The organism is Hyphobacterium sp. SN044, from assembly GCF_021864465.1.
In the GTDB taxonomy this organism is placed as follows: Bacteria; Pseudomonadota; Alphaproteobacteria; order Caulobacterales; family Maricaulaceae; genus Hyphobacterium.
On the sequence record NZ_JAKKUV010000001.1, the window covers coordinates 1 to 55,412 of the forward strand.

The window sequence follows — 55,412 nt, forward strand, 5'->3', positions numbered from 1 at the left end:
TCGACACCCACGAGGAGCGAAACCGCTACATCCTCGACTTCGTCCGAAACTACAACCAGACCCGCCTGCGATGTCTCGATTACGAAAGCCCCGCTCAGCGCCTCAACAATCTCACGGGACACAACACGAAAGCCGGGGTCCAGAACGGCCGCGCCACTGGATTCCGGCGTTCGCCGGAATGACGGCTTGCCCTGAAGCAGGACCCGGAACACAATTTCTTCGCCGATCGCCGGAACGAAAACGGCAACGAGCGCGACGATCAGAACCGACTGAACCGGGGCAATTCCGAACGCGAATACGCCGGTGATCAGACCGAGCGGCAGGGCGATCGCGGCGAACACCGCGAACAGTCCAGCGGCCTCCGCCAGATCGCGAAGGTGAGGGGCGCGGAACGCCCCGATCAATCCACCAGCCTGCGCATCGCCCATTCCACGGGACCCCGCTGGAAACGGCTCCGCCAGATCGTCGCGAAGATCAGGCAGAAGACGAAGAAGCCGATCACCCAGGCGAACAGCCAGTAGACCGACTCCGACTCCTCGGGCAGGAACCACTCCGCTGCCGTCACGCCGATATAGACGTGCAGCAGGTAGAAGGTCAGTGCCATCTGCCCGGTCCAGATCACCGGCGTGAACAGCTTCCGCCGCCATTCCGCCGCGCAGATCATCAGCGACAGCGACAGCACGATCATGCCCGTGCCGAGGCCGAACAGGATATAGAGCGGGGCGGGCGGATAGGCTGACGTGCCGAAGATGTCGGCGACATAGCTGATCGCGAAGCCCCAGTTTTCCGACGGGATCAGCTTCACCAGCGCGAGATTGAGCGCCGCGAACTTGATCGCCTTGGCGAGGCCGATCAGCACGGCCCCGCCGATCAGCAGACGCCAGTGATTGGCGCTGCGGTGCAGGTCGATCCGTCCCACCGCCATGCCCACGAGGAAATAGGCGAACCAGGGCGTCACCGGGTGATGGCCGGTGAAGAAGACGTCCTGCAACGCTTCGGACGGATTGGCGAAGCTCGGGCTCGCCCAGTAGTCGAGATCCAGAAGCGGCGGCAGCGCGAAATAGAAGGCGACGAAGGCGAGCGTTGTGAAAACGGCGAGCCCGACCAGCCAGCGCGCCGGCCACAGAAAGACCAGCGATGCGATCGTCAGGTAGATGCCGTAGAAATGCAGGATGTCATACGGCCATTGCGCCCGGAAGGAGACGCCGAGCAGGAACAGGAAGACGCCGCGTTTCAGCAGGTTGAGCCGGGCAGACCGGCGGTTCTCCGGCGTTCGGTCGTTTCGCGTGCGGGTCGTCAGCAGGGCGACGCCAACGCCGGCGAGGAAGACGAAGGTCGCCGCCGCCCGGCCGGAAAACAGGCTTTCCAGCTGGATCAGCCATTGCGGGTCGCCTTCGGCCCGGCCGATATAGATCGAGAAATTGACGACCGTCATGCCCATCATGGCGATGGCGCGGGCGAAATCGATGCCTTCAAGCCGGTTCTTCGCCGGCGCGGTGATCTCCGACTCGCTCATTCCTCGCCCCCGGATCCGGTCGTGTCTTCACGCGGCGGACAGTTCACGGGCGGCACCGGGCGCTCGCGGCCTTCGCCGCCGCGCCCGTGACCGACGCGGTCTGCGCCCCAGCCGATATCGGTATCCGTCATGCGGCGGCCGCCGCGGCCTTGCCCGGCGGGGTCGGCCGAGGCGCCGCTGTCGCTGTCGGTGATGCCATGGCCGGATTTCGACCCGCGCCCCTGGCCTACCGGGTCGGCTTCGGAACCGGTGTCCGTGTCCGTGACGCCTCCAGTGCCCCGGCCCTGTCCGGCGGGATCGGCTTCGGCGCCGGTGTCGCTGTCGGTCACGCCTTGCTGACCCCGTCCATTACCGGCCGGGTCGGCATTGCGGCCGCTGTCGCTGTCGGTCAGCCCCGACGCGCACGCCGCTTCGGTCGCGCTCCAGGTGCGCACATGCTGGGCATGCGCGCCCGAAACCAGAGCCGTCGCGCCATAGGCTGTGCCCGCGCCCAGAACGCGCGCAAGAAAGGATCGGCGGCTCGGCCGCCTGCGATTGCCGGGCATGTGACCCCCGTCCCTGATGTCCCCGGCGATACCGTTAGGCCCAAGCCCCTGATTTGAAAAGATGTAATCTGGACACCGCGCACAACCGCATGGCGACCCGCCAATGTTGCATGTGCGAGAAGGCTTGACGCAGTGCGGCGCGAGGCTTTCATCTGCCGCACGAATTTTTCCCGGACCTCCCCGAAAGGAGATTTCACCGATGAGCACTCAGGACGATCCCGTCGTCATCGTCGGCATGGCCCGCACCCCGATGGGGGGCCTGCTCGGCGAACTGGCCACTCTGTCTGCGAACGAGCTTGGTGCGCTGGCCGTAAAGGCCGCGATGGACGAAGCCGGCGTTTCCGGTGACGACGTCAACACGATCTACATGGGCAACGTGCTCATGGCCGGTCAGGGTCAGGCCCCGGCCCGACAGGCGGGCATCAAGGCCGGCCTGCCGAAAGGCGTCGAGGCGACCACGCTGAACAAGATGTGCGGCTCCGGCATGCAGGCGGCGATCATGGGCCGCTCGGCCATTCTCGCCGGCGAGGCCGACATCGTCGTGGCGGGCGGTATGGAATCCATGACCAACGCCCCGCACATGCTGCCGACCCACCGCGCCGGCTTCAAATACGGCCATGACCGGGTGCTCGACCACATGGCGCTCGATGGCCTGGAAGACGCCTACGAACACAAGGCGATGGGCGTCTATGCCGACATGATCGCGCAGGAACACCAGTTCACGCGCGAGCAGCAGGACGCCTACGCGCTCGAAACCCTGGCCCGCGCCCAGCGCGCGACCAAGGAAGGCGATTTCAAGCGCGAAATCGTCCCGGTCACCCTATCCACCCGCAAGGGCGACGTGACGGTCGACACCGACGAACTGCCGCGCAAGGCGATGCCGGACAAGATCCCGGGCCTGCGTCCGGCCTTCTCCAAGGACGGCACCGTCACTGCCGCAAACGCATCGGCCATCTCAGACGGCGCGGCTGCGCTGGTCCTGATGCGCCAGAGCGAAGCCGAACGCCGCGGCCTGAAGCCGTTGGCGAAGATTTCCGCCGTCGCGTCGCACGCGCACGAGCCGGCCTATTTCACCACCGCGCCGGTCCCGGCCATGCGCAAGGTGCTGGAAAAGGCGGGCTGGTCGGCCGACGACGTCGATCTCTGGGAAATCAACGAGGCCTTCGCGGTCGTCCCGATGATCGCGATGAAGGAACTCGGCATCCCGCATGAGAAGGTCAATGTGAACGGTGGTGCCTGCGCCATGGGACACCCGATCGGGGCCTCCGGCGCGCGCATCATGGTCACCCTGCTCGCCGCGCTCGAAAAGCACGGCAAGACCAAGGGCGTCGCCTCGCTCTGCATCGGTGGCGGCGAAGCCACCGCAGTGGCGCTGGAGCGCATCAACTAGGCGCTCTGCCAGGTTGAGAGACAAGCCCCGGACGGTCGCCGTCCGGGGCTTTTCTATCCGAGGATGCCGCGTACCAAGCTGGCCCACGCCTCGGTTGTCCCGACCGTGAACAGAAGCACGGTCCGTCCGATGGCGGCTGCGAGAACGATCAGGGTGACCGGATGGACCGCCTTTCTGCGGAACAGGTCGTATCCGATGAAAACCGCAAAGATGGCCATCTGCAGGATCAGGCCCAGAACGGCATTATCGAAATAGGCATGGCCGATCCGCGCAGTGGCCGGCAGGATCGCGTATATCCCCGCCAGTAACATGAAGCGCTTGTGCCAATCCGGCCGATGGCGGTTGAGGACACCGAGCCCCCAGAATACGGCCAGTCCGACAATGTCGAACAGCGGTAGCATTACGAAGGTTTCCGCCGACCCCATGAAGCTGGCGCCGCGTGCATAGGCATCGACCAGCGCGACGAAACCCAGTGGCACCATCACGGCCATCAGGCCGATACTCGCCAGACCCAGCTTCATATGCAGCAGCACGCGCCCGGCCGGGATCAGACTGGCCTGTATGGCGACCAGCAGGATCCAGACTGTGAAGATGGCACCATGCACCTGCATCAACATCGAAAGCGGGGGCAAGGCTGCGTCGCGCAGGAAATAGGTCGGTGCAAAGCCGGCAAAGACCAGGGCGGCCTGAAGCCAGCCCATCGCAGCGAAAAAGGGCTCGCCCCGTACGGGCGCGTCGGTCTCGGTCGTCATCCTCTCCCCCTTGGCACAAGACTACGCACGGCAAGCCAGTGGGAAGCAATGAAAATCGCGCTCGAACCGGTTCGTGAATCGCCTAAGGCGCGAAACCGGCGTAACCTCCCGTCCGGATTGTGGGGAGTAAGCCGATGCGCCATCTGATCGCCTTCGCCGTGTTCGCGCTGACGACCGCGCCAGCCCTTGCCCAGACCTACACCTACACGGCGCGGACCGCTGCGCCCGTGCAGCAATCGGGCGATGTGCGTGCCGGGTCGATCACCTGGTCGTGCGAGGATCGGGCCTGCACCGTTTCGGGGCCCTGGCCGCAGCCGGGTGTCGGGGCGTGCGCGCAACTGGCGGCAATTGTCGGCCGGGTTTCGGAATACGGCCACCCCGGCGCGCGATTGAACGCGGCGCAACTGGAACAGTGCAATGCTAACGCGGCCCGTCCGGCCTTGCAGACGACGCTCGCCCCGGGCATCGCTGCGCAAATTCCGTCCGCGGTCACACCGCAAGTCCGCGCGCCTGAAATCCAGGTCCAGCAGCAAGCCGGCCAGCGTGTCAGTCCGCAGCAGATCCAGCGCCCGGAAGCAATTCAGCGTCCCGAAGTGCGCCAGCCAGAGCTGCAGGTGCAAATCCCGCCCCGCGTGACGGCGCGAACCGAGATGTATTACGAGGCGCCGCGCATCACCAGCCGCACAGTCACGGTCGAGCCGCCCCCAACGGAGCGGCTCTATGCTGTCCGTTCCGGCGGCGGGGACGGGGATTTCGGCGGCAATGGACCGCGCGTGCAGGTCACGGTGACGGTCGTTGCGGAGGGTCCCTGCCTGTTTGCGGACATCAACATGTTGGCCGAGGAGACCCGCCCGGATCACACGCGCGGACGGGTCAGCGAGCGCGTCCGCCTGTGGTGCAATCCGGAGGGCGGGAACATCCAGCGTATCACGTCTCAGACCCGCGCGACCGGCGAATACACCGACACCGACTGGGAGATTGACACGATCGTCCCGGGGCGCGGCGAGATCGACGTCCGCCGCGGCCTGCCTGCCGTGGATGGGCCGGTCCGCAGCTTCATCATCATGGGCGACACCAATGGTGACGTCTTCAACAACGACAATGACGGCCGCGATGTCGGCGATCTCGACTCGGAGGGGCGCCGGACCGTGTCGCGCACCAGCGTGCAGGTCCAGTGGAACGAGATTTCCGTGGTCGTCCCGATCGTGGAGGCGCCTGAAGTTTCCGGTCCGCCGGGAACGGAGACAATCTGGGTCGAGGCCCAGCACTCGGACTTCCTTGTTCTGCGTCATACCGGCGGTGACCGTGATTTCTTCGGCAACGGCCCGCGCATGACCGTTACTTCGCGGCTCGACCTGTCGGCTGACGGCACGCAGATCCTCGCCCGGCTGTCCGGCGATGCCAGCGAGGTGGGCGGCGACACCCGTGCGTCCGGCACCTCCGACCGCGAAGTCATCTGGACCGCCCCGCCGGGCTGGCGGATCGACGCGGTGCAGGTCGAATATGGCTGGTGGGAAGACGATGCCTGGCAACAGGCCTTCGAAACCGCGCTCGGCCGCACCGCCACGGTCGCCTATACCGACCGCGATCACGAACAGGATTTCCTGGTCGAGGGCGCGGGAGAGGGCGGCCGCAACGGCATCTGGTTCGACGATGCCACCAATGAAGCCCGCCGCCGCGCCATGAGCCATGTCGAGGCCTTCCTCGTCATGGGCGATTCAAACGGCGACGAGGCCGGCAGCCGCACCGGCGTTCAGGCCTTCTACCGGCCCTTGCTGGTCACGCTGACGCCGGTCGATCCGGCACGTGCGCGCGCCGCCGACCTGCAGCCCGATGTTCTGCTCGACGTGCCGACCGGCGACTTCGCCAACCGGCTTTCGGGCGGCAATTCCTGCGGTCCGCAGGCGGCGTCCCGCGTGCTGCGCTTCTACGGCGTGGCCACGACCTACGAGCAGTTCAAACGCCGGGTGCAAAGCTCGGGCAATTTCGTCTCCGACCAGTCGCTCGGCACGCCGCCGGGCACGCTGCGCGACCGGATGAACGATCTCGCGTCCGGCTTCGTCCACGACGTGCTGCCGCTGGGTAATGCCCGCGCGAACGATGCCGCGCTGGCTCGCATCCGCCAGCTTCTTGACGAGGGCCGTCCGGTCCTGACCCTGGTCGCCTGGGGGGCGCAATACGCCGCCGACATCATCTCGCCGCACGATGCGGCGGCGACGGCGCATTGGATCGTGGTGCGCGGCTACAACGCCCGCAACCGCACCTTCCTGATCATCGACAACGGCACACCTGTGGAATGGTCCTACGAGCATTTCGCCTCGATGTTCGACTACGGGCAGGACGCGCAGTTCGAAGCGCTGCTCGCGATGATGAATGTCGAGAAGGGCTCGATCATCTACCGGCGGTGACGCTCCGGATTTGCTGCGCCGCACAAAGACTTGGCCGCGCATGACCGTCATGCGTCACGGCAAGGCCCGATAGTGGACAACGCCCCGCCCGGCGCGCTATTCGCCGTGCCGACGACCCCGTACAGCATTCAAGCGCGAGGCCCCATGGCAACGTCCCAGCCCCGTTACCGCGTACCGGCACCGAAATTCCGCCCCGGCGACGAGCCCGATTTCTCCGACCTGAAACTGCAGCCCGCCGGCGAGGCGAAACGCCCCGGCATCGACTGCAGCTGGAAGGACACCGTCGACCACGCGACCGGCCTGGTCGGCGCGCTCGACCATAATCATCAGGCTGTCGGCGAGTGGAATCCGGAGTTGGACCCGGACACGCTGCGCGAGGGCCTTCGGCACATGGTGCTGACCCGCGTCTATGACGAGCGCATGCAGAAGCTGCAGCGCCAGGGCAAGATGAGCTTCTACATGAAGTCGACGGGCGAGGAGGCGGTCTCCGTCGCCGCCGCCATGGCGCTGCGCGACAGCGACATGGTGTTCCCGTCCTACCGCCAGCAGGGCATCCTGTTCGCGCGCGGCCGCGACATCGTCGACATGATGTGCCACTGCATTTCCAACAGCCGCGACAATCTGAAGGGCCGCCAGCTCCCCGTTCACTACACCTGGGCGGAGGGGAATTTCTTCTCCATCTCCGGCAATCTCGGCACGCAATTCCCCCAGGCCGTCGGCTGGGCGATGGGCGCGCGCTACAAGAATGAAGACCAGGTCACGGCGAGCTGGATCGGCGACGGCACCACGGCGGAAGGCGACTTCCACGGCGCACTGACCCTGGCCTCGACCTATCGCGCGCCGGTCATCTTCAACGTCGTGAACAACCAGTGGGCCATCTCCACCTTCCAGGGCATCGCGCAGGGCGACGCGCCGAGCCTGGCGGTGAAGGGTCTGGGCTACGGCCTGCCGTCCATCCGCGTCGACGGCAATGATTTCCTCGCCGTCTATGCCGCCACGCAGTGGGCCGCCGAGCGCGCCCGCGCGGGTCACGGCGCCACGTTGCTGGAGCTCTACACCTACCGCGCCGCGGCGCACTCGACCTCGGACGATCCGTCCGGCTACCGCCCGAAGGAAGAGGCCACGAAATGGCCGCTGGGCGATCCGATCGAGCGTCTGAAAAACCACCTCATCGGTCTCGAGGAATGGGACGAGCAGCGCCACGAGGCGATGGAGTCTGAACTGAACGACCTCGTCGTGAAGTCCTACAAGGAGGCCGAGAGCTACGGCACGCTGCATGACGGCCCGCTCTCGCCCGTGCCTTCGATCTTCGAGGATGTCACCGCCGAACCCGACTGGCGCCTCATCCGCCAGCGCCAGGACCTGGGGATTTAGATCATGACCAAGATGAACATGATCCAGGCGCTGAACTCGGCGCTCGACGTGGCGATGGAAAACGACCCGAACGTCCTCTGCTTCGGCGAGGATGCAGGCTATTTCGGCGGCGTCTTCCGCGTCACTGCCGGCCTTCAGAAGAAGTACGGGCTCGACCGCTGTTTCGACGCCCCGATCAACGAAGCCGCCATTGCGGCGATGGCCATCGGCATGGCGGCCAAGGGTCTGCGGCCGGTCGCGGAAATCCAGTTCGCCGACTACATCTTCCCGGCGATCGACCAGATCGTCTCGGAGATGAGCCGCATCCGCTACCGCTCGGCCGGCCAGTTCACCCAACCCATCGTGGTGCGCTCCCCTTGGGGCGGCGGCATCCGCGGCGGTCAGACCCACTCCATGAGCCCGGAAGCCTTCTTCACCCATGTCCCGGGCATCAAGGTGGTGATCCCGTCAAACCCGTATGACGCCAAGGGTCTCCTCCTAGCCTCGATCGAGAGCGACGACCCGATCATCTTCTTCGAACCGAAGCGGATCTATAACGGCCCCTTCGACGGCCAGGCCGACGGCGCGCTGCAATCCTGGGCCAACCACGCCAAGGGCGAAGTGCCGGAAGGCCATTACACGGTCGAACTCGGCAAGGCGGAAGTCGTGCGCGAGGGCACGGCGGTCACCGTCGTCACCTATGGCACGCTGGTCCATGTCGCGCTCGCCGCGGCGGAGAAATCCGGCATCGACGCCGAGGTGATCGACCTGAAGACGCTCACCCCCTACGACATCGAGACCATCACCGAGTCCGTGAAGAAGACCGGCCGCTGCATCGTCGCCAACGAGGCGCCGCGCACGTCCAGCTTCGCCGCCGAACTCGCCGCGCAGATCCAGGAAGACTGCTTCTGGTCGCTGGAAGCGCCGATCCACCGCATCGCGGGCTGGGACACCCCCTATCCCCATGCGCATGAATGGTCCTATTTCCCCGGCCAGCAGCGCTTCATCAATGCGATGAAGTCCGTGACGGAGACGGTCTGATGGGCCTTTGTGCCCGTGAAAGACACCCCACCCTGACCCTCCCCTCAAGGGGAGGGAATTAGGCGCTGCCCTGCCACTCCCTCCCCCGACGGGGGAGGGCTGGGGTGGGGGGCGTTTTTCGGAACCGAGGTTCGAGATGACGGAATACCGCTACAAGCTTCCTGACGTGGGCGAAGGCGTCGTCGAGGCGGAAATCGTCGAATGGCGCGTGAAGGTCGGCGACACGGTCGTCGAGGACCAGCCCGTCCTCGACGTGATGACCGACAAGGCCACCGTCGAAGTGCCCTGCGCCGTGAACGGCAAGGTCACCAAGATCGTCGGCGAACCCGGCGACGTGATCCCGGTCGGCACCGAAATCCTTTTCATCGAGACCGATGCGGCCACCGCCGCCGCGGCGGAGGAAGAGGAAGGCGAAGCCCCGAAGGCTGAAGACGATGTTCCTCCCCCGCCTGCGGGGGAGGTGTCGACGAAGTCGACGGAGGGGGGAAAGTCTTCCGAAGAGAAATCCCCCCCTCGGCCGGCAGAGCCGGCCACTCCCCCCGCAAGCGGGGGGAGAAAAGCACTGACGACCGCGTCCTCCGGTCAGCGCCCGCTGGCCAGCCCGGCCGTGCGACAGCGCGCCCTGGAGCTGGACGTCGATCTCGCTGCCGTGCCGGGCACGGGTCCGGCGGGGCGGATCACGCACAACGATCTTGATGACTTCATCGCCGCCGGCGGCCGCCTGATCTCGAAGACGGGCGGGGGCGGGCATGCGGGCCGCGCGCCGCGCACCGGCGTCGAGGAAAAGAAGGTCATCGGCCTCCGCCGCAAGATCGCGGAAAACATGCAGAAGGCGATGCGCGACATTCCGCACATCGCCTATGTCGAGGAAATCGACGTCACCGCGCTCGAGGATCTGCGCCAGCATCTGAACGCCACCAAGCGTGACGATCAGCCCAAGCTGACCTTCATTCCCTTCCTCGTCGCGGCCCTGTGCAAGGCGCTGCCCGGCACGCCGCAGGCCAACGCCCATTACGATGGCGAGGCTGGCGTGCTGAAGCAGTTTGAGGGTGTCCACATGGGCATCGCCGCGGCGACGCCGAACGGCCTCATGGTCCCGGTTATCCGCCACGCCGAGGCGATGGATGTGTGGGAGATCGCCGCCGAACTCGGCCGTCTCGCCAAGGCCGCCCGCGACGGCAAGGCGGCGCGCGACGAGCTGTCCGGTTCGACCATTACCATCACCTCTCTGGGCGCGATCGGCGGCCTCGTGACGACCCCGGTGATCAATGCGCCGGAGACGGCCATCATCGGCGTCAACAAGATGCAGGAACTCCCGCGCTTCGACGCGGCGGGCCGCGTCGTGCCGCGCAAGCTGATGAACCTCTCCTCCAGCTTCGATCACCGCATCGTCGACGGCTATGACGCCGCGGTCCTGATCCAGAAGGTGAAGTCCTACCTCGAAAACCCGGCGACGCTGTTCATGGCGTAGGGTGCTTCTCCCTCTCCCCTCGGGGGAGAGGGAACACGCCGCATCTTTCCCGCCATTCACCGCAAAAATTGACGTTTCCCGGACGGCGCAGCCGGTCCGGGATCCAGTCCGGACCCCGGTCTTCGCTTCGCGAAACCGGGGAGCGTCGGTTCAACTGCCCTGCCGTCATCCCGATGAAAATCGGGATCCAGAGAAGCGGTGAATCTGGATTCCGGCTTTCGCCGGAATGACGATGCTCACACCAACGTGAATCGCCTGCGCCGCTGACCATGGCAATTTCCCTGTCAGAAGAGGGGAGTGCCATGAAAACCATCCTGACCGCCGCCCTGTTGAGCCTCGCCGCCGCGCCCGCCTTCGCGCAGGTGACCGGCGCGGAAACCCGCCGCTGTGGCGATTACGGCCAGCCCGCCGAGGGCATGCCGGAAGAGTTCGGCCAGTTCGCCTTCCTGATCGGCGATTTCGACGTCGGCTCCGAGCCCTGGGATGCCGAGACCGGCAGCTGGGGCGAACCGCAATACTACGCGCGCTGGAACGGCTATTACGGCTTCGGCGGCCGGGCGATCTTCGACGAGTGGTATGACCCGGGCTACGGCTATCGCGACGGGTCCGGCGCCGGGATCAATATCCGCCTCTGGGACGCCGCCTCCGGCCAGTGGCACACCGCCTGGCACTACACCGCGAACAACGAGGTCCGCGAGCTTCGACAGGTAGTCCGCGAGGACAGCCTGATGTGGCTTTGGCAGGTCTATCCGGAAGCGCCCGAACGCCGGGTTTTCTTTGAAATCTACGAGGATGGCGAGTGGGCCCGTATCAGCCAGGTCCAGGACGAAGCGACGGGTGAATGGGTCAACAGCGTGCGTCTTCACGCCCGCCCGGCCAATTGCGGCTGATCGGCATCCGCCTGTTGCGATCGGCGGAAATCGGGCTAGGTGCGCGTATCCTGACTTGAGGAAGCGCTTCGCCATGCCCCACATCTTCCCGGACCCGCAACGTTCTGGTGCCTTCCGTCTGCCGGATGGCCGTCGTCTGGCCTGGCACGAATGGGGCCCGCGGGACGGCGCGCCCGTCCTCTTCATGCCCGGTGCGGGGACGAGCGGCCGGCTCGGCTTCGCACTCGAGCATCTGGACGAACTTGAGGTCCGCCTCATCGGCATCGATCGGCCCGGCCTCGGAGGCTCCGACCCCGACCCTGGCAAGACTCTCGACAGCGTCGCCGGCGATATCGGCGCCTTCATTGCGGCGGAGTTCACCTCGTCGGTCCGCGCCGTCGGCTATTCGCAAGGCGCGCCTTTTGTGCTCGCCCTGGCCGCCCAGGGCCATGTCACGGCCTTGACGCTGGTCGCCGGGCAGGACGATTTCGCAAACAAGAACACCCGCGCCCTTCTGCCGGACTTTGTCGCCGAAATGTGCGAGCGGATCGAAACTGAACCCGAGAGCGTGGCGCGCGAAGTGGCGCAGGCGGATCCGGACTGGCTGCGAAACTTCATCATCGAGACATCGCACAGGGATGACGCGGCCCTCTATTCTGCCGAGCCTTTCGCCTCCGCTTTTGCGGCAGCGCTCCAGACCGGCTTTGCGCAAGGCTCCGCCGGCTATGTCCGCGACCTCCTTATCGCCGCAGGCCGCTGGCCGTTCGCCGCCGAGGACATCACCATCCCGGTCGATCTCTGGTACGGGCTCGACGATGCCAGCCCCGTCCATTCTCCGGACTTCGGCGAGACCCTCTCGCGTCGTTTTCCCCGCGCATCGCTTCACCAGATCGAAGGCGAAGGCGGACGAATTCTGTGGACGCGGGGTGCCGACATCCTTCGCCTGCTGGTGAACCGCTAGAACGCTCGACCGGAACCGCGCCGCGCGCCCGGCGTTCACCTCCCAAGTCATAAAGGGAGTTTGAATCATGGGCGCTTTCGGAATTTTCCTGATCGGCACCGTCCTCGCCGTCGCGGGGGTCAGCTATGGCCTCTACGCGGTCGGCGTCGGCACGACCTGGATCGTGGTCGCGGACCTGATCATTGTCGGGATTGCGGTCGCCTCGGGCGCGGGTCTGACCAGACGGCGCAAGTCCGACACGACACAGGTCAATGTCGAGGCGAGCGACTCGTCCTCCGGCAACTGACGCGGGAGTTTTCTCTGATGAGGGGCGTCCGGCCCCGCCGGGCAGACCTCACCAGCAATCCCTCCCTTGCGTTACGGGCAAATTCAGGCTGACGGGCGTTACAACCGGCGCTGTGATTGCAGGGGACGCAGGAAGTCGGGCCAGTCGGCCTCGAACGACTTCAGCCACTTTCGTGCCGATTCCCGGTCGCGAAAAATTTCCAGATCATAAGCGCCATCGACGAACGGCATCGATTGCCAATCCCTCAGCACGGGTTCAATGCGGGTGTCCTCTGCCACCCAGGCGACCTTGTAGTCTGGCCCGCGCAGCGCGTGAAGGCGCTCCACTTCGTTGCGGAACGCTTGCCGGAGTTTCTTGAGACTCATCCCCGACGGATCGGAACCCTCTTCCACGATCACCAGCAAATTCATGCCGGTGCGCCAACGCGTACCGTAAAACAATTCGGCATGCATGTCTTCGATTGTCCGGGACGAAAGCTCTCCGCTCAGGCGAACTTCGACAATGTTTCCTGAACATGGAAAATCGATTTTGCAGGGCATAACAGCAGTCCATTATAATCTATAACGTCGATAATTCCATATGATGTTTCAAATGCGGCAGAATATTCTTCAATTCGCGCATGGCGGGTATGAATATTCGACGTGACACGAGAATTACTGCCTTGCATCGCGCCCCTTCCTTTGATGGCGCTCCCCGGTTAAACCGGCGCCTGAATTGAAACGAGGGCTTCGGAATGAACCATTTGTCCTGTGACGTCCTGGTCGTCGGTGGCGGTCCGGGCGGATATCCCGCAGCGATCCGCGCGGGCCAGCTGGGCCTCGACACTATCATCGTCGACCGCGACGGTCTGGGCGGCACCTGCCTCAACCGGGGCTGCATCCCGTCGAAAGCTTTCATCCACGCCGCGACGAAATACGCCGAGATGATGGAACATGTCGGTGACGGCGCGCTAGGTATTTCCCTGTCCGAAGCGCCGAAATTCGACATGGCCGGCCTGACCGGCTGGAAGGACATCATCGTCAAGAAGCTGACCGGCGGCGTCGCCCAGCTTCTCAAGGCCGCCAAGGTCCGGGCGATCGACGGCTGGGCGAAGTTCGAGGACGCCAAGACCTGCCTCGTCGAGACCTCGGACGGCGAGACGGTGAAGATCACGGCTCAGAATGTCGTCCTGGCGACGGGCTCGATCGAGGTCGAACTGCCCTTCCTGCCCTTCGGCAAGAACGTCATCGGTTCCACCGGCGCGCTCGAACTCACCGAGTTACCGAAGAAGCTGGTCGTGGTCGGGGCGGGCTATATCGGCCTCGAACTCGGCATCGCCTTCCGCAAGCTCGGTTCCGAAGTCACCTTCATCGAGGCGCTCGACCGTATCCTGCCGCTCTACGACAAGGAACTGGTTCGCCCGGTCACCCGCTGGCTGAAAGAGCACAAGGTCGACGTCCAGCTGTCCTGCAAGGCCAAGGGCGTGGTCGAGGAGGGCGGAAAGACCTTCCTCGAATACGAGGACGCCAAGGGCGAAACCCAGAAGATCGAGGCCGACGCCATCCTCGTCGCGGTCGGCCGCAAACCGCTGACCGAGGGCTGGGGTCTCGACAAGATGGGCATCCCGCTGACGGGCAAATACATCAAGGTCAATGAGCGCTGCGAGACCGGCATGCGCGGCGTCTACGCCATCGGCGACCTCGCCGGCGAACCGCTGCTGGCCCACCGCGCCACGGCCCAGGGCGAGCGCGTCGCCGAGATCATCGCCGGTCACAAGGCGGCCTTCGATCCGGTCTCCATCGCCGCGGTCTGCTTCACCGAACCGGAACTGGTCGGCGTCGGCCTGTCGCCGGACGAGGCGAAGGAGAAGGGCGAGACCGTCATCACCGGCAAATTCCCGCTCGCCGCGAACGGCCGTTACCTCTCGATGGAGGGCGGCACGGACGGCGGCTTCATCCGCGTCACGGCGCGCGAGAGCGACCATGTCATCCTCGGCATCCATGCCGTCGGCAAGCATGTCTCGGAACTGTCGGGCGAGTTTGCCCTGGCGATCGAGATGGGCGCACGCCTCGAAGACGTCGCCGGCACGGTCCATGTCCACCCGACGTTGACCGAAGGCCTTGCCGAAGCCTGCCTCGCCGCGCTCGGCCATCCGATCCACATCTCGGCCTGATCCCATGACGACCGGGTTGGGGGCGAAATCCTATGAAACCGCCTTCCGGACGCGCCGCATCGCGCAGCCGGACGACATCGATTTCATGGGTCACGTCAACAACCTCGTCTATCTGCGCTGGGCGGCAGAAGTCGCCGGCGAGCACTGGATGACGGTGGCGTCGGACGAGATGCAGGCCAAAGGGCTCTGGGTCGTCCTCCGGCACGAGATCGACTATCGCGGCGAGCTGGTCGAAGGCGACGAGGTCGAAGTCTCGACCTGGCTGGGCGAGGCGAAGGGCGCGCGTTATGGCCGCCATATCGACATCCGCAAGCCCGGTGCGGCCAAGCCGTCGGCTTCGGTCCACACCGTCTGGGGCTATATCGACACTGCGACGCGCCGCCCGAAACGCGTGCCGCCGGAAGTGTTTGAAACTTTTGGTCTCACTCCCGAAGGCTAGCGAGCCTCGCTGATTTCCAGCACCGCCCGCGCGTCCCCGTCCTTCGCGCCGACCCAGATCGCATATTCGCCCGCTGCCGGGCCGTTGAACACGATCTGCGGGTCATTGCCGCCCGCGCCATTGTCGTCGCAATGCCAGTTTCCGTCGGGTCCATGCACGACCAGAACCGTGTCGAACACCGAATCCGCGGCGATGGTCAGCGCCGAGCCACCGGCGCGGTAGTCGATCCGGAAGTCCGGCGCGATCGCGATCAGTCCGGTGCAACCGTCACCGAGATCACTCGCGTCCACCGTGCCGCCCGCCGTCAGATTGACGCTCAGCGGATTGGGTTCGAACCCGGCTTCCAGCGTGGTCTGGCCATAGGTCGCATCGAAGCGCGGCTGCTGTGCCTCCGCGCTGGCGGTCATCGCCGCGGCCGTGACGGTCAGCAAAATCGTCAGTCTGGTCATGGGTTTCTCCCCTGCAGATGACAATTAGTTAATGTATAACATTGCGGCCAGAATGAGGTACGCAAACGAAAACGGCCCCGCCAGAGGGCGGGGCCGTCGTCATTCCGGAATGCGGTCGGATTAGAAGCCGAGTTCGGAAATCCGCAGCGTCGCGTTGTGATTGCCGCCGCTGTAGGAGCCGATCCAGATGTCATACTGGCCCGACATCGGACCGTAGAACTGGATCGCCGGGTTCAGATTGCCGCCCGAGTCATCGTCGCAATGCCAGCTGCCGTCCGGCGCGTTGATGATCAGCGTGGTGTCGCCGCCGGAGATCGCCGAGAAGAACAGGTCGAAGCTGCCGGCCTGGTAGTTCAGACGGAAGTCCGGCGCGTCGGTGATCGTGCCGCGGCAATTGCCGCCGATCGTCATGCTGGAATCGATATTGCCGCCAGAGAGGATCTGGACCGTGTACGGATCCGGCGTGAAACCGGCGGTCAGGCTCACCGAACCGAAATTCGGGTTGAGCGAGAAATTCTGCGCGGACGCGTCCGCAGCGAAGAACGCGGCAGAAGCCGCGGCCACCGCAAGGAGGGATTTCATGGAAAAAGCCTTTCAGGACTTGGATTGAAACGCACGGAACCCCGGTCGGACAGTCCCCTCGCGACCGGTGAACGGGTTTCCATCAACGATATTTAGCGAAGCGGTTTGAGAAAGATAGAGAGATTCACAAGCGAAAACGGCCCCGCCTGAGGGCGGGGCCGTCATCAATCCCGAGTGCGGTCCGGCTAGAAACCGAGTTCGGAAATTCGCAGCGTCGCGTCATGATTGCCGCCGCCGAACGAGCCGATCCAGATGTCATACTGGCCGGCCATCGGGTCGGCGAAGACGATTGCGGGATTCAGATTGCCGCCGCTGTCGTCGTCGCAATGCCAGCTGCCGTCCGGTGCGTTCACGACCAGCGTCGTGTCGCCGCTGGAGACGGCCGACAGGAAAAGCTCAAATCCGCCTGGCTGGTATTCCAGACGGAAGTCCGGCGCGTCGGTGATCATGCCGCGGCACGCGCCGCCGATCTGCGATCCGGCATCGATACTGCCGCCGGACACGATCTGTACGGTGTAGGGGTCCGGCGTGAAGCCGGCGACGAGGCCGACCGTCCCGAAATTCGGGTCGAGCGACACATTCTGGGCGGAGGCGTTCGCGCCGAACAGGGCGGCGGCGAACACGGCAATCGCAAGGGCAAGTCTCATCAATTTGGCCTTTCAGGGCAGAACACGGGCAACCCGGTCGGACAGATCCCCTCGCGACCGGTGAACGGGTTTCCTGACTCGCTCTTCTGGCATCCAATTGTGGCAAGCCGAAGGGCAAGCTTGGCTCTACTGTACAAGATCAGCCGGTTACGTAATCCGGTCTCTTGATCACGACGCAATTTCTGTCCTGATAAGCTTCATGGGACACGGACACGATCATCATCACGGGCATTCGCACGACCATCACCATCATGGTGATGGTGAGCGCCGCACGCTGATCGCCGCCTGCCTGACCGGCAGCTTCATGATCGCCGAGGTGATCGGCGGAATCTGGACCGGATCGCTCGCGCTTCTGGCCGATGCGGCGCACATGCTGGCCGATACCGGTGCGCTGGCGCTTGCCTTCTTCGCCTTCCGCCTGTCGAAACGGCCCGCCGACGACAAGCGCACCTTCGGCTATGACCGCTTCCAGATCGTCGCCGCCTTCGCCAATGGCGTGATGCTGTTCATGCTGGCGCTGTGGATTGTCGTCGAGGCAATCGAGCGCGCGGGTGAACCGCGCGACATCGCCGGCGGTCCGATGGCCGTGATCGCCGGACTGGGCCTGCTGGTGAACATCATCGCATTTGCCGTGCTGCATGGCGGCGACCGGGAAAATCTCAACCTCAAGGGCGCGCTCGCCCATGTCGCCGGGGACATTCTCGGCTCGGTCGCGGCACTTGCGGCAGCAGCCGTAATCATCTTCACCGGCTGGACGCCGATCGACCCGATCCTGTCGGCCCTGATCGCCCTGCTGATCGGCCGTGCTGCGCTCGATCTCGTCATCCGCTCAGGCCGCATCCTGCTGGAATCGGTGCCTGACGGGATCGACCCGGCGGCGCTCGGCACCGACCTGACAGACAACACGGACGGCGTCGTGAAGATCCACCACATGCATCTCTGGTGCATCACGCCGGGCCGTCCGATGGCGACCATGCACGCCGTGCTGACGGCGGAGGCCTGCGAGATCGACACCGTCTCGGCGCTGCGCCGCCGCCTGAACGAGCATCACGGCATCACCCACATCACGATCGAGGTCGAGCGGGAGTGAAGGTGCTCCCTCCCCTTGAATGGGAGGGACGCGAGCGACCTTCTTTGAGAGGTCGGGAGCGGGGTGGGGTGAGCGTGCGATCAAGACACCCCCACCCCGGTCGGCTGGCTAATGCTCAGCCTCCCGGCCCTCCCCTCAAGGGGGAGGGCGGAACAACCAAGTCTACCCGTCCAGTTCTTCCGAGAAGAAGGCGATCACCGCGTCGGTGGGGAAGACCGGCTCATGTCCGCTCGGGGCGGTCTCGATCAATTCGTGGCGCGCGCCCGCCTCGCTCATTACCTCGCCCATGCGCACCGCCTGGTTCGGCGGCACGACCGTATCGTCCGGTGAATAGACGATCAGGAAGGGCGGATCCTCAGCATCGACATAGGTCACCGGCGAGGCCGCCACGTGTGGCGGCGTGCGCTGTTCGTGCCAATTGTCCTCGCCATACCAGACTTCGCCGACATAGCTGGTGATCGTCTGCGCGCCATAGGCCGAAACATTTTCCGGATCGAGCGTCAGGTCGAAGGGCGCGGCCAGCGTGATCACGGCCTGAACCGACGCACTGGTCTGGTCGATCGGGTCAAGACCATTGCCGGGCGTGTCGTCCATCACCCCGGTCATCGCGGCGAGATTGGCGCCGGAAGAATGACCCAGAATCCCGATCCGGTCGGGATCGATCCCGAAGGCTTCGGCATTGGCGCGCACGAAGCGCACCGAACGCCGCGCATCGACGACCGGGTCCGGGAAGCGGAAGCCGGGATGCGACCGGTGATTGATCACGAAGACGGTGAAACCGGCCTCGGTCAGGTCATGCACCGCCCCGCGGATATAGTCGCGCGGCGCGAGATCTTTCAGTGGCGGCGCGGACTGGATCGGCGGGCGGTACCAGCCCGACCCCGGAATGACCACGATGCCGATGCCGCGCGCCAGTTCGGGGTGGTAGACGTCCATCAGGAGGGCCGCCCCCGATACCATGCCGTAAACGACATTGGACTGGTCCGGCGTCATCTGCGGCGGGGCGTCCTGCGCCTGCGCGGACGACAGTAAAAGCGGAGCGGCCAGAAGCGCCGCGGCGAAAAGCCGTTTCATGGATGATCCCCCGGGGATGACGTTCAGACGTGCGCAGTCTGGCACGTCAGCGTGACAGCGGGAATGGCGTAACCCCGGTCAGTTGGCGAGATGCAGCGTGGAACCGGCCTGTTTCGCCGCCGCGTTGAGTTGTTCCAGCGTTTTCGGATCGAGCGGAATGCCCTGGACCGACCGCTTCGCGCGCTTCGCCCGTTCCGGATCGCCGGGCAGCAGGACCGGCGCGTCCCAGTCGGCGGGCAGCGAGGCGAGGGCGTAATTCATCATCGCGTCCATCTCGGCCTCCATCGCGTCCTCGTCGCCGAAGCTGGCCGGGTCGATCAGGATGGAGAGAAGCTGGTTCTGGATCCCGCCGCGCCGGGGATTGCCCGGCTGGATCGTGCCGCCGCCCGACAGGCCACCGGCAAGCAGCTCTGCCGCGAAGGCAAGGCCATAGCCCTTGTGGTCACCAAACGGGGCGAGCGCGCCATTGATCTCGAAATCGGCAAACCCGGACGGATCGTCCGTCGGCTGACCGTTGGCGTCGAGCACCGAGCCGAAGGGCACGCGCTTGCCCTGGTTCGCCGCGACCCGCGCCTTGCCGAGCGCGATCCGGCTCGTCGCCATGTCCAGAAGGAACATGGCCCGGCCCGGCGTCGGGGGCAGGGCGATGCAGACCGGATTGGTGCCGAAGCGCGCATCCGATCCGCGGTAGGGCGCGACCATCGGGTCGTGGTCAGTGACATTGACGAAGTGGATTGAGATCAGCCCGTCCTGCGCCGCCATCTCGCCATAGGCGCCGATCCGCCCCAGATGATGCGCATTCGACAGCGTCACGGCGGCCACGCCCATCTTCCGCGCCAGCTCCGCGCCTTCGGCCATCGCCATCTCGCCGGCCGGTCGGCCCCAGCCGCGCTTGGCGTCCAGCTTCACGATGGCACCGTGCCGGTGGACCACTTCCGCGCGCGTATCGAGGCTGACGAGGCCGCTCCGCGCATGCTTCACATAGGCCGGCAGGAGGCCGACGCCATGGCTGTCATGACCGGTGAGGTTGGCGCCGACGAGATGCTCCGCCACGGCCCGGGCATCGTCTTCCCGCGCGCCCGCCTTGGCGAGCACGTCGCAGGTGAAGGAGGTCAGGGCCTCGGCTTGTATTCTCGTGCCGGTCGAATCCATTGTGACGGGGAGATTACCGGGAAGGGCGATGGAAACCTACGGGGTCGATGCGGTGGTCGTCGGGGCGGGCGTGATCGGCCTCGCCATTGCGCGTGCGCTGGCGCAGCGGGGGAACGACGTCATCGTCCTCGAATCCGAGGCGCGGATCGGCTCGGTCACGTCCGCGCGCAATTCCGAAGTTATCCACGCCGGCATCTATTATCCGCAAGACTCGCTGAAGGCCCGGACCTGCGTCGCCGGCCGCCGCGCTCTCTACGCCTTCTTGGAATCGCGCGGCATCCCGCACCGCAAATGCGGCAAGCTGATCGTCGCGCTGGGCGAGGATGAGGAGGCGAAGATCGCCGCACTCGCCGCGCGCGGCGCGGCCAATGATGTGGAGGGGCTGGAGCTGGTCCCGGCGGCCAAAGCGCTGGAAATGGAGCCTGCCCTGTCGCCGGGCGTCTGCGCTGCGCTTCTGTCGCCAGAGACCGGCATTCTCGACAGCCACGCCTTCATGGCGGCGCTTCAGGGCGAGCTCGAGGATGCCGGCGGCAGGGTGGCGCTCTCAACGCCGTTCGAGCGCGCGGAGAAAACCCCGGACGGTTTCGACGTGATGACGGGCGGCGTGTCCGCCGTTCGCCTGCGATGCCGCACGTTGGTCAATGCGGCGGGGCTTGGCTCCGAACGGGTCGCGCGGTGGATCGACGGGCTGGCTGCACAGCATGTCCCCACGCTGCGCTTTGCCCGGGGACGCTACTTCACCGCGCCGGGCCGCTGCCCGTTTCAGCGCCTGATCTATCCCGCCCCGGTCGAGGGCGGGCTCGGCACGCACCTCACCTTCGATCTCGGCGGCGCGATGCGCTTCGGCCCGGACGTGGAATGGATCGATGTGCCGGATGGCTATGCCGTCGAACCGGCGCTGGCGCCCGGATTCGAAGCCGCGGCGGCGCGCTTCTGGCCCGGCGCCCGGCCCGGCAGTTTCCAGCCCGCCTATGCCGGCATCCGGCCCAAGCTGTCGGGGCCGGGCGAGCCGGCCGCAGATTTCCGTATCGACGGTCCGGACTTTCACGGCATTGCCGGGCTCGTCTGCCTGCACGGGATCGAGTCGCCCGGCCTCACGGCATCCCTCGCCCTGGCAGACGTGGCGGCGTCCTGCCTCGGGGTGGAATGACCATCTTGCATGACCGGGACGTGCGGCGTATATCGCCCCTTCTCGCCTCCGGGCGGGGCCGGTGTGGCGGGGTAGCTCAGCTGGTTAGAGCAGCGGAATCATAATCCGCGTGTCGGGGGTTCAAGTCCCTCTCCCGCTACCACTTTCCTTCAAGATTCAGTTCTGACCCGTGTTCCCGCTCGACCCTGGCGTGTGGCCTGCTAGGCTATCTTCCGGTCTGGGCGGGCTAACCGGGATAGTGAACATGAAGCCTTGGATCATTCTTGCGGCCAGCCTGGCGGGTCTCACACTCTCCGCAAGCTCCCACGCTCAGAACGCAGACCTCCGCGCCATCTTCTCCGCGCCGATCGGGATCGAGCGGGCTGACGAGAGCACGTCCATCCCCATCGGGATCCGGATGGACAAGCTGTTCATCGACGCGTCGATCAATGGCGAGACCCGCGAGTTCATCTTCGACACCGGCTCGCCGACCCTGATCACCCGCGAGTTCGCCGACGCGCTGGGTCTGGTGACGCTGGCGCAGAACACCGGTACCGACGCCCACGGTGCGCGGGTCACGATGGATGTCGCCGTCGCCGAGACCCTGACCCTCGGCGGCGTGACCTTCACCGACGTCCCGGTGCTGATCTTTGATCCCTCGACGCTGGAACTGGGCCCGTGCGTCTTCGATGGCGGCGTGATCGGTTCTGAAATCTTTCCCGGCAATGCCTGGCGGATCGATACGGAGACCCGCACGCTGACGATTGCCGCGACCCCCGCAGCGGACGACCGCCCGGCGGTGCGCGCCGCGCTCTCGGACTTCGGCTATCCCCACGCACCAATCATTGACTACCGGATCGGCGACCTGAGCGACCGGGCCCTGTTCGACACTGGCAGTTCCGAAGCCGTGACGCTGTTCGCCCAGGTCGCCGACGCGCGGCCCGTCCGGCAGCGGATCGACGCGGACTCGCTGCGCGAGGGGCGCGGCATTGAGGGGATCTCGGCAGGCGGGGCCAGCGAGGTGGGTGACCTCCGCCGCTTCACGCTCGAGGAGTTCGAACTCGGCGGGGTCAATATCGGCCCGCTGGACGGGACGGTCCGCCGCGTGCCGCCGACACTCGTCGGTGCCGGACTCCTCTCCCGCTTTGTCGTGACGCTCGACTATGTGAATGGCGAATTGCGGCTGTCCGACCGCACTCAGCCGGAGCCGCGCGCGCCCCATGCCGGCTACGCGATCGGCTATGAGAATGGCGAGGCGCGCGTGGCGCAGCTGTTCGAGGGCTCACCGGCGGCCGAGGCTGGGCTCGAACTCGGCGACCATGTCGTCGTGATCGATGGCCGCTCCACGCGCATCGGCGAGGGCAATCCGCTCTGTTCCGCCGCACTCTGGCTCGCCGATGGCGTCGACCTCGCCGCCGCCCGGACGCTGGAGGTCGAGCGCGGCGGAGCAACCCTGCGCATCGAACTGCCGTAATCTTCTCGCCGATCCACTCCGAAAAATCTTGCGTAACCCGTTCATTCTGCGGTCAGATCGACGACGGCAGGGTTCGTGAGGTTTTCGCGATTTCGGGGGGAATATGCGTATCAATCGTTGGATCTCCGCGCTGCGTCCTGCAGCGCTCGTCATGGTCGGCTTGCTGGCTGGTACGTCTCCGGTCACCGCGCAGACGAGCGCGCAGCTATCGACCCAACTCGATGCCGACGCCTTGCGGGTTGGTGCCTCGATGGCGGACCTCACCGCCCCCCAATTACGTGCGGACATCCTGCGCTCGCCGCTCTTCATTGCCGAAATCGACACCGAGGCCCTGTTGCAGGGCGGCCCGGTTGCGATCGAACTGGAGGCCGGCGTCGAACTCGACCTTCAGCAATACATCGCCGGGACACGCCTGACGAACCAGCCGCTGCTTGCCATCGCAACCGCCGAGCCAGAACGCCTGAACCTCGCCGGTCCGGTCGAATTCACCGAGCAGATGTTCGTTCTGGAAGACCGAATCATCGTGTCGCGTGAGGCCGTGCTGCAGGTCACGCCGGAAACCTGCGGCCTGTCCGCGCGGCGTGAGCGCCAGCGTCCTCAGGGCCGGACCGGCATGGCTGGAGCGATCCGCGAGGAGCTGGGCATCGTGACCACGGCCCGCGAAGAGCTGTGCTTCCTGCCGGGTGAGCGGTCGCTCGAGGAACTGGCCGACCAGGCCGATCGCGGCGGGCGTCCGGTCATTGTCGATCCGTCGGAAGTCCTGACCCCGCGCCTGGAGCGCCAGTCGCGGGAGATCGAAGGCGGCACGCGCCTGCTTCTGCCGCCGACGCGCGACGATATTGCCGCAGAGGCGGCAGAAATCCGCGCCGAACTGGCGCGCATGAACCCGGATGCCGAGTTTCGGCGCGGCATCACGGTGCGCGAAGCGCAGGCGCTGGGTGACGGCCAGCTGATCCGCCTCGACGCCAATGGCGACGAGCGCGTGATCACGCATGTCAGCATCATTCCGCTGGCCCCGCGCACCTCTGTGCTGCGCCCGTTCGACCGCCAGCTCGATGACGCGGCGCTCGGCCGCGGCTTCGGTCTGGACCAGCCCATCGGTCCGCGATTGAGAGCGATGCCGCCGACACTTGCTCCCTACTCGATCACGCAGCGTTCGCTGCGCCCGGACCGGCAGATCCGCACCGTGCCGCCCGGCCAGCTGCAGCGCCTGCCCGAAGTCGAGGAACGCGATGGCGGCGGGGCGGGCTCCACCACATTGCGTACGGTCGGACCGATCAATCCGCGCACGCTCACCATTCAGCGCCTGCCAGGGACCGAACCGCGCGAGCGCGAACCGGTCAACCGCCAGCGCATCAGTCACTCCGCCAATTATTACTTCATCACCGGTTTCACGCTTTCGGACCGGATCGAGGAACGCTACCGCCACACCTTCAACCGCCGCAAGAACTGGTATGTCGGTTTCGAGTACAGCATCGGCTACGCGGCCGGTCTGCGCTTTCCCTTCCGGGTGGAAGTCGAAAGCGACGCCTTCTTCAGCCAGGACCCGCAGACCCAGCGCTGGAACGCGTCGAGCTTCCACTTCCAGGTGAATGCCGAAGCGCGGCAGGATACGCTCGAAGGCGGGTCGATCTACCGCGCGGCCGGCATGCCGGAAGACCTGATTCTCGGCGACCGGGAATTCACCTTCGGTCTTTGGGCGCGCTGCCAGTTCCAGGCCCGCGTTCCGGTGATCAAGACGATCCGGATCAACTGTCCCTCCGTCGAGGTGCCGCGTGCGGGTACGTGCCCGAACTGGGCGTGCGCCGATTTCACACCGCCGATCGGCCGCCGCACCCTGATCGCCCAGCCGCGCCTGCCCGCGGACGTCACCCGCCTGCAGATCGATGCGTGGATTGTCCGGGCCGGGATCGAACCCGGCGTGAACGTCTACGCCGCGAACGCCGAATTCTCGCTGCGGGCCAATGCGGAAGATGGCCGCTTCGCCGCGCCGGGCTCCGCATCGACGGCCGCCGAGTGTGCGCCGCAGACGCGCGGCGATCCGCGCCGGTCGAACATCCGGCTGGCTTCCGGGGATTGCCGCCTCGTCTTCGGCAGGCCCTATGACGCCGCGCGGCCGATGGTGTTTCAGCTCGACCTTGGCGAGCCGGGCACCAGCCGCCTGCCGGGCGTGACGCTGTCGGATCCGGAATACAGTTTCACGATGGAGTTCGTGCCCGTTCTCGAGCTCTTTGCCGAGCTGGATCTTGCCTTCGCCCGCTGGCGCGTCAGCCATGACTTCGAGATTGCTGGCCTCACGGTGCGTCAGGACATGCGCTTCACGCATCATGACCGGACGCGGGAGACCGGCGAGATCGGCTTCTGCGGGCCGCGCGATGCTGGCGCACGCGGATGCAGCCGGGCAGCGGGATTCGTCTTCCATCCCGTCCAGGTGGATACGGGCGGACCGGGTTAAGGCGGGCAATGCACACGCGTTAACCCTGTTTCCACTCTCGCCATGCCTCCCTGACCGGTGAAGCCGTGCGATTCGCATGGAATGCCTTCGGGAGAGTCCGCTTGTTTCAGCACCGTGCCAAAGCCAGACCGCCGCGCCGTGAGCGCCCGGTAAAGCCTGCGCCGGCCGAACCGGCGACCGAACAGGAAGCCGTCGCGCTGGAATTCGCCGAAGGCGCCGAAGAGACGATCCGGAACGAGAAGATCCGCCTTTACTTCAAGGGCGCGATGCTGGCCGTTCCGATGAATCTCATCACCGGCGGCATGTTCTTCGCCTTCACCTTTGGCGTCTCGAACCTGCTCTATACCTCCATCTGGTATGGCGTCGTCATCGCGCTCGCTCTTGTCCGGCTCATGATCGCGCGCTCTGCGCTGAGCTCGGAGAAGCCTCCGGCGCGGGCCGTACGCTACATCTACCTGACACTGACGGGCTTCCTCGGCGCCGCCTGGGGCGCATCCATGATGCTGATCCCGCAGGGCGCGCCGCTGATCGTCTCCCAGATGGGCGGCATTCTGGTCGCCGGCATGACCGCCGGTGCGGCGCTCTCCGCGGCGGCCTATCCGCGCGGCGTCAATGCCTTCCTTTTACCGACCCTGATCGTCCTCGGTGCGACCTATGTCTCGCAGGGCGGGGTGCGCGGCTTCACGCTCGCCGGCTTCTTCGTGATCTACTATTTCTTTATCGCCCGGCTCGCGAACCAGTTCGGCAATGCGGTCTCCGAGGCCCTGTCGACCTCGCACGCGCTGAAAGCCGCCCGGACAAGGGTGGAAAGCCAGGCCCGCGCCCTGAAGGAGCTCGCGCGCCGGCATGAACTTGCCGCGCGAAAGGCGGAAGAGGCGGTCCGCGCCAAGTCCGCTTTCATCGGCAATATCGCGCACGAGATCCGCACGCCCCTGAACGGCATGATGGGCGTGACGAGCAGTCTGAAGGACGACGTGACGCTGAGCGGCGATCACCGCCGCAAGATCGAAGTGGTCGAGGATTCCGGCCGCATCCTGAACCGCCTGGTTGGCGACCTGCTCGACTTCTCGAAGATCGAGGCCGGCCGGATGACGCTTTTGCAGAGCGAATTCGAGATCGACGGGATCGCCTCGGAAATCGACACGCTCTGGTCGCCGCGCGCCAGCACCAACAAGCTCGACTTCCGGATTTCCGTCACCGGTGACGGCAAGCGCCGCATGCTTGGCGATCCGGTGCGACTGAAGCAGATCATCTTCAACTTCGTCTCCAACGCGCTGAAATTCACCCGCGAGGGCACGGTCGAAGTGGCCTTCGCCATCCGCGAGGAGAGCGGGCGTCCGCGCCTGCGCGTCGAGGTTCGCGATACCGGGCGCGGTGTTCCGCGCGATGCCGAAGCGCGCCTGTTCCGCGATTACTCCCAGATCAATCTCAGCGAGGACCGCCGTCTCGAGGGCGCCGGCCTCGGCCTCGCCATCTGCAAGCGCCTCGTCGACATGATGGAAGGCACAATCGGCCATTCCCCGCGCGAGGAAGGCGGTTCGGTTTTCTGGTTCGAGGCCTCCCTGTCCTGGGCAGTTGCCAAGGCCGCCGACCCGGTCATCCGCCGCAGTGCGCCGGGTGCAGTCAGTTCCTCGGACCCGTCGGCAAAGGCTCCCGCCGCTCCGGTGCCGGCCCCGGCCGCGCCGTCGCATGGCGACCGGCCGCTGCGCATCCTCGCCGCGGAAGACAATGCGGTGAACCGCTCCGTGCTCGAAGGCTTCCTTGCCGCCAAGGGCTGGGCGGTCGACTTCGCCCACAACGGTCAGGAGGCGGTCGAAGCTGCGAACAACCGGGCTTACGACCTGATCCTGATGGACATGCGCATGCCGGTGATGGACGGGCTCGCGGCGACCCGCGCGATCCGCGATCTGCCCTCCACGGCGGCCATGACGCCGATCGTCGCCCTCACGGCCAATGCGCGGCGCGAGGACGAGGCGGCCTGTCTGGCGGCTGGAATGGACGGCTACGTCTCCAAGCCCATCGACGCGCGGCGGTTGTTCACCACGATCGACCAGGTGCTCGCGGGCGGACAGGCGGAAACAGACGTTCGTCAGTCGGCCTAGCCGCCAAGCGTCTGTCTTATCCAGTGCGTGAAGGCGGGCGAGGACTGCGTCCGTTTCAGGTCGATCCCGAGCACGCACGGCGTATCGTAGGGATGCAGGGCCAGCATCCGGTCCCGGACTGCCGCAGCCCGGCCCGCAGTGGTCTTCACCATCATTACGGTTTCGGCCTCGTCTTTGACTTCGTCCTCCCAGACATAGATCGACCGGCCCGCCGGGAAGATGTTGGCGCAGGCGATCAGCTTCTCTTCAAGAAGGGTGGATGCGGCCTGGGCGGCGGTGTCACCGTCGGGCCAGGTTGAGTAGATGAGCGCGGCCTCTGACATGACGCGCAATGTACCGCTATATAGCCGCGCAATGAAGAACTCTGTTTCATCCGGCTCCGCGGCGCTGGTCCTGTTCTCCGGCGGACAGGATTCTGCGACCTGCCTCGCCTGGGCCCTCGACCAGTTCGACCGCGTCGAGACCATCGGCTTTGCCTACGGTCAGACGCACCGGGTGGAGATGGATGCGCGCTTGCGCGTCCGCGATGCAATCAGGTCCGTCCGTTCGGGCTGGGCGGAGTGCCTCGGCGGCGACCAGGTCGTCGACCTGTCGGGTTATGGCGCGATCGCGGAGAGCGCATTGACCGCCGATCGCGCGATCGAGATCGGTGAAACCGGCCTGCCGACCACCTTCGTGCCCGGCCGCAATCTCGTCTTCCTGACGGTCGCCTCCGCGCTGGCCTGGCGGCGCGGTATTGACGTTCTTGTCGGGGGCATGTGCGAGACAGACTATTCTGGCTATCCCGATTGCCGCCGTGAGACGATCGACGCACAGGAGCGCGCCCTGACGCTCGGGCTCGACGCACCGCTGCGGATCGAGACCCCGCTGATGTATCTCTCGAAGGCTCAGACCTGGGCGCTCGCCGCCACGCTGGGCGGTCAGGCGCTCGTCGATCTGGTCATCGAGGAAACCCACACCTGCTATCGCGGCGACCGCACACACCGCCATGACTGGGGCTATGGCTGCGGCACCTGTCCGGCGTGCGATTTGCGCGCGAAGGGTTGGCAGGAATGGCAGACGGAACGCGCATGACCTATTCGGCGAAGGAAATCTTCCTGACGGTTCAGGGCGAGGGCGCGCAGGCCGGGCGTACGGCCGTCTTCCTGCGCTTTGCCGGCTGCAATCTCTGGAACGGGCTCGAACGCGACCGCGCCTCGGCCGTCTGCCGCTTCTGCGACACCGATTTCGTGGGGACGGACGGGCCGGGCGGCGGCAAGTTCCAGACCGCCGAAGCGTTGGCAAGGGAAGTCGCCGGATACTGGCCCGGCGGAGGGTCGCCGCTAGTCGTTTGCACGGGCGGCGAGCCTCTCTTGCAACTTGATGCCCCGCTGATTGCGGCCTTCAAGGCGGAAGGCTTCGAGATCGCCATCGAGACCAATGGCACGCTGGCCGCGCCGGAGGGGATCGACTGGATCACCGTCAGTCCGAAATCGACCGCGCCGCTCGTCCAGACCAGCGGGCATGAGTTGAAACTCGTCTACCCGCAAGCCGATTGCCCGCCCGAGCAATTCGCCGGGCTCGCCTTCGAACGCTTCTCGCTGCAGCCCATGGACGGTCCGGACCAGCAGGCGAATGCCTGGGCGGCGTTCGAATACTGCCTGAAGCACCCGCAATGGCGCTTGAGCCTGCAGACCCACAAATGGATCGGGGCCCCCTGAGAGTTCAGGAGGCCCCGCCTATTCCCCCGCTTCAAGCGGTTATGGATTACATGCCGGTTTCGGCGTGCTCGGCGAGACTGTCACCCAGCTGACGCGCGAAGCGGTCGAACACCCGTGTCGCGTCCGTCCAGGTGCCGGCATGGGCCGCGAAACGGATGTCGTTGCTCGTCCACTCATAGTGGTAGGTCGCCAGGACATTGCCCGATGCGTCGCGAAGCTCGGCGGAGATTTCCGCCCCGCCGACGCTGTGGCTGCGATAGTCGAGCGACGGGTTGCCGCGCATCTGAGCGAAGGTCGGACGGTTCGGATCGGCGTCTTCCAGCGTCACGAACAGCGTCGTGCCGCCCATCGCGCCTTCGCCGGCCAGCCAGCTCATGCCCGCGAGTTCGCGGGCGATGTCGTCATGCAGCATGCCGGTCAGGCGTGTGATCTCGCGTTCGCCGAGTTCGGCGGCCTCGCCGGCAAGTTCCTCGCCGATCGCGATCTCGGCAATGGACACCGGCCCGGTCGGGGCAGCGGTGTATTCGTCGCGGAATCCGTCGGCCAGGGCCGGTGCGGACAGGGCGGTCGTGGCAAGTGCAGCAATCAACCAACGTGTCATTTCAGGCTCCTTAGGCGAATGTTGAATCGTCCCCGCTGACCTAAAGTTTAGCAGAGCGGGCATGATTTGTCATCGACACTGTAGGTGGTGCCGCGTTTTCCGGTTTCAATCCCGGTCGCGTGCCGCGTCTTCCTCGTCATCTTCGCCATCGCCGGGAATGGCCGCGCGAACCACGCCTTCCCCGACATTGCCTGCCAGCTGGAGCGTGTCGCCGGCCACGCCGACGACCGTTCCGGCCACAAGGGCCGTGCCCCCGATTATGAGGCAGCCTGACAGAAGCGGGGCGAGGGCAGCCGTCATCGCGAGGAGGGCGAGGCGCCGGACAGTCATGCGGGACATCCTTTTCGAGAATTCCTGCGCAGACTGTCCGGCCATGGTTGCCAAGCGATGAGGACCGCTAGCGCGTGTCTGTCATCACGATCTCGGAATCGACCTCGGCCGTGATCGTCACCGTATCAACACCGGTCAGGGCGAGCCCGTCGCGGGCCGCGATCGTCCGTCCGTCGACCGTCACCTGTCCCGACGCCGGAACGAGATAGAGGTGGCGATCCGGCGCGGTTTCGTAGGTGACCGTCTCGCCGGCCTTGAGGGTCGCACCGACAACGCGGGCGTCGGCCCGGATCATCAGCCCGCCATCCCGATCCGGATTGCCGGAGGCGAGGGTCACGAACTGCCCCGACCGGTCGCCCTTGGGAAAGGACATCGTGTCCCAGCGCGGCGCGCCGCCCGGACGGTCGGGGAAGATCCAGATCTGGAAGATGCGGGTTGTGTCCTCTTCCAGATTGTACTCGCTGTGCCTGATGCCGCTGCCCGCGCTCATCACCTGAACATCGCCGGCGATTGTACGGCCGTCATGGCCGAGGCTGTCGCGGTGACTGATTGCCCCGTCCCGGACATAGGTGATGATCTCCATGTCGGCGTGAGGGTGCGGCGGAAAGCCTGTACCGGCGCGGATCGCATCGTCATTCCAGACGCGCAAGCTGCCCCAACCCATGCGCGCCGGGTCGTGATAGCCGCCGAAGCTGAAATGGTGGCGCGCCTTCAGCCAGTCGGTTTCGAACCGGCCAAGGCTGTCGAAAGGTCTGTGGTCAATCATGGCAATCTCCCTGTGGGGTGTTGCCGTGACAGATGGCGCTTCGCCAGGCTCGGAAAAATGAGCCCTGTGGAGGCTTTTTTGTGCCAAACCGGAATTAATCTGAGGCGTCGTTCACGACGCGCACCTCGACCGGTGTGCCGCCCTTGAAGTGGATGTCCCGCTGCGGGAAGGGGAATTGCACGTCATTCTCCTTGAACGCCTGCCAGATGGCGACCAGCACTTCGCTGGCAACATTGTTCACGCCATTACCGGGGTCGGCGATCCAGAAGCGGACTTCCAGATCGATCGAATTGTCGCCGAATCCGCGCAGCAGGCATTTGGTCGCCGGCGAAGGCAGGACACGCGGCACCGTGTTCGCGGCCTCGACCACGAGGTCCATCGCCTTGGGTACGTCCGTCGAATAGTCGACACCGATTGATTTCTTGATCCGCACGGCATGGTCGGAGAAGGACCAGTTGATCACTTTCGAGGTGATGAATTCCTCGTTCGGGATCAGATGCTCCATCCCGTCGCGGGTGATAACCGAGGCGAAACGCATGCCGAGCGACGCCACCCGGCCATAGGTGTCGTCGACCGTGATCACGTCGCCGGGCTTGATCGACCGGTCGAGCAGCAGGATCACGCCCGAGACGAGGTTCGAGAAGATCTTCTGCAGTCCGAAGCCGATACCCAGGCCGACCGCACCGGAGAAGATCGCCAGCGCGCCGAGCGGAATGCCGAGGCTGGAGATCGCCAGCGTCACCGCGGTCGCCAGCAGGATGAACTGGACCGTCTTGCCGATCAGCAGGCGCGCCGACGGGGTCAGGCTGGGCAGCGTATCGATCCGCGATCCCAGCAGCTTCGCCAGCCGCGAGGCGAGCCAGTAAAGCACGATCAGCAGGATGGCGGCGCGGATGCCGGTCAGGATCGAGACCCGGCCGCCGCCGAACCCGATCGCCATGGAGTCGAGGAAATCGGCGATCGGGCCGAGCCAGCCGATGATGTTCAGCGCGGCGAGCGTCCAGCCGATGGCCGCAGCCGTCTTCTGCCAGAAGGGCTCGCCGATGAAGGAGGTGAGCAGGCGGATGACCGCCCAGGCGCCGAGCAGGTTCGCGCCAAGCCGGACCCAGAAATACTCCATCTCCAGCTGCTGCAGCGTGAACAGCACGCCCGAAAGCAGCGCCCACGCCACGGCCGGGCCGATGACCGGCGCGACGAAGCGGATCGCGCGGGCCTTGAACTTCTCGATTGCCGGCAGGCTGAAGACGCGGGCGACGAAAGCGCTCGCCGGCCGCCGCAGGGCGAATCCGATGATCACGGCGATGAGGACAGCCCCGGCCTGGATGCCGAACGCGACGCTGAAGGCTTCGCTCTGCAGCCAGCTCCAGGCGGTGTCGACGCGCTCGCGCCACGCCTGCGGGTCGCTCAGCGTTTCGAGGTCGGGTGCCTCGAATTCGGGCGGTGCGGGCTGTGGTGTCATCGTCCGGCCGGTTGCAAGGCCATCAGACTACGGCGTTTTTCCGCCCGGCGTCGAGTGTGCACGCCCGATCAGATCGGCCGGAAGACAAGAAACAGGACAATTCCGGTCAGTGCCAGTATCGCCAGAGGCCCGACCATGTAGGCCGAGCGCAGCAGGCTGGCGGCACCGTCGCTGGTGGTTTCCTCGAACACGCCCTCGTCGAGCTTGGCGTTGAAATAGACGCCAATCTGGGAGCAGGCGATCAGGGTCAGAACGGCCAGCGTGGTCCACATCGGTGCGGTCAATGCGACGGCTATCGCCACAACCACATGGGCCAGCGTCCAGATGTAAAATGTCCATGCGTGCATACACAGCCCCCTGACTGCATGGCGACCCGGGACCAACAAAGGCCCTTGGTTCTGATCCCGTTTTTCGCGTTGAAGGGGAGTTTATACGCCTTCATTGGCGCATTAGCGATGTTTCTTATTGGGTCTGGGGCTGATTCGATATTTTGGTAACCCGGCAGGTAAACGGGCGGGCCGCCGGCGTCTGCGCTACCGGCCCTCGCGCCGCCAGGCAAGACCAAGCGTCGTCAGGATGATCAGCAATGCGATCAGGGCCGGGGCGAGCGGGGTGCGTTCCGCGGCGTGGACGATGAAACGCTCGTTCCGCGTCAGCCCGAGCCAGCTGCGGCCGGCCTGTACCGCGTCGGCGCGCGTCCGCCGCCATTGCGGCAGGTCGATACTCCCGGCCTCGCCGATCGCGGCAAAGCCGCCATCACTGGTTTCGACCAACCCGCTCAAAGGCTCACGGGTCGGCACGAGGTTGGAGTATTCGCGCGGATTGAGCGGGCCGAGCGCAGCCACCGTGGTCAACTCGCCCGACCGCAGGCGGACCAGGCCGGTCGACCGGCCTTCGCGTTCCGCCGTGAACAGGCCCGGAGTGTCGCCGGCCTGCATGTCCACGGTCTCGCCTGACCCGTCGGGCCAGGTGATCTCCAGCGGCGGCGCGGCTTGGGCGAGGGTCCGGCGCTGCACTTCCAGCTGACCGTCGCGCACGACGGCGGAAAGATGTTCCTCGTCGAGTTCCGGCTCCTGCATCAGCCAGTGCGCGACCCGGCGGAACATTTCCGCGTCTGGACCGCCGCCTTCGAAACCGCGCCCCCAAAGCCATGACTGGTCCGAGAGCAGGATCGCGGCGCGGCCTTCGCCGGCGTGTGACAGCACCAGCAGCGGCCCGCCATCGGGCGCCTGCAACAGGGTTTCGCCGCCCAGCGGCGTGGCGTCGATGCGGCGGAACCAGCGGCCCCAGGGGGGTTCGCCCTCGGGCGGGGCCAGCCCGGCGGTCACCGGGTGACGCGCGCCGGTATCGGTCAGTTCCGGGCGGAACGGTCCCGTTGCGACATAGCCGGTCGGGCGCGCCGGGATGACGGCCGCGAGCGGTGTGCGATAGATGCTCACCGGCGCGGCGAAGGGCGGCCCGGCGGTGACCAGCAGCGCCCCGCCATTCTCCACGTAACGGGCGATATAGTCGAAATAGAGCGGCGGCATGATGCCCCGGCGGCGATACCGGTCGAAGATGACGAGGTCGAACTCGTCGAGGCTCTCGGCGAAGAGTTCACGCGTCGGGAAGGCGATCAGCGCCAGCTCGTCGATCGGCGTCGCGTCCTGCCGGTCGGGCGGGCGCAGAATGGTGAAGTGGACGAGATCGACCGATGGATCGGACTTCAAAAGGTCGCGCCAGGCTCGCGCGCCATTATGCGGCTCGCCGGTCACCAGAAGGACGCGCAGGCGATCGCGCACGCCGGTCACCGAAACCGCGGCGCGATTGTTCACCAGCGACAATTCTTCCGGACCGGGCTCGACCTCGATCTCGACGACATTGGCGCCGCGGTGATCGATCGGGGCCTCGACCCGCGTGTCCTCGCCGATGGCCACGCGCGCCGTCACCGGGTCGCCGCCATCGATGCGGAAGGTCACGGTGGCTGTGCCGCTCATCGCGTCGTCCTCGACGCGCACGGTGAAGATGGCCGGATCGCCGACGAGGCCGTAGCGCGGCGATTCCACCACGATCAGGCGCCTGTCGCCCGCATCCGGGTCGCCCGCCATCAGGTGATGGAAGGGCGCATCAAGGTCGATGGCGTTGGCATCGCCCGGTGCGTCGTGAATCTGGCCGTCCGTGATCGCGACCACGCCCGCCAGACGGTCCCGCGGCACCCCGGCCAGCGCCGAATTGAACGCGTCCATCACCAGGCTGCCGTCGGGTGATTGTGACATCTCGGCCTCGACCAGTTCCAGCGTGTCGTCGCGTTCCGCGAGCGACCGCAGTTCCGCGAGCGCCGCATTGGCCGCTTCGCTGCGTCCGCCGATCTCCATGGACTCGGTGCGGTCGGTCAGGACGACGGCGATATCCGGCAGCGGGTCGCGTTGTTCGTCGACCAGAGACGGGTTCATCAGTACCAGCGCGATCAGCAGCGCGGTCAGGGACCGCCAAAGCCAGCCATTCAGACGCATCAGCGCGCCGAACAGCGCAGCGACCACTGCAGTGCTGCTCAGCAGGGCAATGACCCAGACCGGCAGGATTGGCGCGAAATCGATCGTCGTGGCTTCGAACATCACTGCCCCAGCCTTTCGAGCAGCGCGGGGACGTGAACCTGGTCAGCCTTGTAGTTCCCGGTCAGCGCGTACATGGCCAGATTGACACCGAACCGTTGCGCCAGTTCGCGCTGACGATCGCCGCCATCCACCGGATAGAGCGCCGCCCCATTGGGACCGACCGCCCAGGCCGAGGCCCAGTCATTTGATCCGATCACCACGCCGGACGTGCCGTCGCGGGCCGCGCCGTCGGGATCGGCCTCGACCCAGACCGGGCCGCCCTGGAAGCGTCCGGGATAGGTGTCGAGCAGGTAGAAGCTTCGCGTGAGGACATGGTCGGCCGCCATCTGCGCCAGCGACGGCACGTCGACCGACTCCAGCACCCGGACGAGGCCCGGATGCGGACGACCCGCGCGCAGAGCGGCGGTGTCGGCATCCTGTGTGTCGAACACGATCAATCCGCCCGACTGCATATAGGCCGTCACGCGCGCGGCGGCTTCCGGCGACAGGGCGGGGGCGTCCTCGCGCACCGGCCAGTAGATCATCGGGAAGAAGACCAGCTCGTCGCTCTCGATATCGACGGCCATCGGCGCGATCGGTTCGATCGCGCTGCGCCGCATCAGCTGCTGGCTCAACCCGGTCAGACCGGCGCGGCTGCGATTGTCGATCTCGGCATTGCCGGTTCGCACATAGGCGAAACGCAGATCGAGCGAGGCTTCCATTGCGAACTGGATGTCGGTGTCCTGCGCCTCGGCGCGCGGGGCGAGGGCGGGCAAGAGGACGAGCACGGCCAGCGCTGCCACCGTGCCGCCGCGTGCGAAACGCGGCATCGCCAGCCGTCCCGCGAGCGCCAGAGCAATCAGCGCGTCGAGCGCCAAGAGGACCAGTGCGGCGGCGAGAAGGATACCGGCCAGAGGCGTCTGGCGCGGAGCGTCGAGATCGGCGAAGCGCACACCGCCGATCTCGGCCGGAAGCGCCCGGAGGCCATCACCGGAACGCAGCACGTTAAGCGCGGCGGAGACCGTACCGGCGCGATAAAGCCCCGGCGGGGTTTCCGCGCTGGCGCGCGCCTGTTCGAACAGCTGTGCCGGGATCGGCCGCGCCGTAGCGGGCGGATCGGACAGACGGCCGCGGCCTTCGAGTGCGCGGTCGATGGCATAGGACCCGCCCTGCGCCGTCGATGGCGCGCCGCCGGAGGACAGGGACAGCGTCCGGCGCAGCATGCGCGGGAACAGGCCGGTCAGCGGCAGGTCGGACCATTCCGGCCCGGCGGTAACGTGGAAAAGAACGACCCAGCCCCGGCCGCGGCGGGCGGAGGTGACCAGCGGCGTGCCGTCCTCGAGCCGCGCCCAGACCCGGTCGTCGGTCGCCGTTCCCGGCTCGGCCAGTACCTGGCTGCGCACGACCGCCTCGGGGTCGGGTTCCAGTCCGGCGAATGGCGAGGTCGGCGCAAAGGGCGCCAGGCGTTGCGGCTCATCCCAGGCCAGCGCGCCGCCGAACATCCGGCCGCCTTCCCGTAGCGGGATGGGCAGGAGGTCGTCGCCGCGCGCGGCCAGGCGCGGACCGGCAAAGCGGATCAGCACGCCGCCCTGGTCGACGAAATCGGTGAGGCGCGGATCGTCGGTGCGCGCCGCGTCGACCATCACGATGATTGCCGGCGGGGTCTCCATCAGCGTGTCGAGGTTGGCGCGCTGAAGCTCGGCGAAGGGTTCGAGCGCCCGCGTCACATAGTGAAGCTCGGACAGCAGCGGCTGGCCGTCCTCGCTCGCGGCGTCGAGAATGCCGACGGTCGGCCGCCGCCAGGCATCGTCGGTCAGCTGGACCGCGCCGGCAGAGGTCTGCTCCAGGATCCGGATCGCGCTGACCCGGTTGCGCAATTCCAGCGGCAATTCGATCGTGGTGCGTACATCGCGCTGGCCGGCTTCGAACACGGCTTCGGCGCGGGCGACCGCACGGCCATCCTCGCTGGTGGCCTGCACCGTGACGGTGCGCGGCAGGCTGTCCTCGCTGCGCAGCACGTTGATCGCGAAGCCTTCCGGCGTCACTTCCGGCGGGGTCAGGGCCATGGCCGCACCCCCGGCATCGGGGCGGATTGCTGTCACGCGGCCAAGATCGGCCAGCGTTGAAGCCAGATCGGCGTCGCCCTCGGTCCGCAGCCCGTCGGAAATCCACACCACGTCCAGCGCGCCGGGGAAATCGGCGGCGGCCAGGTGGCTGGTGGCATTGGCCCGGTCCGGAGACCAGGCCCGCGTCACCGCGGCTTCCAGCCTCCGGCGGGCCATGTCGGGATCGTCGAGCCGGATCTCGTCCGTACCGAGATCGGCGGTCAGGACGAGGGCGGCAGGCTGTCCGGCACTGTCCGCGCGGTTGATATGACGCTCGGCCTCGCGCTGGATCGCGTCCCAGGACGGATGCGACGCCCAGCCATTGTCGACGACGAGCAGAAGCGGGCGCGGGGCCAGATTGTCCGGCTCCGGCTGCCAGACCGGGCGCGCCAGCGCGATGATGACCAGCGTCGCCAGAAGCAGTCGGAACACGATCAGCCACCATGGCGCGTGATGCGGGGTCTCGGTGTCGTCCGGCGCATCGCGCAGCAGGCGCAGCGGCGGAAAGATCGCCCGCTTCGGCGGCGGCGGCGTGGCACGCAACAGCCGCCACAGGATCGGCAGGGTCAGAAGTCCAAGCAGCGCCAGCGGCGCGGCAAATCCGAGCGGGCCGAGCGTCCACATCGCCTTACGCCTCCCGCGCCAGCGCGCGATAGAGGGCGAGGACGGCCTGCGTGGCCGGGCGGTCGGTGCGGTGCGTGACCAGCGTCCAGCCGGTGCGGCGGGCGAGTGCGGTCAGCGCCTCGCCGTGTTCCGCCCAGCGCTTGCGATAGGTCTTGCCGGCCTCTTCGGCGCGGCCGAAGAGCAGGCTGTCATGGCCCGACGGTGCTTCGAAACGCGTGCGGCCCTTGAAGGGAAATTCCTCTTCCATCGGATCGACGACGCGCAGCATCACGCCATGCGATTGCAGCGCCGCGAAGCGCGACAGGCGCGCCGACCAGGTCTCGATCGGGTCTAGGAAGTCGCTGGCCAGAACGGCCGTCCCGTAGCGCGACAGGCTGGGCGCCTCGACCGATTGCGAACTGCCCGGGCCGGTCGCGAGACGCGCGGCGACGCGCTCAAGGCCCAGCGCCCGTGTGCGCGCGCGTTCGGATTCGCCGAGCACCGCAACACGTTCGCCGCCGCGGGTCAGGAGCGCCGCCAGCGCGATCAGGCACACCGCCGCGCGATCCGACTTCAGCGGCAGGGCGTTCGAGGAGGCGAAGGTCATCGATGGCGACGCGTCGCGCCACAGCCAGACCGTGCTGGCCGCCTCGCGCTCATTCTCGCGCACGAACAGGCGCTGTGCCCGGGCCGACATGCGCCAGTCGACCGCCGCGGCCCCGTCCTCGGGACGGTGATGGCGGTATTCCCAGAAATTCTCGCCCGTGCCGCGCTGGCGGCGTCCATGGACGCCCTGTGCGACTGTCGCGGCGATCCGTTCGGCATCGGCCAGCAATTCGGGGAAGGGGCGCGCGGCCTCTTCCCCGGCCTGCCTCAGCCGGGTCAGCTTTTCCGAATCGTCATGCCGCGTGAAGGGAGAGGCCATGTGGCTGTTTTACGCCGCCTTCGCCGCGAGTCGGCTGATCAGGCTCTCCAGCGTCATGCCTTCGGCGCGGGCCGCGAAGCTCAGCGCCATGCGGTGCTTCAGCACCGGCTCCGCCAGCGCCGCGACGTCCTCGGTCGACGGGGCCAGACGGCCCTGCAAGAGGGCGCGGGCGCGGCAGGCGAGCATCAGGGCCTGACCCGCACGCGGTCCGGGCCCCCAGCTGACGCCATGCTGCACGTCCCTCTCGTCCGACACGTCGGGCCGGGCGAGACGGAGCAGGTCGAGAATGGCTTCCACCACCTTCTCGCCGACCGGCAGGCGGCGGACGAGCGCCTGCATTTCGAGAATTTCCTTGGCGCTCAGCACCTTCGTCGCCTTGGCATCGCTCGGACCGGTCGTGGCCATCAGGATATCGCGCTCGGCCTCACGGCTCGGATAGGGCACGTCGACGCGCAGCAGGAAGCGGTCGAGCTGGGCTTCGGGCAGCGGATAGGTGCCCTCCTGCTCGATCGGGTTCTGCGTTGCCAGAACGTGGAAGGGCTGGGGCAGGTCATGCCGCTCGCCCGCCACGGTCACGTGATGCTCCTGCATCGCTTGCAGCAGGGCTGCCTGCGTGCGCGGGCTGGCGCGGTTGATCTCGTCCGCCATCAGGAGACGGCAGAAGACCGGGCCGGGGATGAAGCGGAAGGAGCGTTTGCCGCCCTCGGATTCTTCCAGCACTTCCGAGCCCAGAATGTCCGCCGGCATCAGGTCCGGCGTGAACTGGATCCGCTTGGTGTCGAGCCCGGTGGCCACGGCGATGGTCTCGACCAGGCGCGTCTTGGCCAAGCCCGGCGCGCCGACCAGGAGGGCGTGACCGCCCGACAGGATGGCGGCGAGCGACAGTTCGACCACCTCGTCGAGCCCGTAGATCACCTGTCCGATCGAGGCCTTCACCTCGGCGAGGCGTTCGGTCGCCTTGTCGGCGGCTTTCACCACATCGGCACCATTTGAATTCACAGCTTTTCTCGGCACACTGGGCTCCCTGACTCAGGTGGTGAGATTTGTAACAGAGGCGCACGCCCCGTTTGCGCCGGAGAATGGACGCGGGCGTGCGGAGTGTCCATGTCCACAAGCCCGCATGACGGAAAAGCAATGCAGTCGCTGCTCGAGGCCGCGGCCTCGGCGGGCGACGGCCTGCCTCCGGTCGAAAAATGGAATCCCGCACACTGCGGCACCATGGACATGGAAATCCGGCGGGACGGGTCGTGGTGGCATGACGGGACGCGCATCACGCGCGACCGTCTGGTAAGGCTGTTTTCGACAATCCTGCGAAAAGATGACGATGGCGTTCATTATCTCGTGACGCCGGTGGAAAAGCAGGCCGTCCGCGTCGAGATCGCGCCCTTCCTGGCGGTGCGGGTCGACCGCGCCGAACGCGCCGGACGCCAGGTCCTGATCTTCACGACGAATCTCGGTGACCTCGCCGAAGCCGGGCCGGAGCATCCGATTCGCGTCGAGATCGACCGCGCGACGAAGGAGCCGACGCCTTTCGTGCTGGTGCGGGGGCGGCTCGAGGCGCTGATCACGCGCCCTGTCTTCTACGAACTGGTCGAAATGGCGCAACAGGACGGCAACCGGCTGACCCTCGAATCGGGTGGAGAGACGTTTGAATTGGGGTCGGTCGCGTGAGCACACGCCCGCTGATCGACCTACTTCGGTCCAGGCTCGACCCGGTCGAGGGCGAGGATGCGCGCCCGCGGCGCGGCGACAACGACCTGAACGACGTCGTCTTCCCGGAGCGCACGCTGCGGCCTGCGGCGGTACTCGCTCCGCTTGTCCTGCACGACGGACCGCCGCGCTTCATCCTCACGCTGCGCGCCGATCACCTGCCGTCTCATGCCGGACAGGTCTCCTTTCCCGGCGGACGCGCCATGCCGGGCGAGACGCTGCCCCAGGCGGCGCTACGCGAAACCCAAGAGGAAATCGGCATCACGCCCGACCGGATCGACCTCGTCGGCCGTTTCGACAGCTACGAGACGGTGACCGGGTTTCACGTCACCCCCTTCGTCGGCATCGTGAAGCCGGGCTTCGAGATGCGGCCGGATCCCGGCGAAGTGGCCGACGTGTTCGAAACGCCATTCGAATGGCTGATGGATGCCGCCAATCACGAGACCCACGAACGCGAATTCCAGGGCCGGATGCGCCGTTATTACGCCATGCCATGGGAAGGGCGCTATATCTGGGGGGCGACGGCTGGCATGCTGCGGGCCCTGCACGAAAGGCTGTATGACTAGCCATGCTCAGACTGACCCTGATCGAGATCATCCTCTTCCTCCTGCCCTTCGCGGTCTATGGCGCCTGGCGGCTCTTGCAGACCAATGTGCCGGCGGACCCGCGCCCGATGCCGAGCGTGCTGCTCGGCGTGATCGGCGGGCTATTGGCTGCCATCGGGCTTGTCGCACTCGTCGTTGTCGGCGAGCGTACCGGCGATCCGGGCAGCGGGCGCTATGTGCCGGCTCGCTACGAGGACGGTCAGATGCGTCATTCCGGATTCACCGACGAGGCCGAGGAACGCGGCGTCCTGCCAGGCCGGCCTTTCGGTGCGGAGACGACGCGGGAAGACGAAGACCCCGGTGCGTTCGACGCACCGGATGCGGACCCCGCGCCTGAACCGGACGTGCCCGAGGACGCTGAGACCGAGGCACCGCCCGCCAATCCCACGGAAGACGCCTCTGGCGACCCGCAATGATCTCACCCGACCGTCTCGAACCGGACGAGCATGACTGGCTGATCGCACCGGCCACACGGCGGGTGATCGCGGCGCTCGAAGCGGCCGAACCGCATTCGGCGCGCTTTGTCGGCGGCTGCGTGCGCAATGCGCTGCTGCGCCAGCCGGTCGACGACATCGACATCGCCACGACGCTGGTGCCCGAACGCGCCGCCGAGGCTCTCAAAGCCGCCGGCATCGCCGTGCACGAGACCGGGATTGCCCACGGCACGCTGACCGCCGTCGCCGATCACCAGCCCTTCGAGATCACCACGCTCCGCCGCGATGTCTCGACCGATGGCCGCCGCGCCACCGTCGCCTTCACCACCGACTGGGCCGAGGACGCGCGGCGCCGCGACTTCACGCTGAACGCCATCTATGCCGAGCCGGACGGCACGCTGATCGACTACGCCTCGGGCGTTGAAGACGCGCTGCACCGGCGCATCCTGTTCATCGGACGGCCCGAGGACCGGATTGCCGAAGACTATCTGCGCATTCTGCGCTTCTTCCGATTCTTCGCCTGGTATGGCCATGGCGAGCCGGACCCGGATGCGCTCGCGGCCTGCGCCGCGATGAGGGACGGCCTCGCCCACCTCTCCGCCGAACGGGTGTGGAAGGAAACGAAAAAGCTTCTCGCCGCCGAAGACCCGTGCGCCTCGCTCGCCGCGATGGACGAGGCGGACGTGATGACGGCGCTCTACGGTCCGCTTGATCGCACACGGCTGGACCGGCTGGTGGAGATGGGTGAGGCGGACGCCTTCCTGCGCTTCCTTGCCCTCTGCCCGGACGACGCGGCCGGCGAGACGCTGGCGCAGGGCATGAAGATGTCCAATGCCGCGAAGGACCGGCTGCGCACCGCGCTCGATCCGGACTTCGCCGCCGCCGTGTTGGCCAACTGGCAGACCCGCGCCGGGCTGGAAAAGCTGGTCTATCGCAAGGGCAATGAGGCCGTCGCCGACCGGCTCGCGCTCAACTTCGCGTCACAGGAAACCCCGCCCGAAGGCTGGGGCGGCGCGCTCGCCCATGCCCGCAGCTTTCACCCGCCCGTCTTCCCGGTCACCGGCGCCGACCTGCTCGCCGCGGGCATGGAGAAAGGCCCGCAACTTGGGGAAACCCTGACCCGCCTCGAGGACCGCTGGGTGGAGTCGCGCTTTGCGCTGATGCGGGATGAGTTGCTGGGTTCCCTCTAGGCGTCACCCCGGCGGAAGCCGGGGTCCAGAATTTCCATCAAACTGGATTCCGGCGTTCGCCGGAATGACGTCAATATTCCAACCTTTTCGATCTGCCCCGGATTCATTCCGGGGCCTACCTTCGGTGCGAACCTGTCTCTGACGGTAGGTCCCGGCACAAGGCCGGGACGAGCGCGAATTCAGTCCTGATCCGGTCGCGAGATAAGCCAGGCGATGCTCCCGGTTGCCAAGCAAATCGCAACAAACACAGCAGAAAAAAGTGCAAATACAGCAACTTCAGCCTGAGCGATGCGCTCACTGTTTTCATGAGAGAAGGTGGCTGGAAGCAAGACGGGCATAAGCAAGCCGAGCGCAACAATCAGGCTGACGGCGATCGCATGACCAAAGCTTTTCCAACCGAATTTGTAGGCAATGACGGACGCCAGGAGGCCGAAGAAAAAGGCAATCGCTGCAGCAAAAGGCGCCGCGAAAATAAGGAAAACGGTCAAAATCCCTACGAACACGCGGATTGAGCTAGGATCGTCCCAGCGAACCGTTTGTCCGGTAAAAACCACTGCTATCGCGATCGCGATGGCCAGTCCGGCAAACACCGCCGCAGGGATCATTCCCCTTATCAGGCGGCCAAGTGGCGCCGGGGATTGATCGGCTGACGGCATCTCCCTCAAGGCCACTTTGCTTCCGGCGGCATGGAGGAGAGGATGGAATTGACGTTTCCGCCCGTCTCCAGCCCGAATTTCGTGCCCCGGTCGTAGAGCAGGTTGAACTCGGCATAGCGGCCGCGGCGGATCAGCTGTTCCTCGCGGTCGGCCGGTGTCCAGGCCTCGCCCATGTGCGCGCGGGCGATGCGCGGCCAGACATCGAGGAAGGCGCGGCCGACATCCTGGGTGAAGGCGAAATCCGCCGCCCAGTCGCCCGTGTTGAGCCGGTCGTAGAAGATGCCGCCCGTACCGCGCGGCTCGTTCCGGTGTTTCAGCCAGAAATACTCCTCGCACCATTTCGAGAAGCGCGGCCAGTAGTCCGCCCCGTGCGCGTCGCAGGCCGCTTTCGCCGCGGCGTGGAAGGCTTGCGTATCGGGGTGACCGGCGCGGCGCTGGGCATCCTGCGTCGGGTTGAGGTCCATCCCGCCGCCGAACCACCACTGGGTCGTCACGATGAAGCGGGTATTCATGTGCACGGCGGGAACATGCGGATTACGCATGTGCGCGATCAGCGAAATGCCCGACGCCCAGAAGCGCGGATCCTCGCTCGCGCCCGGGATCTGCGCCCGGAAGGCCTCGGAGAACTCGCCGTGGACCGTCGAGCAATGCACGCCGACCTTCTCGAAGAAGCGCCCGCGCATCATCGAGGCGACGCCGCCGCCCTGGTCGCTCGACCCGTCGCCGCGCGTCCAGGTCTCGCGTTCGAAGCGTCCGGCGGTGCCGGGATAGAGCGACGTTGGTGCTTCGTCCTCCAGCCGCTCGAACTCGGCACAGATGGAATCGCGCAAATCCTCGAACCAGGTGCGCGCAGTGGCCTTGCTTGTCTCGATGTCGTGTCCGGTCATGGCCTTCCCTTGCGTCTCCGCGCCGCGCCTGTCCAGACGCAAATTTGAACCTTGTGCAGGTCGCCAGATTGGGCCCTGATGGCGCAAGTCTTTGTTTGGAGGGGATGAGATGGATTGGGCTGGGGTGATTGTCGCGGGCGTTGCGGGCGCGATCGGCGGCGCCGCTGGGGGATTGCTGGGCTGGATTGTCGGGGCGATGGCCGGCAAGTCGGCGGGGATCGTCCGGACCATCGTGACGGTCGTCTGCGTGGTCGGCGCGATCTACTTCCTGCCGCCCTATATCGAACCGGTCATTGGTCCATCCATCCGGCAACAGACGAATCCAGGAGCCGGGGATGAGATCGAGGCGGCGCTGATGAACCAGCCGCTGATCGCCGCCTATGTCGAGGTCCGGCCGGAAGCGCTTCCCGAACTGCGCAGCCGTATCGAAGCGGCCTGGCAGCGCGGAGGCGAGGACGCCGCGCGCCTTGAAGCGGCGGAAGCGGGCCGGGAGCTCGGCTCGCGCGCCGTCGCCGAGTTCGCGCCCTATGCCGGAGACGCCGAACTGATCGGCTTCTACCGCGAGACCTACCGGGTCGGGCGGCAGGTCCAGAGCCAGCCGCGCGTCTGCTATTCGATGTTCTACGGCGAGATCAATCCGTCGGCCGTCTCGATCGAGGATATGGCCCGGATCGATCAGTATGCGGATACGGGGCCCCTCGAAAACGTCATGACCGTGCTGGTCCGCAATGCCGGTGACGAAATCGTCGAATTCGACCGGGCCCGCGCGGAAGCGGCTCAGGCGCAAGTGGGAATGACGGTCGGGACGGAGTTCCCGAACACGGATTTCCGCTTCTTTTTCGGCGTGTCGCCCGAGTCCGATGAGGATTATGCGACGGCCTGCGCCGTCATGCTGCGCCTGATGGAGGCCACGCTCGACCACGAGGACGCCGCGCTCGTGATCCGCGTCGGCATGACGCAGAACTGACAGCCCGTCTGGCCCGGCCCGCCGCGTCTGGATAGTGTCCGCCGCCATGATGGAAACGCAGACGAACGCCCGAACCCTGCTCGCCGAAGCCGAAGCGGCATGCGCGCGCGGCGACCGCATTGCCGGCATCGACCTGGTCCGCCGCATCGTCGAAACGGGCGAGAAGCTGGGAACGGACTGGGTGATCCCGGCGATGATGGCCGCGGAATTGCTCGACTTCGACACGGCGGCCAGGGCCGCCAAGCGCCTGTGCAACGAGGACGGAAAGGACCCGCGCCAGTGGCGGCTCTATGCCGGCCTGCTGCAGAATATCGGCCGCGCCGCCGATGCCAGCGAAATCCTCGAATCGATCCGCCGTGCCGCGCCGGATGACGATGAACTGGCCTACGAGGCGGGTTTCGCCGCCAAGCTCGCCGGCGATTTCGACAAGGCCCGCGCGCGCTATCAGGGCGTCATCGCGAAGCAGCCGAAACACTGGCTCGCCCGCACCGAACTGGCCGGGATCGGCAAGGTCGCGCGCGGCGACGAAAACCTGATCGAGCTGGAAACCGAGCGGGTCCGCATCCTCGAGGGCGGGCGCGCCGACCGCCACGCCGGGGCGATCTCCTACGCGCTGGCCAAGGCTTACGACGATCTTGGCGAATACGCGCTGAGCGCCAGCCGCGCGGCCGAGGGCGCCGGCTTCATGAAGGCGGTCGAGTCTTATGACCCGGCGGCCAATCACCGCTTCACGCGGGCGCTGATGGGCCTGTTCACCCCTGAATTCGCCGAGGCCAATGCCGGCAAGGGCGTGGCCGACGAACGTCCGGTCTTCGTGCTTGGCCCGCCGCGTTCCGGCACGACGCTCGTGGAATCCATCCTCGGCGCCCACCCGGACGTGAAGGCGGGCGGGGAACACAAGCTGTTCTGGCTGGCTTCACTGGAACTCGGCGTTCAGGCCGACGGCACGCTCCGGAAATGGCTCGAAACCAAGGGCGAGAGCGCCTGGGCCGAACTGGGGACGCGCTATCTCGCCGACGTCGAGGGTCGATTGGGGCCGGCAAAGCGCTGGATCGACAAGAATCTCTACAATGTGAACCGGCTCGGACTCGCCGCGCTGGCGCTGCCGGAGGCGCGCTTCATCTGGTGCCGCCGCGACCCGATGGATGTCGCCTGGTCGGCCTGGAAAACGCTGTTCGCGGAAGGCAATCGCTGGAGCTACGACCCGGTCGCGATCGCCGCCTTCCTCGCCGATTACGACATGCTGATGCAGCACTGGGCGGCGCTCTTCCCGGGCCGGATTCTCGAAGTGATCTACGAGGATCTGGTTGCCAATCCCGATGCCGAGATCGCTCGCATCGTCGCTTTCTGCGGCCTTGAGGATGATCCCGCGACACGGCGCTTCCATGAGCAGGACCGGACCGTGGCCACCGCCAGCTTCGCGCAGGTGCGCCAGCCGATCTCCGCGAAATCGGTCGGGGCCTGGAAGCGCTACATGCCGGCGGCGAAAGTCCTCGGTGATGCGCTGCACGCCGAAGGCATCGATTTCGCGGAATAGGCCGCTCAGCGCCGCGTCTGGCGAATCGCCTCGGCCAGCGCGATCCCGGCGCTCATCACGACATTCAGCGATCTTGCCCCCTCGGCCATCGGAATCACGATCCGCGCATCGGCGCTGTCATGCACCGCGTCGGGCACGCCCGCGCTTTCCCGTCCCATCAGGATGCGGTCGTCCGGCCGGAAGGAGAAATCCCACAAGGGCGTGGCTCCGCGCGTCGTCATCAACACGGTGCGCGCGCCACCTGCAGCAGCCTGCCATGCGGCAAATCCGCCATGCCTTGTGACATCTGCCAGGCCGCCATAATCCATCGACACACGCCGGATTTCCCTTGCCGTGAGGGGGAATCCGCACGGCTCGATGATGTCGAGCGGGGTGTCGAAACAGGCGGCCAGCCGTATCGCCGCACCGACATTCTGCGGAATATCCGGTTGAAAAAAAGCAATCCGCATTTTAAGCCGCGCTGGGGTCGGGGCTGTGCCTGCGGCGGTGTGCCGCTGTGCCTTCCCTTTGACCGGGTTTATTTTCTGCGCTGAACAAGCCCTCTGCTTCGACGGCGCGTCAAGCGGGGGCATCCGGAAGCGGCCGCTTCCGGATTAGTGACAAGGAAAAGAGGTCGGCAGTGACGGACCAGCACGGGCAGGAACCCACCCGCCGCGACTTTATCTATATCGCCGCAGGCGGCGCGGCAGCGGTGGGCGGTGCGCTCACCCTTTGGCCATTCATTGACCAGATGAACCCGGCGGCGGATACGCTCGCCCTGGCGTCCATCCGGGTCGACACCTCGCCGGTGGAAACCGGCCAGCAAATCACCGTGATGTGGCGCGGCGGACCGGTCTTCATCCGGCGCCGGACCCAGGCCGAGATCGAGGAAGCACTGGCGGTCGACATCAGCGCTTTGCCGGATCGCCTCGCGCGGAACGAGAACCTGGCGAACGATGCGCCGGCGACGGACGAGAACCGCCGCTTCACCGAAGACCTTCTCATCATGAAGGGCAATTGCACCCACCTCGGCTGCGTGCCGCTGGGGGAAGCCGGTGACTATGATGGCTGGTACTGTCCGTGCCACGGGTCGCACTACGATACGTCCGGCCGCATTCGCCGCGGGCCGGCGCCCGAGAATCTTCCGGTGCCGCCGCTGCGCGTCGCCGACGAGGCCAATCCGGCCATTGTCGTGATCGGCTAAGGGGAGCGCGAGGGGATTATGAGCGGACCTTCGACCTACGAACCGCAGACCGGTGTCGAGCGCTGGCTCGACTCGCGTCTGCCCATCGCGCGTTTGATGTGGGATTCCTTCGTGGACTTCCCCACGCCGCGCAATCTGAACTACTGGTGGACCTTCGGCGGCATCCTCGCGATTTTCCTGGTGATCCAGATCATCACGGGCGTCGTGCTGGCCATGCACTACACCGCCGACGTCTCGATGGCGTTCGACAGCGTTCAGCGCATCCGCCGCGACGTGCCGTTCGGCTGGCTGATCCAGTCGCTGCACGCCAACGGCGCCTCCTTCTTTTTCCTGGCGGTCTACATCCACATGTTCCGCGGCCTGTATTACGGGTCGTACAAGGCGCCGCGCGAGGTCCTCTGGATTCTCGGCGTGGTCATTTATCTCTTGATGATGGCGACCGCCTTCATGGGCTACGTCCTGCCGTGGGGCCAGATGTCCTACTGGGGCGCGATGGTGATCACTAACCTGTTCGGCGCGCTGCCGGTGGTCGGTGAAGGCATCCGCGAATGGCTTTGGGGCGGCTTCTCGGTCGGCAATGCGACGCTGACGCGCTTCTACGCGCTGCACTTCCTGCTGCCCTTCGTGATCGCCGGTGTCGTGATCCTGCACATCTGGGCGCTGCACGTGCCGGGCAACAACAATCCGACCGGCCTGAGCGTGAAGACCAAGAAGGACACTTTGCCCTTCCACCCGTACTACACGGTGAAGGACGGCTTCGCGATCGTCGTCTTCCTGATGCTGTTCGCGGCCTTCGTGTTCTACTTCCCGGACGTACTCGGCCACGCCGACAACTATATCGAGGCCAACCCGCTGGTGACGCCGTCGCACATCGTGCCGGAATGGTATTTCCTGCCCTTCTACGCGATCCTGCGCGCCATCACCTTCGACATCGGTCCGATCTCGGCCCAGCTGGGCGGCGTCCTGGCAATGTTCGGTGCCATCGCGGTGCTGTTCATCCTGCCCTGGCTCGACACCTCGCCGGTGCGCTCGATGCGCTACCGTCCGGTGGCCCGCTGGTTCTTCCTGATCTTCCTGCTCGTCTGCCTGGCGCTCGGCTGGTGCGGCGCGAGCAATCCGGATGATCCGGTTCTGGGCACCCCGCTGACCTTCGTGACCTTCGCGCAGATCCTGACGCTCTACTACTTCGCCTACTTCCTCGTGATCCTGCCGGTTCTCGGCTTCACGGAACGGCCGAAGGAGCGTCCGGCGAGCATCGAGGCCGCGGTCCTGGGCAACAAGCCCGCCACCACGCAGCCTGCGGAATAGGAGAGGGCAAGATGAAGACGCTTATCCGCAATCTTGCCGTTCTTGCCGGCGCCCTGATCGGCGCGGCATTCCTGACGGCGGCTCCGGCAGCTGCAGCTCCGGGCGAGGCGCACGAACCCGAACCGCACGACTGGTCCTGGGAAGGGATTTTCGGAACCTTCGACCGCCAGGAATTGCAGCGCGGCTTCCAGGTTTACCAGGAAGTCTGTGCGGCCTGTCACGCGCTCGAGCAAATGAGCTTCCGAAATCTGGGTGAGGGCGATGGTCCCTTCACCTGCTTCCCGGATCCGAATGCGTCGCACGAGGACGACGGCCACCACGCCGAGCCCCTCTGCTACGACAATCCGAACGACAACCCCGTCGTGCGCCAGATTGCCTCGGCCTACATCATCACCGACGGGCCCGACGATTTCGGCGACATGTTCGAACGGGCCGGCGTTCCCGCCGACCGCTTCCCGAGCGTCTATGCCAACGAGCAGCAGGCGCGGGCCGCCAATGGCGGGGCCTATCCCCCCGACCTGTCGCTGATCGTGAAGGCGCGTTCGGGCGGTGCGGAATATGTCCGCTCGCTTCTCCTCGGCTATCACGAGGCGCCGGAAGGCGTCACGGTTCGCCCGGGCCTGTACTACAACGAGTACTTCCCCGGCGGTCTGATCGCGATGCCGCCGCAGCTGTCCGAAGGCATGGTTACCTATGCCGACGGGACCGAGGCGACGCCGGAGCAGATGGCCCATGACGTGACCGCCTTCCTGGCGTGGGCGTCCGATCCGCACCGCGTGGACCGCAACCGGATGGGTCTGATGGTTCTCATCTACCTGTTCATCTTCGCCGTCCTGTTGTGGTTCGCCTACAAGCAGGTCTGGAGCCGGGTCGAGCACTAGACTCCGTCCCGAGCAACGAATTCGGGCCGCGGTGGCATCCACCGCGGCCCTTTTCATTTCCGCCCCCGGTTCGGGGCGTTAGAGTGGTGACAAGGGGAGGGCGCGCATGTCCGGCTGGACGCTCGGCATTATCGGCGGATCGGGTCTTTACGAGATCGAGGGACTGGAAAACGTCCGCACCGAGCGGGTCGACACCCCGTGGGGCGAACCCTCCGACGCCTTCACGATCGGTGAGATTGCCGGGGTCACGCTCTGCTTCCTGCCGCGCCACGGCAAGGGTCACCGCATCCCGCCCGACGCGATCAATTTCCGGGCCAATATCGATGCCTTCAAACGGCTCGGCTGCACCGACCTTCTCTCGCTCTCGGCCTGCGGGTCGTTGCGCGAGGATTACGCGCCCGGCGACTTCGTTCTGGTCGACCAGTATGTCGACCGCACCTCCGGGCGCGAACGCAGCTTCTTCGGTGCCGGCTGTGTCGCCCATGTCGGGCTCGCCGACCCCGTCTGTCCGCGCCTTGCCGGGCTGGCGGCAGATGCCGCTGAGGCCGCCGGCGCGCGCACCCATCGCACCGGCACCTATCTGGCGATGCAGGGGCCGCAATTCTCCACCCGCGCGGAAAGCGATCTCTACCGGCAATGGGGTTGCGACGTCATCGGCATGACGAATATGCCCGAGGCGAGACTGGCGCGCGAAGCGGAGCTGCCATACGCTTCGGTCTGCATGGTCACCGACTATGACTGCTGGCGACGGGGGGAGGCGGCGGTGGACGTTCAGTCGATCCTGAAAGTGATGCACGCCAATACCGGCAAGGCGCGCAGCCTGGTCCGCCACCTCGCCGAGACGCTGTCGCGCACCCCGCGCACGCCGTCGCCCTCGGGCGCCGAGACCGCGCTCGACGGCGCCATCCTTACCGCGCCGGATGCGCGCGATCCCGAACTGATGGCCCGGCTCGATGCCGTGGCGGGGAGGGCGCTGGCGCGCTGACCCCGATGCTGCTTCGTCTCTTCGTGTTCCTTGCCCTGTGTTTCGCCGCCGCGCCGGCGCGCGCCCAGTCCTGGACACCGCTTGCGGCGCCCGAGGTCAACCAGGCCGCCGCGGCCATGGTCTCGGTCTATTGCCGCATACCGGGCACGCAGCGCGCCTGGGTGTCCAGCGGCGTGGTGATCCGCTCCGACGATCCGGCGGGCGAACGCCGGGGCGAGGTCGTCATCACTACCGCGCACGGTGTCGGCGCCTATGGCGATCCTTCGCACGACAATTGTTTCGTCGTGGGGCCGGACGGGGCGCATTACCGGGTGATCCGCACCTTCAACCCGCCGACCCTCTCCTCGTCCTGGGATGACTGGGCCGTGGTCGTGACGGACCAGCCCTTTGTCGGTCCGGCCACGCGTCTGCCCGTGCGCGAAATCCGCGCGGTCCAGGGCGAAGTCCCCGTTGCGATGGTCGGCCGTGATTATGCCAATTCCGATTGCCATCTCGAACGCTCCGACCGGGTGAATGACGGCGGACGCCTGATCTACACCCACACCTGCGGTTCGCGGCGCGGCCTGTCCGGCGCGCCGATCCTTGCCCGTGTCGATGGGGAGGTGGCGGTGATCGCCATCAATGTCGGACGCCTGACCGGCGGTGCGGGTCCGGGCCAGCGCGCTATCGCACGCGGGGTCGGCGACGGCTTCGACGCCATGATCCAGCGCGGCATCGAGGCGAGCCAGCCGCTGCGCTGATCGCCGCGCCGCCGGGTGGACGCTGCCGCCGCCCCGGTCTACCAAACGACTTCCGACGCTCGCTCCGGGGACGCCGCCATGCTCACACTCATGCTCGCTCTGGTTTCCGTTCAGGAGGCCGATCTGCCGCCGCCGCTGGAGCGCGATTATCGCCCCTCCGTGCAGTGCGCCGAACACCTGACTGATGCCGGTGCGCGCACGCGCTGCCTCGAAGACCTGCTGGACACGGCAGAAGCCCAGCTGGACGTGGCATTGACCGCGGCCCGCGAGGAGGCCCGCGAGATCGCGCTCGACATGCCGGGCGCTGCCGACACCGAAGCCGCGCTGGAAGCCGCAAATGCGGCCTGGATTGCCTATCGCGACGCGGAATGCACCCGCCGCGCCTCGCTGCTGCTGCTTGGCGATCACGGCGATGACGAACGGCTCGACTGCCTCGTGACGCTGACCCGCGCCCGCGCGGCCGAGCTGACGGATTACTGACCCGTGACGAAGCCCGTCCTTCACATCGGCAACAAGCGGCTCTCCTCCTGGTCGCTGCGCCCCTGGCTGGCGCTGAAAAAGGCCGGAATCGACTTCACCGAAAACCTGATCCCGCTCGATCAGCCGGACACGCGCGAAACGCTGAAGGCGTTGTCGCCCGCCGGCACCGTGCCGGTGCTGCAGGCCGGGGAGCTGACCCTCTGGGACAGCCTCGCCATCTGCGAATGGGCCGCTGAACAGGCGCCGACGCTCTGGCCCGCCGATCCGGCGCTGCGGGCGCATGCCCGCGCCGTGACGGCCAGCATGCATTCCGGCTTCGGCGGGCTGCGCCGCGACCTGTCCATGGACCTCCAGCGTCCGGTTGGCGGCACGGATGTTTCCGTTCAGGCCTGGCAGGACATCGAGACCATCCTGGCGATGTGGGCGGCCTGCCCGAAGGGCGGCGACGGCTTCCTGTTCGGTGCATGGTCGATCGCCGACGCTTTCTACACGCCGGTGGCCACTCGCTTCCGCACTTATGCGATCGAATTGCCGGACGCGGCGCAGGCCTATGTGGACTTGCTGCTCTCCGACCCCGATTATCGCGCCTGGGAAGACGCGGGTCTCGCCGAGACCTTCGACGCCCCCTTCCACTGACGGGACCCGAGACATGGATTTCATCCGCGACGCCATCCGCACGATTCCGGATTACCCGAAGAAGGGGATCATGTTCCGTGACGTCACCACGCTGCTGAAGGATGCGCGCGCCTTCCGCGCGGCAGTCGACCAGATGGTCATGCCCTGGGCCGGAGCCAAGATCGACAAGGTCGCGGGGATCGAGGCGCGCGGCTTCATCCTCGGCGGCGCGGTCGCGCACCAGCTCTCGGTCGGTTTCACGCCGATCCGCAAGAAGGGCAAGCTGCCCCACCGCACGCTGATCGAGGAATACGAGCTGGAATACGGCTCCGACGCGATCGAGATCCATGCCGACGGCGTGGAGGAAACCGACCGCGTGCTGATCGTCGATGACCTGATCGCCACCGGTGGCACGGCCGAAGCGGCGATCAACCTCCTGCGCCGGGCCGGGGCGGACGTGGTCGGCGCAACCTTCGTCATCGACCTGCCGGACCTTGGCGGCGCGAAGCGCATCGAGGAGATGGGCGTCCCCGTCGCCAGCCTCGTGGCGTTCGAAGGGGAGTAGGCTCCGTCATTCCTCTCGTTCCATTGCGCGAAAAGAGGAAGCGTCATCCCGACGCAAGTCGGGATCCAGAAAGTCAATAAATCTGGATTCCGGCTTTCGCCGGAATGACTTTATCTATCGTGCTACGTCTGTCCCGGATTTATTCCGGGACCTGCCCACGCCGGAGGTTGACCGCAAACGTGGACAGGCCCCGGCACGGAGGCCGGGGCAGGTGTGATTTATTTGAATTGAGGCGTACGCTCCCCCCAAACCACCCGGGAGACTCACCCATGTTCGTCGGACATTACGGACCCGCGCTCGCCGGACCGCGTTTTGCGCCGGTACCGCTGTGGGCGCTCTTCGTGGCGGTGCAATTCCTCGACTATCTCTGGGGCGCCTTCATCGCGCTCGGGATCGAGCATGTCCGCATCGAGCCGGGCTTCACCGCGATGAGCCCGTTCGACCTCTACCACATGCCCTGGTCGCACAGCCTGGTCATGGCGCTGGTCTGGTCGGCGGTGCTGGGTCTTGTCTGGGCGGGCATCGCCAAGCGGTCGAAACTGGCCGGAGGACTGGTGATCGCCGCAGCGGTGTTCTCGCACTGGCTCGCCGACCTCCTCGTCCACGTGCCGGACCTGCCGCTCTGGCCGGGCGGCCCGTCCGTCGGTTTCGGCCTCTGGGACCACGTCATGTGGACGTTGGTCGCCGAGTTCGGCGTGCTGATCGCCGGCTGGCTCGTCTACATGTCCGCCACGCGCGCGAAGAACGCGGTGGGCCACTACGGCCCGGTCATTATCTTCGCGCTGCTGGCCGTCGTCTACTGGATGAGCCACGCCTCACCGCCGCCGACCAATCCGGCGGTTGCCGGACCCTACGTGATCGGCGTCTACACGCTGCTCGCCTTCCTCGCCTGGCTGCTCTGCGACCGGGTGCGCGAGGCGCGGTAGTGTCGCGATGGGTTTTCCTCCCCCGCTTGCGGGGGAGGGGGACCACGAAGTGGTGGAGGGGGGAAATCCCCCCCTCGCCCCGGAACAAGTCCGGGGCACTCCCCCCGCAAGCGGGGGAAGAAATACGCTGCCGTCTGGTTTCCGTTGTCCGGTAGCAAGGGGGAGGATCGGGTCCTGGCTCGGAGGCCAAGGTGGATCAGTTACTCGTCTCTCGTGAGCGACAACCAAACTGAGCTGAATGCGTAGACGATTGGAATGGCGACGGCGAAGCCGATCAGGAACGCGTTGAGTGAATCCCAACGCACCAAGATCATTAACGCGCTGACGGTCGACCCGATCAAAAAGGCAATCCAGAACCGCTTCCAGACGATCGATCCCCGATCGCGCCTTGAGGCTTCTGGCCCGTCGCTCAATGACTACCCCTCCAGCTCGCCGCGGATCAGCTCGCGCACATCTTCGGCAACCGCCTCCAGCGAGGGCTCGTGGATATACATCATGTGCCCGGACTCGTAGTAGCGGAAGTGGACGCGCGCCGGGTCGAAGCCCGGCTGATTGAACATCAGCTCCGCCCCGAAAAAGGGTGTGGCGAGGTCGTAATAGCCCTGCGCCACCAGCACATCGAGATCGGAGTTCTGCCGCATCGCGCGGGCGAGCCACGGGCCGACATTGGTATAGGCCGGACCCTGCCCGGTGGAGCGGTCCCAGCCGACCGCGGTCGGGATGTCGATCACCGAATATTCGTCGGTGATGTCGACGCCGAGCTCGCGCGTGAAATAGTCGAGCATGGCGGCAGTATAGGCCCCGTCGATGCCGTAGGCCGACGGGTCGTAGTCCGGATCCTCGCCGACCCCGTCCGGCTCCATGCCGGTATAGCGGCTGTCGAGCCGGCCGACCGAGAGGCCTTCATCGCGCCGCAGCTCGCGCATGAAGCGCGACAGCGAGACCCGCAGATTGGCGCGCATCAGATAGCCCGCATCAAGGCCGATGAAGCGCGACAATTCCTCGGCCACCGCCCGGCGCTCGTCTTCCGGCAGCGACACGCCGCGCATCAGCGCCGGCATGTAGGTGTCGTAGGTGAAGTCGCGCGCATCCTGGATGAAGGCTTCGAGGTCGTTGTTCCACGCGCCGCGATCGACCTTGCCGTGATACCAGGCCGTTGCCGCGAAGCCCGGGACGAGGCCGGTATAGCCGATGTCATTGCCCTCCGACGTGTCGTCGAAGCGGAAGTCGAGCACGGTGGAAATCAGCGCCACGCCATTGATCGAAACATCCGTCCAGCCACCCTGCAGCTCGTTCATCAACGCCGCGATCCGCGTCGTGCCATAGCTTTCGCCGAGGAGGTAT

56 protein-coding genes and 1 tRNA gene (1 of these 57 running past the window's edge) are annotated in these 55,412 nt (G+C 66.3%); 33 read left to right on the forward strand and 24 right to left on the reverse strand.

Translation table 11 applies throughout. The features are described from left to right. The 3 genes from L5876_RS00005 to L5876_RS00015 form a co-directional block, all read right to left on the reverse strand. The coding region (locus L5876_RS00005) for a hypothetical protein (protein WP_236954039.1) at positions 1-341 on the reverse strand (341 nt) is incomplete at its 3' end. A gap of 59 nt (positions 342-400) precedes the next feature. Next, a complete protein-coding gene (locus L5876_RS00010) occupies positions 401-1,516 on the reverse strand; it encodes a DUF418 domain-containing protein (RefSeq protein WP_236954040.1) in 1,116 nt (371 codons plus the stop codon). Further along, positions 1,513-2,061 (reverse strand): hypothetical protein, encoded by a 549-nt coding sequence (locus L5876_RS00015; RefSeq protein WP_236954041.1) that lies wholly within the window; start codon positions 2,059-2,061, stop codon positions 1,513-1,515. The genes L5876_RS00010 and L5876_RS00015 overlap by 4 nt, the downstream gene beginning before the upstream one ends. Before the next feature lie 199 nt (positions 2,062-2,260). Here L5876_RS00015 and L5876_RS00020 point away from each other — a divergent pair, with 199 nt between their 5' ends. After that, the gene (locus L5876_RS00020; RefSeq protein ID WP_236954042.1) at positions 2,261-3,451 is read left to right on the forward strand and encodes an acetyl-CoA C-acyltransferase; all 1,191 of its coding nucleotides are present in this window, start codon (positions 2,261-2,263) and stop codon (positions 3,449-3,451) included. A 53-nt stretch (positions 3,452-3,504) separates the two neighbouring features. Here the strand turns inward: L5876_RS00020 and L5876_RS00025 are convergent, their stop codons facing one another. Then, a complete protein-coding gene (locus L5876_RS00025) occupies positions 3,505-4,203 on the reverse strand; it encodes a hypothetical protein (RefSeq protein WP_236954043.1) in 699 nt (232 codons plus the stop codon). Between the two features lie 134 nt (positions 4,204-4,337). Here L5876_RS00025 and L5876_RS00030 point away from each other — a divergent pair, with 134 nt between their 5' ends. The 7 genes from L5876_RS00030 to L5876_RS00060 all read left to right on the forward strand — a co-directional run bounded on the left by L5876_RS00030 (position 4,338) and on the right by L5876_RS00060 (position 12,592). Beyond that, positions 4,338-6,611 (forward strand): C39 family peptidase, encoded by a 2,274-nt coding sequence (locus tag L5876_RS00030; RefSeq protein WP_236954044.1) that lies wholly within the window; start codon positions 4,338-4,340, stop codon positions 6,609-6,611. Positions 6,612-6,755: 144 nt separating this feature from the next. Beyond that, positions 6,756-7,985 carry a thiamine pyrophosphate-dependent enzyme gene (locus tag L5876_RS00035; protein ID WP_236954045.1) on the forward strand — a complete coding sequence of 410 codons (1,230 nt, stop codon included), beginning with the start codon at positions 6,756-6,758 and terminating at the stop codon, positions 7,983-7,985. 3 nt (positions 7,986-7,988) lie between these two features. Beyond that, positions 7,989-9,005, forward strand: coding sequence for an alpha-ketoacid dehydrogenase subunit beta (locus L5876_RS00040; protein WP_236954046.1), 1,017 nt, complete (start codon positions 7,989-7,991; stop codon positions 9,003-9,005). 136 nt (positions 9,006-9,141) lie between these two features. Beyond that, a complete protein-coding gene (locus L5876_RS00045; RefSeq protein ID WP_236954047.1) occupies positions 9,142-10,476 on the forward strand; it encodes a dihydrolipoamide acetyltransferase family protein in 1,335 nt (444 codons plus the stop codon). Positions 10,477-10,778: 302 nt separating this feature from the next. Beyond that, positions 10,779-11,366 carry a hypothetical protein gene (locus L5876_RS00050; RefSeq protein WP_236954048.1) on the forward strand — a complete coding sequence of 196 codons (588 nt, stop codon included), beginning with the start codon at positions 10,779-10,781 and terminating at the stop codon, positions 11,364-11,366. A 73-nt stretch (positions 11,367-11,439) separates the two neighbouring features. Then, the gene (locus L5876_RS00055; protein WP_236954049.1) at positions 11,440-12,306 is read left to right on the forward strand and encodes an alpha/beta fold hydrolase; all 867 of its coding nucleotides are present in this window, start codon (positions 11,440-11,442) and stop codon (positions 12,304-12,306) included. Between the two features lie 67 nt (positions 12,307-12,373). Next, positions 12,374-12,592: a hypothetical protein gene (locus L5876_RS00060; RefSeq protein WP_236954050.1), complete on the forward strand. Its 219-nt coding sequence runs from the start codon at positions 12,374-12,376 to the stop codon at positions 12,590-12,592. 98 nt (positions 12,593-12,690) lie between these two features. On the opposite strand, the gene L5876_RS00065 is transcribed toward L5876_RS00060, so the two are convergent. Next, positions 12,691-13,044, reverse strand: a complete 354-nt coding sequence (locus L5876_RS00065) for a hypothetical protein (RefSeq protein WP_236954051.1) — start codon at positions 13,042-13,044, stop codon at positions 12,691-12,693. Positions 13,045-13,325: 281 nt separating this feature from the next. Here L5876_RS00065 and lpdA point away from each other — a divergent pair, with 281 nt between their 5' ends. Beyond that, positions 13,326-14,744, forward strand: a complete 1,419-nt coding sequence (lpdA, locus tag L5876_RS00070) for a dihydrolipoyl dehydrogenase (RefSeq protein ID WP_236954052.1) — start codon at positions 13,326-13,328, stop codon at positions 14,742-14,744. 4 nt (positions 14,745-14,748) lie between these two features. Beyond that, positions 14,749-15,183, forward strand: a complete 435-nt coding sequence (locus L5876_RS00075; RefSeq protein ID WP_236954053.1) for a thioesterase family protein — start codon at positions 14,749-14,751, stop codon at positions 15,181-15,183. Here L5876_RS00075 and L5876_RS00080 read toward each other — a convergent pair. From L5876_RS00080 to L5876_RS00090, 3 genes are all read right to left on the reverse strand, one after another. Further along, a complete protein-coding gene (locus L5876_RS00080) occupies positions 15,180-15,632 on the reverse strand; it encodes a pre-peptidase C-terminal domain-containing protein (protein WP_236954054.1) in 453 nt (150 codons plus the stop codon). The genes L5876_RS00075 and L5876_RS00080 overlap by 4 nt on opposite strands. Before the next feature lie 120 nt (positions 15,633-15,752). Beyond that, positions 15,753-16,214, reverse strand: coding sequence for a peptidase S1 (locus L5876_RS00085; RefSeq protein ID WP_236954055.1), 462 nt, complete (start codon positions 16,212-16,214; stop codon positions 15,753-15,755). Between the two features lie 185 nt (positions 16,215-16,399). Next, positions 16,400-16,861, reverse strand: coding sequence for a peptidase S1 (locus tag L5876_RS00090; protein WP_236954056.1), 462 nt, complete (start codon positions 16,859-16,861; stop codon positions 16,400-16,402). A gap of 199 nt (positions 16,862-17,060) precedes the next feature. Between L5876_RS00090 and L5876_RS00095 the strand changes: the two genes are divergently transcribed. Continuing rightward, the gene (locus L5876_RS00095; protein ID WP_236954057.1) at positions 17,061-17,951 is read left to right on the forward strand and encodes a cation diffusion facilitator family transporter; all 891 of its coding nucleotides are present in this window, start codon (positions 17,061-17,063) and stop codon (positions 17,949-17,951) included. A gap of 162 nt (positions 17,952-18,113) precedes the next feature. On the opposite strand, the gene L5876_RS00100 is transcribed toward L5876_RS00095, so the two are convergent. Together L5876_RS00100 and L5876_RS00105 are read right to left on the reverse strand one after the other, a co-directional pair. Then, positions 18,114-19,025: an alpha/beta hydrolase gene (locus tag L5876_RS00100; RefSeq protein ID WP_236954058.1), complete on the reverse strand. Its 912-nt coding sequence runs from the start codon at positions 19,023-19,025 to the stop codon at positions 18,114-18,116. A 78-nt stretch (positions 19,026-19,103) separates the two neighbouring features. Beyond that, positions 19,104-20,177 carry a malate/lactate/ureidoglycolate dehydrogenase gene (locus L5876_RS00105; protein WP_236954059.1) on the reverse strand — a complete coding sequence of 358 codons (1,074 nt, stop codon included), beginning with the start codon at positions 20,175-20,177 and terminating at the stop codon, positions 19,104-19,106. Between the two features lie 28 nt (positions 20,178-20,205). On the opposite strand from L5876_RS00105, the gene L5876_RS00110 reads away from it, so the two are divergent. The 5 genes from L5876_RS00110 (at position 20,206) to L5876_RS00130 (ending at position 27,337) form a co-directional block, all read left to right on the forward strand. Continuing rightward, a complete protein-coding gene (locus L5876_RS00110; protein WP_236954060.1) occupies positions 20,206-21,327 on the forward strand; it encodes an NAD(P)/FAD-dependent oxidoreductase in 1,122 nt (373 codons plus the stop codon). A gap of 65 nt (positions 21,328-21,392) precedes the next feature. After that, positions 21,393-21,469, forward strand: a tRNA-Met gene (locus tag L5876_RS00115). 102 nt (positions 21,470-21,571) lie between these two features. Next, complete coding sequence (locus L5876_RS00120) at positions 21,572-22,780, forward strand: aspartyl protease family protein (RefSeq protein ID WP_236954061.1); 1,209 nt, start codon at positions 21,572-21,574, stop codon at positions 22,778-22,780. Positions 22,781-22,883: 103 nt separating this feature from the next. Further along, positions 22,884-25,235, forward strand: a complete 2,352-nt coding sequence (locus L5876_RS00125; protein ID WP_236954062.1) for a hypothetical protein — start codon at positions 22,884-22,886, stop codon at positions 25,233-25,235. Between the two features lie 101 nt (positions 25,236-25,336). After that, a complete protein-coding gene (locus L5876_RS00130; RefSeq protein ID WP_236954063.1) occupies positions 25,337-27,337 on the forward strand; it encodes a response regulator in 2,001 nt (666 codons plus the stop codon). Here the strand turns inward: L5876_RS00130 and cutA are convergent. Then, entirely contained in the window at positions 27,334-27,660 is a 327-nt protein-coding gene (cutA, locus tag L5876_RS00135; protein WP_236954064.1) for a divalent-cation tolerance protein CutA, read from the reverse strand. The genes L5876_RS00130 and cutA overlap by 4 nt on opposite strands. A gap of 31 nt (positions 27,661-27,691) precedes the next feature. Between cutA and queC the strand changes: the two genes are divergently transcribed. Continuing rightward, positions 27,692-28,411: a 7-cyano-7-deazaguanine synthase QueC gene (gene queC / locus L5876_RS00140; RefSeq protein ID WP_369280998.1), complete on the forward strand. Its 720-nt coding sequence runs from the start codon at positions 27,692-27,694 to the stop codon at positions 28,409-28,411. After that, positions 28,408-29,037 carry a 7-carboxy-7-deazaguanine synthase gene (gene queE / locus L5876_RS00145; RefSeq protein WP_369280999.1) on the forward strand — a complete coding sequence of 210 codons (630 nt, stop codon included), beginning with the start codon at positions 28,408-28,410 and terminating at the stop codon, positions 29,035-29,037. Before queC ends, queE begins: the two co-directional genes overlap by 4 nt. A gap of 46 nt (positions 29,038-29,083) precedes the next feature. Here queE and L5876_RS00150 read toward each other — a convergent pair whose 3' ends face one another. The 9 genes from L5876_RS00150 to L5876_RS14790 form a co-directional block, all read right to left on the reverse strand. Beyond that, positions 29,084-29,638 carry a hypothetical protein gene (locus tag L5876_RS00150; protein WP_236954067.1) on the reverse strand — a complete coding sequence of 185 codons (555 nt, stop codon included), beginning with the start codon at positions 29,636-29,638 and terminating at the stop codon, positions 29,084-29,086. Between the two features lie 105 nt (positions 29,639-29,743). Next, entirely contained in the window at positions 29,744-29,968 is a 225-nt protein-coding gene (locus tag L5876_RS00155; protein WP_236954068.1) for a hypothetical protein, read from the reverse strand. Positions 29,969-30,035: 67 nt separating this feature from the next. After that, positions 30,036-30,734 (reverse strand): pirin family protein, encoded by a 699-nt coding sequence (locus L5876_RS00160; RefSeq protein ID WP_236954069.1) that lies wholly within the window; start codon positions 30,732-30,734, stop codon positions 30,036-30,038. A gap of 94 nt (positions 30,735-30,828) precedes the next feature. Then, a complete protein-coding gene (locus tag L5876_RS00165; RefSeq protein WP_236954070.1) occupies positions 30,829-32,193 on the reverse strand; it encodes a mechanosensitive ion channel family protein in 1,365 nt (454 codons plus the stop codon). Between the two features lie 68 nt (positions 32,194-32,261). Further along, a complete protein-coding gene (locus tag L5876_RS00170) occupies positions 32,262-32,540 on the reverse strand; it encodes a hypothetical protein (RefSeq protein WP_236954071.1) in 279 nt (92 codons plus the stop codon). A gap of 186 nt (positions 32,541-32,726) precedes the next feature. Continuing rightward, positions 32,727-34,787: a hypothetical protein gene (locus L5876_RS00175; RefSeq protein WP_236954072.1), complete on the reverse strand. Its 2,061-nt coding sequence runs from the start codon at positions 34,785-34,787 to the stop codon at positions 32,727-32,729. Further along, a complete protein-coding gene (locus tag L5876_RS00180; RefSeq protein ID WP_236954073.1) occupies positions 34,787-37,495 on the reverse strand; it encodes a DUF4159 domain-containing protein in 2,709 nt (902 codons plus the stop codon). The genes L5876_RS00175 and L5876_RS00180 overlap by 1 nt, the downstream gene beginning before the upstream one ends. A 4-nt stretch (positions 37,496-37,499) precedes the next feature. After that, positions 37,500-38,399: a DUF58 domain-containing protein gene (locus L5876_RS00185; RefSeq protein WP_236954074.1), complete on the reverse strand. Its 900-nt coding sequence runs from the start codon at positions 38,397-38,399 to the stop codon at positions 37,500-37,502. A gap of 9 nt (positions 38,400-38,408) precedes the next feature. Beyond that, the gene (locus tag L5876_RS14790; protein ID WP_236954075.1) at positions 38,409-39,413 is read right to left on the reverse strand and encodes a MoxR family ATPase; all 1,005 of its coding nucleotides are present in this window, start codon (positions 39,411-39,413) and stop codon (positions 38,409-38,411) included. A gap of 90 nt (positions 39,414-39,503) precedes the next feature. Here L5876_RS14790 and L5876_RS00195 point away from each other — a divergent pair, with 90 nt between their 5' ends. The 4 genes from L5876_RS00195 to L5876_RS00210 are packed head-to-tail and all read left to right on the forward strand — an operon-like array spanning position 39,504 to position 42,338. Continuing rightward, positions 39,504-40,070, forward strand: coding sequence for a DUF1285 domain-containing protein (locus tag L5876_RS00195; RefSeq protein ID WP_236954076.1), 567 nt, complete (start codon positions 39,504-39,506; stop codon positions 40,068-40,070). Then, a complete protein-coding gene (locus tag L5876_RS00200) occupies positions 40,067-40,675 on the forward strand; it encodes a CoA pyrophosphatase (protein ID WP_236954077.1) in 609 nt (202 codons plus the stop codon). Before L5876_RS00195 ends, L5876_RS00200 begins: the two co-directional genes overlap by 4 nt. 2 nt (positions 40,676-40,677) lie before the next feature. After that, positions 40,678-41,130, forward strand: coding sequence for a DUF6111 family protein (locus tag L5876_RS00205; RefSeq protein WP_236954078.1), 453 nt, complete (start codon positions 40,678-40,680; stop codon positions 41,128-41,130). Continuing rightward, a complete protein-coding gene (locus L5876_RS00210) occupies positions 41,127-42,338 on the forward strand; it encodes a CCA tRNA nucleotidyltransferase (RefSeq protein WP_236954079.1) in 1,212 nt (403 codons plus the stop codon). Before L5876_RS00205 ends, L5876_RS00210 begins: the two co-directional genes overlap by 4 nt. Before the next feature lie 179 nt (positions 42,339-42,517). Here the strand turns inward: L5876_RS00210 and L5876_RS00215 are convergent, their stop codons facing one another. Together L5876_RS00215 and hemF are read right to left on the reverse strand one after the other, a co-directional pair. Continuing rightward, positions 42,518-42,943, reverse strand: a complete 426-nt coding sequence (locus tag L5876_RS00215) for a hypothetical protein (RefSeq protein ID WP_236954080.1) — start codon at positions 42,941-42,943, stop codon at positions 42,518-42,520. Between the two features lie 56 nt (positions 42,944-42,999). Then, entirely contained in the window at positions 43,000-43,881 is an 882-nt protein-coding gene (gene hemF, locus L5876_RS00220) for an oxygen-dependent coproporphyrinogen oxidase (RefSeq protein WP_236954081.1), read from the reverse strand. A gap of 109 nt (positions 43,882-43,990) precedes the next feature. On the opposite strand from hemF, the gene L5876_RS00225 reads away from it, so the two are divergent. Then, positions 43,991-44,848, forward strand: a complete 858-nt coding sequence (locus L5876_RS00225; RefSeq protein ID WP_236954082.1) for a hypothetical protein — start codon at positions 43,991-43,993, stop codon at positions 44,846-44,848. A 46-nt stretch (positions 44,849-44,894) separates the two neighbouring features. Continuing rightward, a complete protein-coding gene (locus L5876_RS00230) occupies positions 44,895-46,385 on the forward strand; it encodes a sulfotransferase (RefSeq protein ID WP_236954083.1) in 1,491 nt (496 codons plus the stop codon). Between the two features lie 5 nt (positions 46,386-46,390). Here L5876_RS00230 and L5876_RS00235 read toward each other — a convergent pair whose 3' ends face one another. Next, entirely contained in the window at positions 46,391-46,834 is a 444-nt protein-coding gene (locus tag L5876_RS00235; RefSeq protein ID WP_236954084.1) for a tRNA (cytidine(34)-2'-O)-methyltransferase, read from the reverse strand. 170 nt (positions 46,835-47,004) lie between these two features. Between L5876_RS00235 and petA the strand changes: the two genes are divergently transcribed. From petA to L5876_RS00280, 9 genes are all read left to right on the forward strand, one after another. Beyond that, entirely contained in the window at positions 47,005-47,568 is a 564-nt protein-coding gene (petA, locus tag L5876_RS00240; protein WP_236954085.1) for a ubiquinol-cytochrome c reductase iron-sulfur subunit, read from the forward strand. A gap of 18 nt (positions 47,569-47,586) precedes the next feature. After that, the gene (locus L5876_RS00245; protein WP_236954086.1) at positions 47,587-48,876 is read left to right on the forward strand and encodes a cytochrome b N-terminal domain-containing protein; all 1,290 of its coding nucleotides are present in this window, start codon (positions 47,587-47,589) and stop codon (positions 48,874-48,876) included. 11 nt (positions 48,877-48,887) lie between these two features. Next, positions 48,888-49,757, forward strand: coding sequence for a cytochrome c1 (locus L5876_RS00250; protein WP_236954087.1), 870 nt, complete (start codon positions 48,888-48,890; stop codon positions 49,755-49,757). A gap of 106 nt (positions 49,758-49,863) precedes the next feature. Then, positions 49,864-50,742 (forward strand): S-methyl-5'-thioadenosine phosphorylase, encoded by an 879-nt coding sequence (locus tag L5876_RS00255; RefSeq protein ID WP_236954088.1) that lies wholly within the window; start codon positions 49,864-49,866, stop codon positions 50,740-50,742. A gap of 5 nt (positions 50,743-50,747) precedes the next feature. Continuing rightward, complete coding sequence (locus L5876_RS00260) at positions 50,748-51,482, forward strand: serine protease (RefSeq protein WP_236954089.1); 735 nt, start codon at positions 50,748-50,750, stop codon at positions 51,480-51,482. A gap of 78 nt (positions 51,483-51,560) precedes the next feature. After that, entirely contained in the window at positions 51,561-51,962 is a 402-nt protein-coding gene (locus tag L5876_RS00265; RefSeq protein ID WP_236954090.1) for a lysozyme inhibitor LprI family protein, read from the forward strand. Positions 51,963-51,965: 3 nt separating this feature from the next. After that, a complete protein-coding gene (locus L5876_RS00270; protein WP_236954091.1) occupies positions 51,966-52,598 on the forward strand; it encodes a glutathione S-transferase family protein in 633 nt (210 codons plus the stop codon). A 13-nt stretch (positions 52,599-52,611) separates the two neighbouring features. Continuing rightward, positions 52,612-53,142: an adenine phosphoribosyltransferase gene (locus tag L5876_RS00275; RefSeq protein ID WP_039712104.1), complete on the forward strand. Its 531-nt coding sequence runs from the start codon at positions 52,612-52,614 to the stop codon at positions 53,140-53,142. A 269-nt stretch (positions 53,143-53,411) separates the two neighbouring features. Next, positions 53,412-54,068, forward strand: coding sequence for a hypothetical protein (locus tag L5876_RS00280; RefSeq protein ID WP_236954092.1), 657 nt, complete (start codon positions 53,412-53,414; stop codon positions 54,066-54,068). A 416-nt stretch (positions 54,069-54,484) separates the two neighbouring features. Here L5876_RS00280 and L5876_RS00285 read toward each other — a convergent pair whose 3' ends face one another. After that, a protein-coding gene (locus L5876_RS00285) for a S10 family peptidase (protein WP_236954093.1) crosses the window boundary here: on the reverse strand, positions 54,485-55,412 show its 3' portion. It continues 575 nt past the right edge of the window; 928 of the gene's 1,503 nt are visible here — the last part of the coding sequence; its start codon lies beyond the right edge, outside the window — the gene reads right to left on this strand; the stop codon is at positions 54,485-54,487.

What these genes read in the sequence shown, in the direction of transcription:
- L5876_RS00010 (WP_236954040.1), bottom strand. Translation starts at nt 1,516, where the DNA reads ATGAGCGAGTCGGAGATCACCGCGCCGGCGAAGAACCGGCTTGAAGGC.
- L5876_RS00015 (WP_236954041.1), bottom strand. Translation starts at nt 2,061, where the DNA reads ATGCCCGGCAATCGCAGGCGGCCGAGCCGCCGATCCTTTCTTGCGCGC.
- L5876_RS00020 (WP_236954042.1), top strand. Translation starts at nt 2,261, where the DNA reads ATGAGCACTCAGGACGATCCCGTCGTCATCGTCGGCATGGCCCGCACC.
- L5876_RS00025 (WP_236954043.1), bottom strand. Translation starts at nt 4,203, where the DNA reads ATGACGACCGAGACCGACGCGCCCGTACGGGGCGAGCCCTTTTTCGCT.
- L5876_RS00030 (WP_236954044.1), top strand. Translation starts at nt 4,338, where the DNA reads ATGCGCCATCTGATCGCCTTCGCCGTGTTCGCGCTGACGACCGCGCCA.
- L5876_RS00035 (WP_236954045.1), top strand. Translation starts at nt 6,756, where the DNA reads ATGGCAACGTCCCAGCCCCGTTACCGCGTACCGGCACCGAAATTCCGC.
- L5876_RS00040 (WP_236954046.1), top strand. Translation starts at nt 7,989, where the DNA reads ATGACCAAGATGAACATGATCCAGGCGCTGAACTCGGCGCTCGACGTG.
- L5876_RS00045 (WP_236954047.1), top strand. Translation starts at nt 9,142, where the DNA reads ATGACGGAATACCGCTACAAGCTTCCTGACGTGGGCGAAGGCGTCGTC.
- L5876_RS00050 (WP_236954048.1), top strand. Translation starts at nt 10,779, where the DNA reads ATGAAAACCATCCTGACCGCCGCCCTGTTGAGCCTCGCCGCCGCGCCC.
- L5876_RS00055 (WP_236954049.1), top strand. Translation starts at nt 11,440, where the DNA reads ATGCCCCACATCTTCCCGGACCCGCAACGTTCTGGTGCCTTCCGTCTG.
- L5876_RS00060 (WP_236954050.1), top strand. Translation starts at nt 12,374, where the DNA reads ATGGGCGCTTTCGGAATTTTCCTGATCGGCACCGTCCTCGCCGTCGCG.
- L5876_RS00065 (WP_236954051.1), bottom strand. Translation starts at nt 13,044, where the DNA reads ATGCATGCCGAATTGTTTTACGGTACGCGTTGGCGCACCGGCATGAAT.
- lpdA (WP_236954052.1), top strand. Translation starts at nt 13,326, where the DNA reads ATGAACCATTTGTCCTGTGACGTCCTGGTCGTCGGTGGCGGTCCGGGC.
- L5876_RS00075 (WP_236954053.1), top strand. Translation starts at nt 14,749, where the DNA reads ATGACGACCGGGTTGGGGGCGAAATCCTATGAAACCGCCTTCCGGACG.
- L5876_RS00080 (WP_236954054.1), bottom strand. Translation starts at nt 15,632, where the DNA reads ATGACCAGACTGACGATTTTGCTGACCGTCACGGCCGCGGCGATGACC.
- L5876_RS00085 (WP_236954055.1), bottom strand. Translation starts at nt 16,214, where the DNA reads ATGAAATCCCTCCTTGCGGTGGCCGCGGCTTCTGCCGCGTTCTTCGCT.
- L5876_RS00090 (WP_236954056.1), bottom strand. Translation starts at nt 16,861, where the DNA reads ATGAGACTTGCCCTTGCGATTGCCGTGTTCGCCGCCGCCCTGTTCGGC.
- L5876_RS00095 (WP_236954057.1), top strand. Translation starts at nt 17,061, where the DNA reads ATGGGACACGGACACGATCATCATCACGGGCATTCGCACGACCATCAC.
- L5876_RS00100 (WP_236954058.1), bottom strand. Translation starts at nt 19,025, where the DNA reads ATGAAACGGCTTTTCGCCGCGGCGCTTCTGGCCGCTCCGCTTTTACTG.
- L5876_RS00105 (WP_236954059.1), bottom strand. Translation starts at nt 20,177, where the DNA reads ATGGATTCGACCGGCACGAGAATACAAGCCGAGGCCCTGACCTCCTTC.
- L5876_RS00110 (WP_236954060.1), top strand. Translation starts at nt 20,206, where the DNA reads ATGGAAACCTACGGGGTCGATGCGGTGGTCGTCGGGGCGGGCGTGATC.
- L5876_RS00120 (WP_236954061.1), top strand. Translation starts at nt 21,572, where the DNA reads ATGAAGCCTTGGATCATTCTTGCGGCCAGCCTGGCGGGTCTCACACTC.
- L5876_RS00125 (WP_236954062.1), top strand. Translation starts at nt 22,884, where the DNA reads ATGCGTATCAATCGTTGGATCTCCGCGCTGCGTCCTGCAGCGCTCGTC.
- cutA (WP_236954064.1), bottom strand. Translation starts at nt 27,660, where the DNA reads ATGTCAGAGGCCGCGCTCATCTACTCAACCTGGCCCGACGGTGACACC.
- queC (WP_369280998.1), top strand. Translation starts at nt 27,692, where the DNA reads ATGAAGAACTCTGTTTCATCCGGCTCCGCGGCGCTGGTCCTGTTCTCC.
- queE (WP_369280999.1), top strand. Translation starts at nt 28,408, where the DNA reads ATGACCTATTCGGCGAAGGAAATCTTCCTGACGGTTCAGGGCGAGGGC.
- L5876_RS00150 (WP_236954067.1), bottom strand. Translation starts at nt 29,638, where the DNA reads ATGACACGTTGGTTGATTGCTGCACTTGCCACGACCGCCCTGTCCGCA.
- L5876_RS00155 (WP_236954068.1), bottom strand. Translation starts at nt 29,968, where the DNA reads ATGACTGTCCGGCGCCTCGCCCTCCTCGCGATGACGGCTGCCCTCGCC.
- L5876_RS00160 (WP_236954069.1), bottom strand. Translation starts at nt 30,734, where the DNA reads ATGATTGACCACAGACCTTTCGACAGCCTTGGCCGGTTCGAAACCGAC.
- L5876_RS00165 (WP_236954070.1), bottom strand. Translation starts at nt 32,193, where the DNA reads ATGACACCACAGCCCGCACCGCCCGAATTCGAGGCACCCGACCTCGAA.
- L5876_RS00170 (WP_236954071.1), bottom strand. Translation starts at nt 32,540, where the DNA reads ATGCACGCATGGACATTTTACATCTGGACGCTGGCCCATGTGGTTGTG.
- L5876_RS00175 (WP_236954072.1), bottom strand. Translation starts at nt 34,787, where the DNA reads ATGTTCGAAGCCACGACGATCGATTTCGCGCCAATCCTGCCGGTCTGG.
- L5876_RS00180 (WP_236954073.1), bottom strand. Translation starts at nt 37,495, where the DNA reads ATGTGGACGCTCGGCCCGCTCGGATTTGCCGCGCCGCTGGCGCTGCTT.
- L5876_RS00185 (WP_236954074.1), bottom strand. Translation starts at nt 38,399, where the DNA reads ATGGCCTCTCCCTTCACGCGGCATGACGATTCGGAAAAGCTGACCCGG.
- L5876_RS00195 (WP_236954076.1), top strand. Translation starts at nt 39,504, where the DNA reads ATGTCCACAAGCCCGCATGACGGAAAAGCAATGCAGTCGCTGCTCGAG.
- L5876_RS00205 (WP_236954078.1), top strand. Translation starts at nt 40,678, where the DNA reads ATGCTCAGACTGACCCTGATCGAGATCATCCTCTTCCTCCTGCCCTTC.
- L5876_RS00210 (WP_236954079.1), top strand. Translation starts at nt 41,127, where the DNA reads ATGATCTCACCCGACCGTCTCGAACCGGACGAGCATGACTGGCTGATC.
- L5876_RS00215 (WP_236954080.1), bottom strand. Translation starts at nt 42,943, where the DNA reads ATGATCCCTGCGGCGGTGTTTGCCGGACTGGCCATCGCGATCGCGATA.
- hemF (WP_236954081.1), bottom strand. Translation starts at nt 43,881, where the DNA reads ATGACCGGACACGACATCGAGACAAGCAAGGCCACTGCGCGCACCTGG.
- L5876_RS00225 (WP_236954082.1), top strand. Translation starts at nt 43,991, where the DNA reads ATGGATTGGGCTGGGGTGATTGTCGCGGGCGTTGCGGGCGCGATCGGC.
- L5876_RS00230 (WP_236954083.1), top strand. Translation starts at nt 44,895, where the DNA reads ATGATGGAAACGCAGACGAACGCCCGAACCCTGCTCGCCGAAGCCGAA.
- L5876_RS00235 (WP_236954084.1), bottom strand. Translation starts at nt 46,834, where the DNA reads ATGCGGATTGCTTTTTTTCAACCGGATATTCCGCAGAATGTCGGTGCG.
- L5876_RS00245 (WP_236954086.1), top strand. Translation starts at nt 47,587, where the DNA reads ATGAGCGGACCTTCGACCTACGAACCGCAGACCGGTGTCGAGCGCTGG.
- L5876_RS00250 (WP_236954087.1), top strand. Translation starts at nt 48,888, where the DNA reads ATGAAGACGCTTATCCGCAATCTTGCCGTTCTTGCCGGCGCCCTGATC.
- L5876_RS00255 (WP_236954088.1), top strand. Translation starts at nt 49,864, where the DNA reads ATGTCCGGCTGGACGCTCGGCATTATCGGCGGATCGGGTCTTTACGAG.
- L5876_RS00260 (WP_236954089.1), top strand. Translation starts at nt 50,748, where the DNA reads ATGCTGCTTCGTCTCTTCGTGTTCCTTGCCCTGTGTTTCGCCGCCGCG.
- L5876_RS00265 (WP_236954090.1), top strand. Translation starts at nt 51,561, where the DNA reads ATGCTCACACTCATGCTCGCTCTGGTTTCCGTTCAGGAGGCCGATCTG.
- L5876_RS00275 (WP_039712104.1), top strand. Translation starts at nt 52,612, where the DNA reads ATGGATTTCATCCGCGACGCCATCCGCACGATTCCGGATTACCCGAAG.
- L5876_RS00280 (WP_236954092.1), top strand. Translation starts at nt 53,412, where the DNA reads ATGTTCGTCGGACATTACGGACCCGCGCTCGCCGGACCGCGTTTTGCG.